This window comes from Magnetococcus sp. PR-3 (genome assembly GCF_036689865.1).
In the GTDB taxonomy this organism is placed as follows: Bacteria; Pseudomonadota; Magnetococcia; order Magnetococcales; family Magnetococcaceae; genus Magnetococcus.
Map to the genome: position 1 here is coordinate 115,344 of NZ_JBAHUQ010000011.1, position 46,187 is coordinate 161,530.

Annotated in this window: 32 protein-coding genes (1 of these 32 only partly in view); 12 read left to right on the forward strand and 20 right to left on the reverse strand. The window is 49.2% G+C overall.

The window, feature by feature from the left end; translation table 11 throughout:
- The 17 genes from V5T57_RS08135 to V5T57_RS08215 all read right to left on the reverse strand — a co-directional run.
- Positions 1 to 441 carry the 5' portion of a sigma-54-dependent transcriptional regulator gene (locus tag V5T57_RS08135; protein WP_332890693.1) on the reverse strand. Its footprint begins 1,056 nt before the window's first position, so 441 of the gene's 1,497 nt are visible here — the first part of the coding sequence; it begins with the start codon at positions 439 to 441; its stop codon lies beyond the left edge, outside the window.
- A gap of 213 nt (positions 442 to 654) precedes the next feature.
- Complete coding sequence (locus V5T57_RS08140; protein ID WP_332890694.1) at positions 655 to 3,384, reverse strand: response regulator; 2,730 nt, start codon at positions 3,382 to 3,384, stop codon at positions 655 to 657.
- Complete coding sequence (locus tag V5T57_RS08145) at positions 3,375 to 4,409, reverse strand: SpoIIE family protein phosphatase (protein ID WP_332890695.1); 1,035 nt, start codon at positions 4,407 to 4,409, stop codon at positions 3,375 to 3,377. Before V5T57_RS08145 ends, V5T57_RS08140 begins: the two co-directional genes overlap by 10 nt.
- Positions 4,410 to 4,445: 36 nt before the next feature.
- The gene (locus tag V5T57_RS08150) at positions 4,446 to 4,814 is read right to left on the reverse strand and encodes an STAS domain-containing protein (RefSeq protein WP_332890696.1); all 369 of its coding nucleotides are present in this window, start codon (positions 4,812 to 4,814) and stop codon (positions 4,446 to 4,448) included.
- Between the two features lie 15 nt (positions 4,815 to 4,829).
- The gene (locus tag V5T57_RS08155; RefSeq protein WP_332890697.1) at positions 4,830 to 6,071 is read right to left on the reverse strand and encodes a PAS domain S-box protein; all 1,242 of its coding nucleotides are present in this window, start codon (positions 6,069 to 6,071) and stop codon (positions 4,830 to 4,832) included.
- A 993-nt stretch (positions 6,072 to 7,064) separates the two neighbouring features.
- Positions 7,065 to 7,709, reverse strand: coding sequence for a response regulator (locus tag V5T57_RS08160; protein ID WP_332890698.1), 645 nt, complete (start codon positions 7,707 to 7,709; stop codon positions 7,065 to 7,067).
- A 1,253-nt stretch (positions 7,710 to 8,962) separates the two neighbouring features.
- Complete coding sequence (locus V5T57_RS08165; protein ID WP_332890699.1) at positions 8,963 to 9,835, reverse strand: DUF4437 domain-containing protein; 873 nt, start codon at positions 9,833 to 9,835, stop codon at positions 8,963 to 8,965.
- A 114-nt stretch (positions 9,836 to 9,949) separates the two neighbouring features.
- Positions 9,950 to 10,939, reverse strand: coding sequence for a zinc-dependent alcohol dehydrogenase family protein (locus V5T57_RS08170; RefSeq protein WP_332890700.1), 990 nt, complete (start codon positions 10,937 to 10,939; stop codon positions 9,950 to 9,952).
- A 1,410-nt stretch (positions 10,940 to 12,349) separates the two neighbouring features.
- A complete protein-coding gene (locus tag V5T57_RS08175) occupies positions 12,350 to 13,366 on the reverse strand; it encodes a glycosyltransferase family 2 protein (RefSeq protein ID WP_332890701.1) in 1,017 nt (338 codons plus the stop codon).
- A complete protein-coding gene (locus tag V5T57_RS08180) occupies positions 13,363 to 14,457 on the reverse strand; it encodes an NAD-dependent epimerase/dehydratase family protein (RefSeq protein WP_332890702.1) in 1,095 nt (364 codons plus the stop codon). Before V5T57_RS08180 ends, V5T57_RS08175 begins: the two co-directional genes overlap by 4 nt.
- Before the next feature lie 41 nt (positions 14,458 to 14,498).
- A complete protein-coding gene (locus V5T57_RS08185; protein ID WP_332890703.1) occupies positions 14,499 to 16,043 on the reverse strand; it encodes an FAD-dependent oxidoreductase in 1,545 nt (514 codons plus the stop codon).
- 11 nt (positions 16,044 to 16,054) lie between these two features.
- Positions 16,055 to 16,888, reverse strand: a complete 834-nt coding sequence (locus V5T57_RS08190; protein WP_332890704.1) for an NHL repeat-containing protein — start codon at positions 16,886 to 16,888, stop codon at positions 16,055 to 16,057.
- A complete protein-coding gene (locus V5T57_RS08195; protein ID WP_332890705.1) occupies positions 16,881 to 19,010 on the reverse strand; it encodes a sulfotransferase in 2,130 nt (709 codons plus the stop codon). Before V5T57_RS08195 ends, V5T57_RS08190 begins: the two co-directional genes overlap by 8 nt.
- On the reverse strand, positions 19,011 to 21,113 hold the full coding sequence (locus V5T57_RS08200; protein ID WP_332890706.1) for a glycosyltransferase: 2,103 nt from the start codon (positions 21,111 to 21,113) through the stop codon (positions 19,011 to 19,013).
- A gap of 10 nt (positions 21,114 to 21,123) precedes the next feature.
- Entirely contained in the window at positions 21,124 to 21,930 is an 807-nt protein-coding gene (locus tag V5T57_RS08205) for an ABC transporter permease (protein WP_332890707.1), read from the reverse strand.
- On the reverse strand, positions 21,902 to 22,687 hold the full coding sequence (locus V5T57_RS08210; protein WP_332890708.1) for an ABC transporter ATP-binding protein: 786 nt from the start codon (positions 22,685 to 22,687) through the stop codon (positions 21,902 to 21,904). The genes V5T57_RS08205 and V5T57_RS08210 overlap by 29 nt, the downstream gene beginning before the upstream one ends.
- Before the next feature lie 11 nt (positions 22,688 to 22,698).
- Entirely contained in the window at positions 22,699 to 23,667 is a 969-nt protein-coding gene (locus V5T57_RS08215; protein WP_332890709.1) for a glycosyltransferase family 2 protein, read from the reverse strand.
- A gap of 706 nt (positions 23,668 to 24,373) precedes the next feature.
- Between V5T57_RS08215 and V5T57_RS08220 the strand changes: the two genes are divergently transcribed.
- The 12 genes from V5T57_RS08220 to V5T57_RS08275 all read left to right on the forward strand — a co-directional run bounded on the left by V5T57_RS08220 (position 24,374) and on the right by V5T57_RS08275 (position 43,884).
- Positions 24,374 to 25,288 carry an autotransporter outer membrane beta-barrel domain-containing protein gene (locus V5T57_RS08220; RefSeq protein WP_332890710.1) on the forward strand — a complete coding sequence of 305 codons (915 nt, stop codon included), beginning with the start codon at positions 24,374 to 24,376 and terminating at the stop codon, positions 25,286 to 25,288.
- A gap of 104 nt (positions 25,289 to 25,392) precedes the next feature.
- Positions 25,393 to 26,262, forward strand: coding sequence for an alpha/beta hydrolase (locus V5T57_RS08225; protein WP_332890711.1), 870 nt, complete (start codon positions 25,393 to 25,395; stop codon positions 26,260 to 26,262).
- An 11-nt stretch (positions 26,263 to 26,273) separates the two neighbouring features.
- Positions 26,274 to 28,208, forward strand: a complete 1,935-nt coding sequence (locus V5T57_RS08230) for an O-antigen ligase family protein (protein WP_332890712.1) — start codon at positions 26,274 to 26,276, stop codon at positions 28,206 to 28,208.
- A 1,012-nt stretch (positions 28,209 to 29,220) separates the two neighbouring features.
- A complete protein-coding gene (locus V5T57_RS08235) occupies positions 29,221 to 31,974 on the forward strand; it encodes a PAS domain S-box protein (RefSeq protein WP_332890713.1) in 2,754 nt (917 codons plus the stop codon).
- A gap of 174 nt (positions 31,975 to 32,148) precedes the next feature.
- Entirely contained in the window at positions 32,149 to 33,234 is a 1,086-nt protein-coding gene (locus tag V5T57_RS08240) for an ABC transporter substrate-binding protein (protein WP_332890714.1), read from the forward strand.
- 7 nt (positions 33,235 to 33,241) lie between these two features.
- Entirely contained in the window at positions 33,242 to 35,212 is a 1,971-nt protein-coding gene (locus V5T57_RS08245; RefSeq protein ID WP_332890715.1) for an ATP-binding protein, read from the forward strand.
- Positions 35,209 to 37,902 (forward strand): PAS domain S-box protein, encoded by a 2,694-nt coding sequence (locus V5T57_RS08250; RefSeq protein WP_332890716.1) that lies wholly within the window; start codon positions 35,209 to 35,211, stop codon positions 37,900 to 37,902. The genes V5T57_RS08245 and V5T57_RS08250 overlap by 4 nt, the downstream gene beginning before the upstream one ends.
- Positions 37,903 to 37,932: 30 nt before the next feature.
- Positions 37,933 to 39,621, forward strand: a complete 1,689-nt coding sequence (locus V5T57_RS08255; protein WP_332890717.1) for a hemerythrin domain-containing protein — start codon at positions 37,933 to 37,935, stop codon at positions 39,619 to 39,621.
- Positions 39,618 to 40,997: an adenylate/guanylate cyclase domain-containing protein gene (locus V5T57_RS08260; RefSeq protein WP_332890718.1), complete on the forward strand. Its 1,380-nt coding sequence runs from the start codon at positions 39,618 to 39,620 to the stop codon at positions 40,995 to 40,997. The genes V5T57_RS08255 and V5T57_RS08260 overlap by 4 nt, the downstream gene beginning before the upstream one ends.
- A gap of 17 nt (positions 40,998 to 41,014) precedes the next feature.
- Entirely contained in the window at positions 41,015 to 41,911 is an 897-nt protein-coding gene (locus tag V5T57_RS08265; RefSeq protein WP_332890719.1) for a response regulator, read from the forward strand.
- Positions 41,912 to 41,970: 59 nt separating this feature from the next.
- On the forward strand, positions 41,971 to 43,230 hold the full coding sequence (locus tag V5T57_RS08270) for a heme NO-binding domain-containing protein (protein ID WP_332890720.1): 1,260 nt from the start codon (positions 41,971 to 41,973) through the stop codon (positions 43,228 to 43,230).
- A gap of 9 nt (positions 43,231 to 43,239) precedes the next feature.
- Entirely contained in the window at positions 43,240 to 43,884 is a 645-nt protein-coding gene (locus tag V5T57_RS08275; protein ID WP_332890721.1) for a hypothetical protein, read from the forward strand.
- 158 nt (positions 43,885 to 44,042) lie between these two features.
- On the opposite strand, the gene V5T57_RS08280 is transcribed toward V5T57_RS08275, so the two are convergent.
- The 3 genes from V5T57_RS08280 to V5T57_RS20900 form a co-directional block, all read right to left on the reverse strand.
- Positions 44,043 to 44,768 (reverse strand): PilZ domain-containing protein, encoded by a 726-nt coding sequence (locus V5T57_RS08280; RefSeq protein WP_332890722.1) that lies wholly within the window; start codon positions 44,766 to 44,768, stop codon positions 44,043 to 44,045.
- A gap of 588 nt (positions 44,769 to 45,356) precedes the next feature.
- Positions 45,357 to 45,710, reverse strand: coding sequence for an IS1 family transposase (locus V5T57_RS20895; protein ID WP_442918182.1), 354 nt, complete (start codon positions 45,708 to 45,710; stop codon positions 45,357 to 45,359).
- Positions 45,711 to 45,750: 40 nt separating this feature from the next.
- On the reverse strand, positions 45,751 to 45,969 hold the full coding sequence (locus V5T57_RS20900) for an IS1-like element transposase (RefSeq protein WP_442918183.1): 219 nt from the start codon (positions 45,967 to 45,969) through the stop codon (positions 45,751 to 45,753).
- Positions 45,970 to 46,187 lie beyond the last annotated feature (218 nt).

A 46,187-nucleotide genomic window follows, 5' to 3' on the forward strand; every position in this document is an offset into this window, starting at 1 on the left:
CTGGGCCTCTATGGTTTCGCGGATGCTGCTCTGTAGTGTGATATGGGTATGAATACGAGCCTGCACAATCGCCGGTGAAAAGGGCTTGGTAATATAGTCCACGGCCCCCAGTTCCAGCCCCCGGGCTTCATCTTCCTCTTCATCCATGGCGGTGACAAAAATAACGGGGATCCCTTGGGTTCGGGCATCGGCTTTAAGCTGTGCCAATACCTGAAAACCATCCATATTAGGCATTTGAATATCTAATAGGATCAGGTCGGGTTGGGGGTCGGAGATGGCACGGTCAATGGCTTGAACGCCCTTTAAGGCCACTTTTAATAGATAGCGCTCTTTGAGCATATCATTGAGCATATTGATATGCAGACGTTCATCATCAACGATAAGTATGCGGTGTTTTTTCTCGGCCATACCACGGTCCAGTTGAAAGAAAAGAATCAACACTTAAGATACCCCAACCCTTGGAAGATTCATATGGTTGGGTCGGTTGCTGTATCGATTAGGTGCCCGCTGCTCTAAGGGTTGCTAAGGGAAGAGGGTTGATTGCTATGCGCTTAGTCCCTGACACGAAGTGTGCTATGGGGGGCGGCATTTTCAAGAGAGGCTCTTTGCTCTTGCAGACAGAGTAGACGTTTTTGATAATGCATGCTTACGGGCTTATCCCTTGTTGGATTCAACGTCAGTCTGGGCTTTAAGTGCCGTTAGTTTCTCTAATGCAGTGTCAAACTCATAGTCGTTAATGGTTTCAGACAGTTCATGAATAGGGTTCTTTAACGGCCCGATACCATCCAAGTTAAGAATGGCTTCAATCACCTGCTGAGCCTCCATATCATCCTCTTCCAAATAGTTTTTGAGCTCTACTAATAAGGCGTTGAAGCGATGTTGATCAAAAAGAGAGGACGATTCACTCTGCTCGGTTTGTGCTTGGTTCTCCATGGCCAGCCACTGTTCAAGGCCATCTAACACTGGGGTCAGTTGTTGGGTGACCTCAGTCATATAATGTTCGACATCACGGGATGTTGCCGATGCCATGCAAGCGGCCTCCAAGGCTTCAGCCGCGCGTTGTACGCTTTGTGCGCCAATATTGCCAGCCACCCCTTTAAGGGTATGTGCCATGCGTACTGTAAGTTCCATATCATCCTTAGCAAGCGCCTGCCTGAAGTGCGCCATGAATTCCCCTTGCGAGGTGTGGAACTTCCCGAGCAAACGTTTGTATAGCTTGGCGTTGCCCTGAGTGGTTGCCAGACCGGTGGTAACATCAATACCTGGCAGTTCAGGGATGGTGATGCTCTGTTTTTTTTGTGATGTTTGAGGGGTAGGGGGGGCTGTTTGGGGTGGGTTGGCGGGTTTAATCCACTGGGCCATGGTGGTAAACATTTCACGCACATTAATCGGTTTGCCAATATGCCCATTCATACCTGCATTGGTGGCTTTTTCTAGATCACCAGACATCACATTGGCCGTCATGGCAATAACTGGTAGCTCACGCAAAGTAGGGCGTTTACGGATCTCCTGACAGGCGGTATAGCCGTCCATAATCGGCATTTGAATATCCATGAGCACACCATCAAAAATCTCACCAGAATCCAAAATGTCCAAAGCGATCTGCCCGTTATCAGCCACCTTTGTTGTTATCCCCCCATTGGCCAGTAGCTCCAGGGCAAGCTCTTGGTTAATTTCATTATCCTCAACTAATAGGATGGATGCTCCGCGTAAGCTTTTTGCCGCTTCGGTTTCTTCCGCCTGCCTAGAGGATCCTGTCTCAATTTGGGCAACACCATGCCCAAATACCTCCCCAAAGGCACCCAGTAGAGAAGAGGGAATAACGGGTTTTGATAAGATGGATTTAACCGCAACGCGATTCTCCAGAGTGGATGAAATGGCTTCCTCACGACCAAAAGCGGTCACCATAATAATGGCGGGGGGCGATTGAAGCGTGATCTGCTGGAGCGCTTGTATGCAGGCAACCCCATCCATCTCTGGCATTTGCCAATCCATCAATACGATGTCATAGGGGTGGTTGTCTTGATCTTTTTGGCTAATCTCTTCCAGGGCCGCGACCCCGCCATCCACACCCAAGACTTTCATATCAAAACTGGAGACCATGGCACATAGAATCTCCCTGGCGGTGGTATTATCATCCACCACCAGTACACGCTGACCAACCAGTGCCTCCTGCTTAACAACCATACGGGGTTTGGGGTTGGCTTGAAGACCCAGCTGGGCTGTAAATTGGAAGATGCTTCCAACGCCAGCTTCACTCTCAATCCAGATCTCCCCACCCATTAACTCCACCAGTTTTTTGGAGATGGTTAAGCCCAAACCTGTCCCCCCATATTTGCGTGAGGTTGAGGTGTCAGCTTGGCTAAAGGATTGAAAGAGTTTGGACTGTTGTTCCGGTGTCATGCCAATGCCGGTATCGCGTACGGCAAAGTGGATCAAAACCGAGTCTGCATCTTGTGCCTTAACCCGTGTGGAAAAAACAATCTCTCCGTGTTCTGTAAATTTAACCGCATTGTTGCCGAGATTGACGAGAATTTGCCCTAAACGTAGCGGGTCTCCCATCAGTGCCATGGGAAGCTCCAGGTCGGTATCAAAGAGAAGCTCAACCCCTTTTTCTTCTGCTTTTAAACCCACCAGGTTGGAGAGGTTCTCTAAAATATCTTCCAACCGAAAATCCACCACCTCCATATCCAGTTTGCCCGCCTCAATCTTTGAGAAGTCTAGGATATCATTGATAATCCCCAATAGTGATTCTGCAGAGCGATGAACTTTTTCAACGTAATTGCGTTGTTTAGGGTTTAAATCCGTTCTCAAAGCTAGGTTTGACATGCCAATAATGGCATTCATGGGGGTTCGGATTTCATGAGACATATTGGCTAAAAAATCAGATTTAGCCTGTGTCGCCCCTTCTGCCAACAGTTTGGAGGCCTTGAGTTCTTGGTTCATCTCCTCCATCTCTTGAAAGAGTTGAGCCCGCGATTTTTCAGCAAAGATGGCTTGCACGCGCTTTATGGTTTCGGTCTCGAGCGCTGGTACCTCTAGCCTGCAGCTGTATTGGTAATAATCTGTTGCGGCTTCTGTCCCATCCTTCTTCGATCTCATCACCCCAATGGTGGGGGGGCATGGTGGGGGTGTACTCGGTGTTGAGGGGTGAAACTGGATGATGAGTTGTACATGAGAGAAAGATTGCTGAAGGTAGGAGGTCACAACGACAGGCTGATCCAGCAGGGTGGATGCACAATCAAAAAGCCATGCGGAACGGGTGGTGGCATAGAGGGGGGGCATGATGATGTTCAGCGCTTTAATTAGCTTACGCCTGAACTCAATACAGCTGCGTTCCCTATCAAGGGTCAGTACTTGGAGATCATGGCGGTTTATAGACATTTGATCACCACACAGGATGCATCGTCCGTCATTTTGGCGGAGGCGTGCATCACCTTGTCCACGAGATGTTTGGCTTTAAGGGGCGAGCCTCGGACCAAAAACCGGCAGGGTGCGCTCTCTGAAACACCATCTGAGGCGAGCATGATAATATCACCAGAAGTGATGGCCGTAGATTGAGGGAGGATGTTGCGCATGCGCTCACCTAAAATGCCATCTCGCGAGACCCCCCGCCAATTGCGGAGACTAATGGTGCGGATATGAACATTACCGATCCCTGCAAAGGATAACCGACCACTGGCGCGATTGAGCAAGGCTAAACCTGCCGCAGCGCCGCGGGTACCTTTGGCCATGTCATGCAGCATGTGTAGTAGGGCATCAAGATCCTCAGAAGGTGCATTTTGCACCGCTTCACTGAGTTTTTTTGTTAAAGCATGTGCTTCTGCACCGTGGCCAGAAACATCTATAATACCAAACAGTAAACCAATATCTGTCGGACGAATGATCAAACTATCGCCACTCTGTTTTTCATGGGGGTGGGGGCGGTTTACGTGGGCATGCTCTATCTTTATAAACCGGCTGGTGTCGGTTGTTTGGGTATAGCCTGTCACACGTTTATGTTGTTCTGAAATACAGCCATCCAACCATTTTATGGAGGTTACAGTGGTGCCTTTACCAACCCCGGTTTCAATGTTCATGGAAGACATAATACGGCGTACAGCAGATAGGCCTAACCCCAAGGTTCCTGCTGTGCTGTAGCCTTCCTGTATGGCACTTTCAACATCATGTATGCCAGCCCCTTTATCCCGCGCAATCACCTGTATGGCATCATGTCCTGCATCATCAATTCGGTTGATGGAAATTCGACCACGTTGAGCAAACTTTAAAATATTGGTACCCAACTCAGAAACAACCGTAGAGATCAGTACCCGCTCTTCAACACCGATATCCTCCATAATGGGAAGAGATTGTGTGCGGGCAACTGCGGCATGCAGGCTGGCCATGCTATCGATGGTAAAGTTGGTCAATCGTGCCTCCGTTAACGGGCGTGTAACCCTCTCTACTTAGGCTTTTTGAAACTTCTGTAGGGCTTCATCCAATCCAAAGAAAAAATGAATACCTTCTGTATGGGCACCCGCTTCGACCAAATATAACACCACGCCGGCTGATAAGCTGACAATGGCGGGTTGGGCTTTAAGTAGATGCACCGTATCAAAAAAACGGCGCAGACGGTCAAACTCACTCAAGCTCATGACATCCACAGCAGAAAAATCCACCACAACCGCTTCAACTTTTTGATGGCGCATCTGTTCAAGGATATCGTGACACATGGCCTCAAAATGGTTGCTATCCAGATCGGCCTGCATGGTTACCACCAAAATATCTTGAACCTTGGTAACCGCTATCATGGCGTTATTTTGGCTGATGAACATGGTCAATAATCAGCGTTAAGCGTTGGGGGGGGAGGTTGGCCTTTTAGGGGTGTGCTCCCCACCAAGTATTTCACCAATCATGCCCAGTGCGGTTTCAAAGGCATCCCGCAAAGTGGCGGTGGTGCGGATCTCTTCCACATTAACCCCGAGCTCAACAATGGTGCGGGCAATGGCTGGAGAAAGCCCTGAGATGATGGCTTCACACCCCATTAAACGCGTGGCTTTGGTGATTTTGATTAACTGGTTGGCGACAGCCGTATCGACGGTGGCAACCCCGCTGATATCCAATACAAATACTTTGGCTCGGGTTTCAGAGATCATGGTTAGCGATTTATTCATGATCTCTGATGTTCGCATGGAGTCTAAAACCCCCACCAACGGCAACAGTAAAATACCATCCCAAATTGGGGTGACTGGTGTGGACATTTCTTGTACCGCTTTATCCAGTTCGTTGCGAACGCGCTCAGCCTCTTGTGCTTCTAAAATAGCCACTTCCAGGGCTTCACTCTGTTCCACACTTGCGGTGATATCATAGGCGAATTTGACGATTCTTATGGGTCTACCGTTGGGGTCAGAAATGGGGGAGTAGGTTGCTTCCAACCAAATGGATTCACCTGTTTTGGTAAACCGCTCAAAACGTCCTCGGTTAAATTGCCCTTTTCCTAATGCCTGCCAGAAGCTTTTATACTCTTCTGTTTCAGCATAGAGATCATCCACAAACATTCTATGGTGCTTACCCACGATCTCGCGGCTCTCATAACCCATGCTGTTAAGAAAAATATCGTTAGCCCGAATAATGGTGCCATCCAATTCAAATTCAATTACGGCCATGCACTGTTCAATGGCTTTGATCATGCCGGAATTGATGACATTTATGCGTTTTTGGCTGGTCACATCAATAGCCAGTTTAATCACTTTGTAGGCTTTGCCATCATCGCCAATAACAGGGTTGTAGGTCGCTTGCAACCAGACTTCACGCCCATCCTTGCCAAGCCGCATATACTCAGCAGAGGTGTACGCCCCATTTTTTAACCCTTCCCAAAACTGTTTGTATTCGGTTGAGGATGCAAAAGTAGGGTCCACAAACATTCGGTGATGCTTGCCACGGATCTCATCAAGGGTGTAGCCCATGCAATTTAAAAAATTATCATTGGCTGTCAGGATGTCACCCTCGACTGAAAACTCAATAATGGCACTGGAGTGATCAATGGCATTAACCAATGAAATGAGTTCGTTTTTATTGCCTGAATATTCCATTTTGAGCGACCCCAATATGTATATTTCTCAGGCTAGAAGCCCAAGAACTAAGTAACGTTACCAAGGTGAGATAGTACTGCCGGCTGGTCTATGCCAAGTCTGACGTATAGGCATGTCTGACCGACCGCAAATGTTGGCCCAATGTATCGTGTATTTTCCTGATCGACTGCGTTTGAGGGGGGAGATCATGCTCGGGTGTTGCACGCTATGCCAACATCCTATGCAGACTGCAGCCATCCTTTAAGCCTGTTTAGGCAGCGTAAGTATGCTGAAAAGGGTGGATGTAGGTTATACAAACCGCTATTTCAATGGTGTTTCATCGATGCCTATGGTTTGTGGGCTCCCTCTATTTTGGCTTTTATGCATGCCAAACTTTGTAAATTCAGCTTACTACATCCCAGGTTTAGGCAAAAGACGATTCTATTCCAGGTTTCTCCAAGTGAGTGAAGTGCATAAAGGGGTTCTGTTGTCTTGTTGTTGGGTTCTATAGAGGGAGAGGTGTTGAAGGTGATGGCTGTTTCTACGCAAGATCTTTTCAACATGCAGGCATCTCTGTGCAGTCTGCTGTTTGTATCGATTTAATGTTGATGCAGGTAAGTGTCTAAAGCTTAGGCCGTTATCCTGATGTGAGGTTAACGTGGGGGCCTTTTTTTGGGCTGATAGTAAGGGGTGTGCCAAGCGAAGGCGTTTTCCATATATGACCTGAGAATGGCACTTCGATTTAATGTTGATGCAGGTAAGTGTCTAAGGCTTAGGCCGTTATCCTGATGTAAGGTTAACGTGGGGGCCTTTTTTTGGGCTGATAGTAAGGGGTGTGCCAAGCGAAGGCGTTTTCCATATATGACCTGAGAATGGCACGTAAGGTGATATTAATGGTTGTGAATAGCAGCATGCCGACATTGAGCCCTAAGTTGATGGCTCTGCAAGCGAAGGGTGGGGGCGGTAGGTCAGACCTTTAAGGGGCGGTTGTCCGCTGTTGGTCGGTGCTCAGGTCTATACATTTACATCGTTACCAACCAAGCCGATGCTATAGGCATAGCTACATAGATCCATAGGGTTGCGGGCACCCACTTTGGATTTAATGTGAGAACGATGAATGTCTACCGTCTTAGAGCTAATTTTTAAGAGCTTAGCTACTTCCTTGCTGGTGTTGCCTTCAGCAATGAGTTGCAAAACCTGACGTTCTCTTAAAGAGAGCAGGCTACCACCCTCTTTAGATCCCCCCCCTGTTAACATGTTTCGAATATGAGCAGGTAGGGATTTGGAATAAAAAGTTTTCCCCGCCGCAATGGTCTCAATGGCATCTAACAGCGCGCGACGACCATCTTTTTTAAGGACAATGCCATTAAAACCCGTTGTGATGGATTCATTCAATAAAGGCCCAGAACTGTAGGCCGTTAATATTAATATCAGGGGTGGTGATTCAAGCTTTTTAATTTCAGTAATAACATCAGGGCCAGACATTTTTGGCATGGAGAGATCAAGAATGATCAAGTCTGGCTTAAGTTGTTGGGTTGAGCTTAAAGCCTGTATGCCATCCGCAACCTTGGCAATGACCTGGTAGGTACCACAACCATTCAGCAACAGTTCTACACCATCTCTGACGATTTCATGATCATCTGCAATGAGAACTTTCATTTCTATGTCGCCCTAACACATTTTTCTTGGTTGAACCGTTTTGCCAACATTATGATGAAAGAAATCGTGCAGATAATGCGTTTTTGTTCTAAGTAAAAAAGTAACCTATTGATAGGGCTTAATTCTGTTTCTTCAAGTATATATCCGCTTGTTCTATCCGTATTTTACCGTTTTCTGTAAGTTGAACTTTATGTTCATCTGGTCGTTGGCCGCTTTTTACGGCCTATAAAGTAATTCTTAAAGGAAATAGGGTGACAGTATCATGTGAGGGCAGGCTAATAAGGCAAAGGTCGTGGTGTGCAGTGAATAGTTTATATTTTGTAGATGGAAAAATGCGGTTTTGCATATAATTATTATCTTTTTTTAGTGTGTGCCGCATAGTCCTTATCTTTATAACCCTATGTATAGAGGTTTCATCTGGTATATGCAATAGGGGTATTTACCTAGGTAGATCTCTGCTGTTTGAGGTTAATGAATAACGCAGAAGGTTTTTACTTAATCCATTTGAATGTTGCAAAGAGATCACTTGCACATAAAGAAAGGGTTACAGATTGGCTTGCAGGCTGGTTCTTCTGGGAGGTTCTATGTGTCTGAGGATATCTGTATGAGGAAGGTGTGTGCTTGTAAGGTGTTGAATATCTAATGTTTGATGGTAATATGTATTTATGCTGCGCTTATGATCTTGCATGGCGTTGTTGTATCCATGGGGCATCATCACCGCTTCTCCCATGGTCCCTTTTCAGCCGTTACTTGTAGCGCTCTGTGGCCAAACAAGTGCTGCTGTCATGATGTTCAGCCCTCCGTAGTCAACAAAACTCTCTTTGTCTTGATGCTCAAACAGACAAGATATTAAGAGGTTCCCAAAGACCTTTTTCATGCGTCCCATGGCGGTATCTGCCAAGTTTCGCCGCCGATCATTACGCTTTTGCTTCCATGGATCAGGATCCTTGTTCCTAATCCGGCGCAAAGCTTGGCTCTGTAGAAAAATCGGTACCCCGCGGTTACCATACGGCTTGATCTTCGTCTTGTGTCGGGGCGGGATGGTTGACTTTGCACCTTGCTAGAGCGTTAAAAACACCGGTCCACAAGAGTATGGTTGTTCTAAGAGCTGTTCCAAACCCGATAGGAACACGTTGTTGCTCTTTATTAGACCACCCTTTACGCCCAGCCTATATGGTGGGCGTAAAGGGTGGCGACTTTAGATCAGGGATGATGCCTGCGGGTGATGGATACCAGAACACCCTAAAGGGTTGTTACCTTGCAGAGGTAATTCGGAACTGACCGTTTGTGCGAACATAAACAAGGCTCTCTTCTCCGTCATTAGAGGAAAGCTTATGCAGAGTCTCCCCTTTTGAGCTGAAATAACTACCTGGCTCCAACGTCGTAACATCAGCCTTACCCGGCAGTTGGTACTGTGGTTGTCCCTTGATAATGACAGCACGGAAAGTTGAACCTTGGCTGTGTATCTTTCCCTTGAACCCTGGAGGCAGTTTGATGAAGCTTCCATTCAATTGGTCGTCTTGGGGATTTCCCCAAAGAAAGGCAACCTTAGGGCCGTTGTCAGAGGCTGACATACCGGATTGATCAACCCAGTTAATGTTCGAGGCATCCAGCCAGACAATATTCGATGAGTCGATGTTGACCGGTCGTTCACCGCTATCAAATGCCTGCTTGGCAGGGTGGACCAGATAGGGGCCTTCCTCAATTTCGATGTACGCTACATTGGTACGACCTTTAGCTGCGGTAATGTGAGACTCCCCTTTGGGTTGTGTCCAAAAGGAGCCTTGGGGCATCCACATATCAGCGGCTTTGGGATCGTCGTTATGAATCAGGCCACTGATGACCACCCCACGATAGGAGACATTATGAATGTGAGAGGGTGAAGCAAAGCCATCCACAAACTTAACGAGAAATCCTGTTGGCACAGTACCCTTGCGGTCTCCCCAAAGTGTACCGGCCTGGGGGCTTTTGTCGCCACGTGCTGGGTTAAGCTGTTCCCAATCGACTTGGGATCTCAAGAGAAGGTTGGAATTTAACTCGGCAGCAAAACCCATGGCTGGGGTTTGTAAAAAGGTGAAAGAAGCTGTTAAGACACCTGCAAGCATTAAAGATTTAAGTGATTTCATGTTGTCCTCAACATTTCTGATATGGCGATGTCTGAGCCACGCCTACTGCGTGATCAACATGCAAGTAAGGGTGGTATGATTCGTTTGAATAGAGGTGTTAAAGGAGCTTTTGCCCTAGATCTCTATGACAACCTTACCGATGGCTTGTCCACTGGTCAGATGCTGGTATGCCTGCCCAACGTCGGTTAAGCCAAATGGCTTTTCATCAAGTAACGGTTTCAAGCCACCTACATCAACAATCTCAGCAAGCTTTGCCAAAATAGCACCGTGCTCCTGCCGTTTATGGTTGTGCAGCATGGGAATAAGCATGAAGACTACATGCAGTGACAACCCTTTGAAGTGAGCCGTGGATAGGTCCATCTCCACCATAGAAACCGTTGTAGCGACATGTCCATTCAATGCCGCCGCCTCAAAAGAGTTGGCCATGTTTTCTCCGCCAACAGAGTCGAAAACAACGTTGAAACCTGCGCCATCGGTATGTTTGGCTACATAGTCAGCAACCTGCTCAGTCTTGTAGTTAATGGCGGTTGCACCATATTTCTCTAGGGTTGCGGCCGCTTTTTCGTGAGAGATCGTGGCATAGACATCAGCGCCCAGATGCTTGGCCAGTTGCACGGCAACATGTCCCACACCGCCAACCCCACCGTGAACCAGAACCTTTTGACCCGTCTTTACATGTGCTCTCATCAAGCCTTCATAGGCAGTAATAGCCACCAGTGGTAATGCCGCTGCCTCACGCATAGAAAGGGTTTTCGGTTTGTGGGCAATCAGTCGAACGTCGACCAACATCTGTTCGGCGAGCGCCCCTTGTAGATCGGCAAGTCCACCAGCGCAACCATAGACCTCATCCCCCAGCGCAAAGCCCGTCACTCCCTCGCCTATCTCTTCAACGGTACCGGCAAAGTCCATACCGAGAACGGCGGGCAGTGCTGGGGTTATGGGGGCAAGATCTTTTCCCATTTGGCGGATCATGGTGTCGACTGTGTTAACACTGGTTGCGGCAACACGAACGATCACATGCCCTGCCTTTACGGAAGGGGTTGGTAATTCTGTGGATAGGAACTGGGCATCATCGCCATATTCGTTGAGGATTACCGCTTTCATCAGGCGTCTCCGTAAAGGTGTGGTTGGGTACCTCTAAAGATACATTGTTACTTATTCCAAGATAAATGCGATAATATGGAAATCAGTTTATTGTTTTTCCATATAATCAAGCTCAGACAATGGTCCATCTTGGTTGGAAAATGGGGTCGGCTGCGATTTCATGTTGTCCCGGCTTGTATCCTAATGTTGCCCAGCCCGGTGGATGAGCAACATTCTCTCAGAGACAAACCATAACGACCCGAACTTACGCCGTCAGAGTGTGGGATTTCGGATAGAGAAGCCAAAGGGCGGATTGCGCCTAGATTTCATTCGGAAGAATCCGAACCAAAGAACCATCCCAAAGATCATGATGAACACACCCGTAGGTGTTCCTATCATTCCAACACTGGCTTCGCTCGCAGTGTCCCATTCTCTCCCCAAGAGTAAGCGCTTAGAGAAGGGAAGTGACGGGCCTGTCATCCTGTGTAGATGATTTTTCGGCTGTTGGCGTCTATGTTTTTCCAGGGTGTTCCATGGAACTGGGGTGGGCACTCAGAATCCGCTTGTTGTCAGCCCGTTTTCTCGTCCTGGAATAGCGATCTACAATGGTGTTGTTGAGCAGAGCCCCATCGAACCCGCCTTTGCTCCGCTTCATCGGTGTATGGGATTGCTTTCGTACAAGGTTTATACTGGGGTGGCGGTCAAGTTATTCCCATAGAATGAGATCTATAAAGGGTTAGGTGAAGGTGCTGGTTGCAACAAAATGCAAGGTTTCCATCATGACCATATATCTATCTCTTAACGGCGCATGGGTAGGCTCTTTTAGGGTCTGGGTTTCCCGTGTATAGGGAAGAGATTCTATGCCAGCTCGTGACCAAGAGATCTACCTGATGGAGCGAGGTAACACGTTCAATAGCGCGACAGATGTTTACGCATCTATTCGATTGCTGTAAAGAGATCACTTGCACATAAAGCAAGGATTACAGATTGGCTTGCAGGGTGTTTTTTGGGGGTGGTTCTGCTTGGATGAACAGCTCTGTTTAAGAAGGATCGATAGGCATTAGATCATGCCAGTTCAATGGAAGTGTCTGTTTGCAGCACGCTTGTTTTGTTGCAGAGGCACATAGACTGTAGCTGCTTGCATCCATGCGGGGTGTTGTGGGGTTGTTTGTGCTTATCAATGGCTTGATGCTATGTCTGGGGATGGCTTCCCATCATCGTTTTAGAAAGATAAGAGTCGTGTGTGCTCGTTTAAGCCAGCCTGTTGGCTGCGTTGCCTAAGAGAGCCGTAAAGTCGGTATCTTTTTTGATCAGGTGGCTCATAGGCGCATGGGGTGGGCTAGTTAGGTTTGATCATCAAGGAGGGGGCAGATAATCCGTGCTACAGGTTGGGTTATCTGCCCATTCTGCCAAGGGTTTTATGTTGAGGTGTTAAGCTCTATCCGTTGGAAACAGCACAATCGCTCGCTTAAGCAAGGCGTGGGGTGACCAGGATAGGCGTCGTGCCATCTGCCAACTGCCCACCCGGCGTTGATGGCGGTTATGCCAGCGACGTGAGATGATCTGTGGTATGCCTTTTAAACCATGTTTAATCCCCTGTAAACGTGCTTGCTTTTGCTCTTTGGGGACATCACCAAACCATTGCACCCCATGCAGCATAAAGTGGGGGAGCAGGCTAATGAGCAGTAGCGGCCAGGGCATGTTCTTAAAGAGTGTCCATATAGTATTTCGGGTACCATGATAAATGGTAAATGCTGAGGTACGGCCAGAGATGGCGGAACCTGCATGGTAGGCAAAGGTAGTGCGTACCTGTAGGACGCTATGACCCATTAGGCGGATACGAAAGCCCAGATCCACATCTTCACAATAGCAGAAGTAGGATTCATCAAACCCGCCTAGGGTGAGAAAAAGCTCCCGGCGGTAGAGCGAGGCCGCAGCACAGCTGCAAAAGGTCTCGGCCACCAATGGTAGATGTTCCTGCTGTTCACGGGGTCTCTGGTGCCCCCCCCGCCAGGCAAATCCGACGATGGAATAGACATCACCCATACCATCCCAGAGTTGCTCGTTATCCATGGCAACCAGTGCCGAGCCTAACGCACCGGCGTTGGGGTGGGTGTGGGCAACCTTAAGCATCTCCTCCAACCAATTGGTGGGAAGTTTGGTGTCGGGGTTGATGGTTGCAATCCACGGTGCCTGAGTACGTTGGGCCGCAAGATTGTTGGCGCGGGCGAACCCCACGTTATCTTCCAAAGCAAGCAGCGAAAAACGTGCATCGTCTACAGGAACGTGTTGGGTTGAACCATCTTGCGAGGCGTTATCCACCACAATAACCTCAAACGGTATCCCTTTAAGCTGTTGCAGGCTTTGCAAGCAGTTGTCCAGATAGTGGCCACCATTGTAGTTGACTACGATCAGACAGCACTGGGGTGTCGTATGTGTGGTGTTCACACTGTTTCCTTAACCCCGTAGAGCGCATGGTAGTAGGCTACGGTCTCTCTAAGTGTTTCATCCAGGGGTGTTTTGGCTTTCCAGCCCAGTTTTTGCCAGACATTCTCCACATTGGGCATGCGCCGATCGCTATCTTCATAGCCTGGACCATAGAACTGACAGCTGGAGACCGTCTCAATGGGGTGGTCCAGATAGCTTTCATCACCACTGATCTCGGCATAGGCCTGTCGTATGGCATGCGCCAGTTGGGCCATGCTGACCTCAGTGTCACGGGATCCCAGATTAAAAATTTCCCCTTGGGCTTGCTGGGGACGATCCAGCATCGCCATCAGTGCATCAATGGCATCACCAATCCAGAGGATGGTGCGTTGGGCATGTCCACCATCCACAAGTTGTAAGGGTTTGCGGTCAAGCAGGGCCGTCACAAAACAAGCCAGAACTCGGGGTACCCCTTCACCATCACGTCCAGGAATAAAATCCATACGGGGACCAAAAAAGTTGAAAGGTCGGATCATGGTAAAGGGCAGGTTGGACTCAAAATGATGCGCCACAATATAGCGCTCCAAAAGCTGTTTGGCAGCTGCGTAGCTCCAACGTTGATTACAGACAGGTCCCAGCAGGAGAGGTGAGCTGTTCTCCTGCAGTTCATATAAATCTGGGGCAGGATAATCCCCAGGGGTGACATGACTGGCCAGGGTGCGCCCATAGACCTCGCTGGTGGAGAAGTGGCAGAGCCAGCGGCCCATGCGTGCACACATATCCACCACGGGAATCATATCGTTATAGTTGGAGCGAATGGTATTTAACGGCTGCCGGTTATATTGGGCAGGGTTACAAATGGCAGCCAATGAAAACACCATATCGCATGCTTCAATAGACTGCTCTAGAGCAACCAGAGATTGTGGTGTGGAGATATCCCGTTTTACAAAAGTAAATTTAGGATTATCCAGGTGTTTTTTGATTTTAGTGTCATCCAGATCCCACCCCTCCACAGTAAAACGGGGTTCCTGTAACAGACGGTCTAGAAGATGGCTGCCAATAAAACCGGCGCACCCAAGAATGAGTATTTTCTCCGGTAGTGGTGTATTCAATGGTCTGTTTCCTTGGCGGATGAAAAAAGGGGTGAAGACATTTAATGTTCCTGTTCTTTTATGTGATCTGCCAAGCGTAATGCAAGCGCCAAAAGATTAATCGTGACCATGGAAGCACCGCTGGTGGGTAGTACAGATCCACCGGCAATATATAGATTGTCACAACCAAACAGTTTGCAGTTAGGGTCGACCACACCATCGTGTGGTGATTGGCTCATACGGGTGGTCCCCATAAAATGGCTGGTGCGTAGATATTCGCTATGCCACGGTTCTGAAGGGGGGGGAAGGGTTGAAATGAGTTGCCCATACCCTTGATGTGCCAGTGCCTGAGCTAGTTTTTTCTGACCTTGGTGTAACGTCTCTCTTTCCAATGGACCAATCTGGAATTGCAATTTTGAACGGGGTCTACCCAGGGCATCTTTTTTCTCACTAAGTGTGACCCGGTTTTCCCGTTGTGGCGCTTGTTCCGCCCAGTTACGCAACTGATAGAAGTTGGGTAAAAAAGTGTTGCAGCTTTGCTTTAGGCTAACCTGTCGCGCTAGCCCCTTGAGCAGGTGGCTTTGCTGTCCGTGTTGAAAGTAGCGGGCGGCGATCTCTTTTAGTGCAGCCAGTTCAGGGCTCTGCTCGATCATCTGTAAAGGAGAGAACCAGGCCAGCCAGTTAAGCAAGGCCTGTTGTTTCTGTACCTTAGGGTGCAGTTGAAACCCCACAAAACGGTGGATGGTTTTACCCCGGCGTACAGAGACAATTGGCAGCATATGCATCAGCCAATTTCGGTAAGGGGGGGCTTCTAAAAAAAGCCCGGAGAGCTGATGAATATGGCCCATGAAATAGCGGCCAACATTGTCGTTGCCCAGTCCAGGAGAGAGCTGTAATAGCCGTGGATTTTCTAAACCTGCACAGAGGATATAGCGTTTGGCGCGTATCGCCAATGATCGATGGCTGTGGGTGCGTAAGGATGCCGTCTGAACGTGGGCACCATCGCCGTTATGTTCAAGCTTCATCACGGTCGCGTTGAGCAGCACGGTAACCGGGGAGGTTTCCTCTTTAAAGGCGTTGCGGTAGGCCCGGCCAAAGCGCAAAGGCTTATGCCGACGCTCAAACAGTTTAAGCTGGATGTCGGAGCTCATCAGAGGTTGATTTTGGTTGATGAACTGAACATCCTCCTTTTGCCAGCGGGGGACCTCAAAAGAGCCTTTAGGTAGCTGGCATAGCTGCGCAACAGCATCAAAATAGTGGCTTAAAGCGGTGTAGGCAATGGGCCATCCTGCATGGGCACCACTGGGATGAGGTTGAAAATCCCACGGGTCCATGGGTGAACAGTTGCCCCCCCAGCAGTTGGTGGATCCTCCAAAATAGCGCTGCATACTCTTTAACCCCAAATTATAGGGGCCGTCATAATCCACCTCTTTAAGAGCATCGCTCTGGTTTTGGAACGAGAGACCACCGCTCTCTACCAGACAGACACGGGTTCTGCCATGCAGAAACTGGCGGGCAATGGCCATGCCTGCCGCTCCGGCACCAATGATACAAAGATCTGTTTCCAGCGTATGGTTGTTTGGTAGGGTATGGGCATCAAGAAACATGGTGGTCTCACTTAGATCCAGGGCACGGTTTGTACCAGTAGGTGACCTTCTGATGTCGCATGAAGGTGAACAGGCAAGCCTGCCGGTAGATCTACTTTTTGCCATTGATCCAGTTGGTGGCGGTACAGCGTGCGGGAGGCTCCATCGACGACATAGAGGGCTTGATGGCTATAAGCGATTTGAAGGGGAGCCTCAATGATATCCGGTAGCTTTAGTGCATCAACACCTTGCTGCCAAAGAGGACCGTTAAAGCCCAACAGGTGACGTTGGGTTGGGTCCAGCACCCAGAGTGTTTGGTTAGGGTCCAAGGTTAAGCTGCTCGGTGCTTTTAGCGCTGTGGGTCCATGCTGTTTTAGTGTAGCGAGGATTCTCCCTTTATCCGACCAGACCCTTACACTTCCATCCCCCCGGTCACAGTGCGCCAGTTTATCACCATCGGTGACTAATGCCCCTACAGGTTGCCTTAAAGGGGGCGTGTCCAGCCATGGTTGGATGGGGTGGCCGGCTTGGTTCCAGGCCTGCAACCGTTGGTTGCCTGCATCCAAAACCACGGTATATCCGTTGGCTAAGCTGGCCACGCTACAGGGTCGGGTGAGTTGGCCGGGTCGTGTGCCAGCTTTGCCGACCTGCCAGCGTTTGTTCCCTTTGGTATCGTACCGGGTGAGGTGAGATTGGGCGATATCCAGGACCAAACTCTCCCCTTGCACGGTTGTATAGAGAAAAGCACCACACGGTACGGCGGGGTAGTTGGGGGGGGCGGAATGGGCAATGTCGGGGCCCATGAGCAGGGTTAGACTCCCCATTTGCAACAGCTGTCTGCGGCTTAAACCGGCTTGGCTAGGCATGGAATAGCTCCCGCCAGTCATCCCCTAAATGGGGCCAAACAGCGCGTATGCGTGCCCAATGTTGTTGAGCAAACTGTTCAAGATCTACGATTTCATGCGCCTTCAGTCGGTTTTTCCACAGAGCGTTGCGGTTATCTAAGTCTCTGGCCAACATATTAGGGGCTTGGGTGTCTCCCCCCACAAAGGTTACCAGCTTTTGCCATAGGGTGTCCGGGTCAGACAACATCTGCTCATGGCGGATAACACAGCGGCGATCCTCCGGTAAAGTGGCAAAAAAGCGATTGACAGCTTCGTTCGATTCCAACCAATACTCGGCCAAGTGTCGGGGGTTTCCCCCTGGAAAAATGCGGTCTGCTGGCATGTGTTGGGTGTTGTGACCACCAAACATGACCTCGTAGCAGCGGGGTTTGCCTGTTGAGGGGGCAGGGGGCCAAATATGGTGCATATCCTCCTTGGGATGGAGCTCTTCAAACAGGGCCACCAGGCTGGCGACAACTTGGGGTAGGGGGCGGGAAATCCAGATATAACGGGCATTGGGAAATAGGGCGTCTACCAATCCCAACTTGTTGCACAGGTGAGGGGATTTGTTCAGAAAAGTCAGGGGGCCTTCTGGCCGGATGTCTTCAGCATGCTGGGCCATACGTTGTGCAAAGGCTGCGTGCAGTGCCTCGGCTTGTCCTGGCCACTGGTCTTCAGCCTCCATGCATGGACAGGTTATATCCCGTGTGCGCTGGGAGCCCATGGGGACCTTGCCAACCGTCGACCAAATATCCTTCAATTCAAAGGGGACATGCACCAATGAATCCAGGGTATGTAACCGCTGTGCGGTGTAGGAGGTGCCAGATCGGGCACTACCCACCAAGAAGAGTGGGCGTTTGGCGGCTTCAATAAACCGGGGATCCAGGATCGCTTGGGTCTCGGCTACCTGTTGTTCCTCTTCATAGAACGGAAATTGAATGGGGCGTAGGCGTTTTTTGGCAACCGTGGCGGGTTCGATCAGTGTCTGGAGCATGATGCGGCTATTCTCCACCTGAGCATGATGATGTTCTTCCAGTCGTTTCCCTACCCACTTACGGTTCCAAATATCCATGCCGAGTAGGGGGGCCAGACCCTTAAAACGACGCCGCCCCTGGTTGAGGCCTTGTTGCAGTTTTTCCAACGTTTCCCGGTAGCGGGTATCGCAAGCATGGACCGTAGCGTGAAGCTGCTGTAGATCCAGCCGAGTTGGCTCCATAAACCGATGCAGCTCAGGCGGTATATTGCCCACATAGTTAGGATCATGCTTGGGCAGCTGATAGGGGGTCCCTCTGACCTGTTCATACTCCCGTTCAGCCCGTGCGGTTTTTTCGACAATCTCTGCCTCGGTGGCATTGTTGAAGACAGCCCCGTGGAGTTGATGAAAGGAGCCTTCCCCTAACAGGATAATGTGGGTGCTGTTGGGCAGTTCAATGGCCTCTTTGTAGAGATCCAGATTAAGCAGGCCGCCGCTAGGCATGGCAAAACCTGGGTTGGCTCCACCAAAAGCAAGAAAAGTGCTCCGATGCATGGTCATGATGGAGCTCTCAGCCAAAGGGCCCATCCAGCCATTTTCATTGGAACGGTCTAAGCTGGAGATATCAAATAGGCGGTAGCCATCCTGACGCCAGTCGATACGTGCCAGTAGTTCATCTTCCATTTTTTTGTTGTAGCCATAGGCCATGGAACGGAACTGAGTATCAGGGCCCAGGTGCCATGCCAGCGTGGCGACAACAGGCTGTGCATGACCTTGGCAGGCTTGCAGGCTTTTGTGCAGGAGCCCTGGAGAGAGCATGCGCGCGCCATCATAGCAGAGGGTGATGTATGGGCCCTGTGCCTGCTCAATAGCCCAGTTGATGGATTCGGCTGGGGAGGGTAAAGCATCCTCTATGTAGTGGTAGGAGAAGTTGGAACCAAATTGGGTGACTTCCGCTGGGTCCCGCCGTACAGGGGAGCCGTTATCAATGACCAGAACCTCATACTCTTCAGCCTGCATACCCTGCTGATACGCGGGTGTCAGGGTGTATAGGGTGCGGGGTAGCTCCCGTTCCATCTTATAGATGAGAACAATGACGGACAGCTTGGGAGAGGGGGCTTGAGAAGGCATTTAATGGCTCCGGGTAAAGATACGGCGCAGGAGGTCTATGACCTGACGTTGCTGTCGGACCAACCACATGACAGTTTGGCGGCGGCGTGAGCCCAAGGGGAGAATGCGGTTCAGGGTTGTGAGCACCTGATGGCCGATACGCACATTCTGAATGTTTGGGGTGTTGTAGTAGGCCGGTAACAACAGATTATTCATTAAGGGGCGCAGATAGTCGGGGCCATTTTGCGCAAAGGCTTGCACGATGCGTTGCTGGTTGCGGAACAGATCACTACGGGCTGAAAAGCTTTGATCGTGAACACGGTACCAGAACAAGGGTTGGGGCAGCACATCCACCGTATAACCGGCCATGTGTAGGCGCAACAGAATATCCAAATCCTCCCAGCCTGTACCGTGGAACTGAGGAAACCCCCCCACAGCCTGAAAAACAGCCCGTCGGCAGATAAAGTTGGTATCCCCAAAGCTGTTGCTAAACAGTGCGAGCTCAGGGGCCGCGCCCACCGGTATGCGCTGTTGTTGGCACGCTTCACTACCCTCAGGTGGCATGGCACCTTCAAAGCACCAGAGGTGGCAGGTAAGGAGATCCAAACCACTATGGCGTATGGCATCGACCATGGTGCGGGCCATATGGGGCATCGCAATATTATCGGCATCCATAAAGATTAAATAGGTGCCGGTCGCTAACTGTGCAGCATGGTTGCGGGTCTGTTCAGGTCCTCGGTGTGGGGCACGTATGAAGGTCCATGGATAGGTCTCCGCCATCTGTGTAAAAACAGCATCTGCACGTGGATCGTCACTGCCATCATCCACTACAATGACCTGAGGGTTCACACCTTCCAATTGATCGATGGAAGCCAGCAGTTGAGGCAGGTAATCGGGTTGGTTGTAGTGGGGCACACAAATAGAGAGCGTTTCGGGTTCCTCTACACAAACCGCAGATGAGATCTTAGGCTTTATTACCGGGTGATGATAGAGCCGCCAGCGCGCTTCTGCCTGTTGATGGTCGTGGGGGTGGTTGAGCTGTGCCCAGGGTAGTATGTGTAGCTGCAGAATTTTGGCCTTTAACCCTTCGACATGGGGTGGAAACAGCAGGCGAGAATCGGCCATTTCTTCAACGCCACCAACATGGCTGGCAATAAAAGGAATGCCCAAGGTCAGGCATTCCAGAACCGTATACGGGTAGTTATCCATCATGGATGGTATGACCACCACACCTCTATGGTGTTGTAACCACTGCAAGGCCGCTGCGCTATCCAAGTTCGTAACCATCTGCCAGCGTAGGGATGTCTGGGCAAGGGTCATGTTCAGATAGTCGCGGGCATCCAGTGTACCAACCCGTCCCAGTTTACCTAAAAAGGTGACTTTCTGTATGAGCTCCGGCTTCTCTTGATGTAAGGCCAGGAGTGCCTCACAGAACAGATCCAGCCCCTTACGGCTCTCCAGACGGCCAAAAAAGATAAGATGGTCGGTCTGGATCTGGGTCGGCATAGGGGTGAGGGTATTACGGTCCATCAGCAGTGGTAGAACCTGCTGGGGTTCAGCCAGTATCCAGTGCTGCTCTTGGGTCCAGCGGAACATATAAGCGCTGGGGCTGATCAGTGCATCGGCGTGCTGGCAGCAGTAACGTTCGATCCAGCATAACTGCGCGTGATGGTAGGGCGCATCGTGCCGCCATTGGCCGCCGCCTTGATGGATCCACTCCTGATTGGAGTGCATGGTGACCACAAGCTGAGTGGTTTCAAACAGGCCTTGGGTACGTCTGGCTTGAAGGGTGTGAAAGCCTGCCCCTCGAAACTCCTGAAAATGGATGAGATCAAAATGGTTTTGCTGCAAATAAGCCAGGGTTAAATAGCTCTGTTGCAGGTAGTCAGGCTGATCATCCAGGTGGCTTGGGGCAGGGGGAAGCAGGGCCAGGGTTACCCCAATGGCGTCATAAAGTGGTTTCCAAGCCGGTGGGTTTGTGCAGGGGCCTGTAAACAGCAGGGTGACATCGATCTCTGGCTGAAGGGCCAAAAAACGGGCCAAATAATAACAGTGGGTACCAATGCCACCGTTGGCAACTGGGCCAATGGTGTCTGGGGTGACGATGCATATCCGTTGCGTCATGGTGGCATGCCTATAAATGGTAAATGATGCGCTGTCGCAGTTGGGTGCGGGTGGCCAAATGCCAAGCCAACCAAACCGTTGCCGCGACGGTCCCAAAAGAGATTAGCATCATCTTGGTGGTGGGCCACTGACCACCGTGTAAAAGAATTTGAAAGGGGCTGATCACCAGTGTTAGCGGATTATATTTCACCAACCACTGATAAGGTGCCGAGAGGCTGCTCCAGTGATAGACAATGGGCATGAGCCAAAAGCCAAAGGTGAAAAAAAGCTGGAGAAGATGGTTGATATCCCGGTAGATCGGGGTCAAAAAAGCCACGATCAACCCGCACGCATAGGTAAAGAGAATAAGATTAAGTAAAAAAAGTGGAATACCTAACAGGTGCCAACCGACACTCCCCCCCATAATCACCATAAACAGGAGCAGTATGAGAAAGGCAGAAAAAAAATGGAGCAGCTCCGCCGTCAAGGTGCCGAACACATGTACCTCAAAGGAGATGGGGTTGGCATAAAAGATGGTGCGGTGCTGAATGAGTACTGTGGAGCTAACTGTTAGTCCTTGGCGGAAAAAAGTCCAAGGCAGTAACCCGGCTGCCAGATAGACAAAGTAGTTGTCAAAGTGGGGCATAAGATGGCTAAAGACTACCCACAGAATAAGCAGATAGACAACCGGGTGCATCCACGACCAGGCGGCCCCCAAAAAGGAGTGGCAGTAGCGACGGTGAAGATGCAGTCGGCCAATGACCCAGGCGTTGTGCACCATTTGCATCTTGCTGCCGGGGGCTTGTTCGTTATCTTCCGGCTTGGTTGCGCTGCACATACGCTTTGATCACCTCTTCACAGGGGCCGTCGGCAATAAGTCGTCCGTGATCCATCAGCAAAACCCGGTTACAGGTCTCACGAATACGATCCATCTGATGACTAACCAGGAACATTAAGGCACTGTCTTGTATGCGGTCATGCATGGCCGTTAAGCTTTTTTCTATATAGCGGGCATCACCGGTAGCGAACACCTCATCCAGTAACAGAATATCAGCCTCTCCGACCATGGATAGGGCAAAGGCAAGGCGTGTGCGCATGCCGGTAGAGAGTATCTTCAGGGGTTGATCCGCAAATTCAGTTAACTCAGCGTAGTGTAAAATCCAAGCTTCCTGTTGGGCGCTATGGTGGTGTAGACGGTTGGAGACCGCAAGCCCCAGTTCAATGTTCTGGCGCAGGTTGAGTTCCATATCTAAACCGCTACCTTTTTCCAAGTTAGCGCTTATGGTGCCATGACAGGTCAGAGTGCCACTGGTTAAGGGGTAAATACCAGCAATAGCCCGCAGCAGGGAAGATTTTCCACTACCATTATGGCCAATAATACCAATATGTTCTCCAGCCTGACACTGTAGGTTTACATCATCCAAAATCGTGAGGGTCTGCTGGGGGGCATTACGCTGCAACAGTGCCTGTTTTAACGTGGTCGCATTGGCTGCCGAGGGTATGGCGATTGAAGCATGTTCCAACCGGACTTCAACGGCGTGGTCAGAGGATGCTGGGGTAGAAAGGGGCTCTTTATGTCTACCTATCTTGCCCATGAACAGACCCATTAGGGTTGCCTGTCAGATGAAATAGGCATGGACTTCTCCGACAAAACCGCATTGCCGCGCCACCCATAACGCAGTTTCATATAGAGCGGTTTGGGTAGAAACAGCAAGCTATGCATGAGTAATAACCCCACAAGCATAAGACGCCAACCCCATTGAGAGGGGTGGGGGAAATGACGGTTAAAATAGCCGATACAGGAACGATAGGTATGGTAGGTGGTTAAAAAAGGCCGGGTACGGCGGCACACCCCCCGTACATGAACAACCTGCGCTGAAGGCTCAAAGAGGATGCTTATTCCTGCGTTCCCCAGACGTAAGCAGAGATCCAGATCTTCAAAATTAAAAAAGAACGCCTCATCAAAGCCATGAACGGCCTCAAAGGCAGAGCGGCGGATTAAAAAACAGGCGCCAGATAGCGCCTGAACCGGTTCAGCTTGCCCAGGTAGAGGGCGACCTGCATGGTTGTAATTACGCAGTTGAGGTCTGTTTGGGAAAAATCGTGCCAGCCCCAAGCCAAGGCTGAGAAACTGTAAAGGGGTGGGTAAATCCCGCCGTGCTCCAACCTGTTCTTGACCATTGGGGTGAACGATCAATGGGCCAACCACCCCAGCCTGTGAATGCTGACTAAGGGTGTGGTGTAGCGCAGTCAGTGCGCCAGGTTGCATGATACAATCTGGATTAAGAAAAAGAACGTATGGGCTGTTGGTCTTGGCGAAGCCTAAGTTACACCCTTGGCCAAACCCCAGGTTTTTTGTCTGGCGTAAAACCATCAGTGTAGAGGCTGTGACGGTCTGTTCCAGTTCAGACAAACTCTCATCTGTCGAATGGTTATCGACAACGATAACGGAGGCGACCTCTTCTACAACGCTCTGTACCGCCCGTGTCAGGTAGGACCCGCCATTGTGGTTGACAATGACCACGCTTATGGCCTGAGCGGCTGGGGTGTTGTCAGAGTCGGTGATCAAAGGCATGAAAACATCCTAAATCCAGCAATCCATAAAGTAGACAGCGCAGTAAATCTTATTCGAGTTTAGCAAGTATCGGTGAGTCTTTTAGTATGAATAAATAAGCCGCATAGTTTCTGAAAAAAAGAGATCTTGCGGATTATGGAAGCAGCATCTGCTAACAAAAAGTCTCTTTCTTAAACGGATGAGATACCTTACATAACAGGCGCTATGCTATGCGATCTTGAATGTCAGTGTGGCATAATATCGCTAAAATGATCTTCAAGCTAGCATGGCGAAAAGATCGGGTAAATGACCTATTTTTCAATCCTAAGTGATATTATTTGAGAGACTGGTGGTTCTGTGGGGTTCTGGTTGACTTTATGCCGGATTTAGTACATAAGTTACCAGTTCTCTAGGCATTACTTTACATTTCCATGTAAGGGTGTAATACGAAAAAACATGAAATGAATCAGGTGATTTTACCTGCTGGTGGTTTTTTTTAAAAAAAGCACTGGTAAAGTGAAAAAGTTGGTGTAAAAATTTCATGTTTTTATCATCCTATGCCGATGGGTGCATATAAGAGCTTTTACAAAGAACGCCGAATGAACAACTTTCAAGGTCTGTGATCATGCTAAATCTTAATTTCAAGTCTGTGTCGATCTCATCAGGACGACCGCATATCTTTTCTGCCATAACTTCTGCATTGATTATGTTACTCGCGGCACCTGCAATGGCACAGGATGTTGCAACAAATACTCAGGCAGCAATTACAACGGTCTCTAGCCCTGTAAGTGTGAGTGTCGCAACCAAGGCTATGAGCAGTGTACGAGGTCTGATTGGATCAGGGTTGAGCACCACCGCCGGTGCCAGTGGCGATCGCATGGCAGGTGTTGGTGTTTGGGCCAAAGTGGGTAACACCAATGTTGACTCAGACGTCTCAGGTATGGCCTACGATGGTAACACCGTGACAGGCCTGATTGGTGTGGATAAAAAGATGAATGCCAACCTTGTGATCGGTGCGGCATTGATGGGTGAAAATACCGATCTGGATACCACCTTTAATACGGGTACCTTTGAGGCTTCTGGTGTGAGCTTCATGCCTTACGTCCGTTACACCCTGCCTAATCGTGTAGATTTGGTGGGCTTGGCTGGTATCTCCCGATTGAGCAACGATACCAAGCGTGGGGCCGTTACTGGCAGTTATGATTCTACCCGCTTCATGATGCAAGCAGGCGGTAGCAAAAATTTTGTGGTTAAAAATGAAATTGTGGTACGGCCTTCATTGGGCATGACCTATGTGCACACCCGCAACGATGCCTTTACGGAAAGTGATGCCACCGCGGTTGCCAAAGATACTCAAACAGTATCCTGGGCAGATGTGGGTGTTCATGTTTCCCGCACCTACGGTAAACACACACCTTTCCTTAATCTGACCGGTAACTATTTTGTGAAAGCGCCCGAAAGTACGCTGTTGGCGAGTGGTCAGTACTACGCCAGTGACAAAGGAAGCTTGGGCTTAGGTCTGGGTAACAGTATTGCTGTGAATGATCACCTGAGTCTGAGCCTGGAGGCTAATGCTGCCAGCATCACCGACTCGGATGTCTCGATCTTTGATATCTCTGGTCAGCTGCGCTGGCAGTGGTAAGAGGTCTTTTTCGCAAGGTATAAATACTTGCGGAATAAGGAAGTACAAGGTGCAGATACCCATGGTATCTGCACCTTTTTTTATAGGGGGGGGCGTAAGCCGTTATGAGTCGACTTAAAGGGGTGATCGGGCTCTTGCTTTTGGGGGCGCTCTCAGGCTGTCAGGGGCTGGGTATGAACATGCGTCTGCAAGCAACGCAAGATCTGCTTACCTCATCTGGGTTTGTGGCAGAAACGATTAAAACAGATCCTTTTTTGATGCGTATTCATACGCCAGCCAGGGTGAAGCTGCATCCGGTTAAGGTGTTGACGCTCTATATTGAAGGGGATGGCTTTGTCAGCAGTGATGGCCGACATACCAGTATGGATCCTACCCCTAAAAATCCTGTGGCCTTGGCTTTGGCCACAGCACATCCAGCATCCTTGGGTTTGGCGGTTCATCTGGCCCGTCCATGTCACTATCTTCGGGTGGCCAACGGTCCCTTATGTCAGCCCAGGTTTTGGGATCGGGCGCGATATGCTGAAGAGATGGTGCAAGCTCTTAATCAGGTTGTGGATCAGCTGGTAGCACGTTATCAGCCAGAGCAGCTCTATTTGGTGGGGTTTTCTGGCGGAGGGGCTTTAGCCGCCCTTATCGCTACCCGGCGTGATGATCTATCAGGCTGGGTAACGGTGGCGGGTAATTTGGCCCATAACGTGTGGACCCAGCGCCAAGGACTTGCCCCCCTAAAGGGCTCTTTAGACCCCTTAGATGTTGCAGTGTCCTTGCGTACACAGCCGCAGGTTCACGTTGTAGGTGAAGAGGATAAGGTCATTACCCCCCACGTGGCACGTGCTTTTCTACATCAAGCTCAGTTGAAAGCGGATAGGCACCTTCATATTATTCCAGGGCAGGATCATGCCTGCTGTTGGATGAGTGTCTGGCCAGAGATGGCACAACATATTTGGCGTCAATGGCAGGGGAACCGACCATAAGGGAACGTAATATGTCTACTTGGGCTTTTTCTGCAACAAGGTCAGTGCCTTTCGTTCTATTGGTGATGCTGTTTTTGGCCCCTCTATGGGCGGTGCAAGATATCCCCTTTGGTTTGTGGCCCTCATCCGAACTGAGTCTATTTTGGCTTCATAGTGTATTGGTGTTGGCCGCTTTATGGCTGCTGCGCTATGAACGATCCAGGGTGATGCTCAACCCAGTGTCACTGGGCTTTGTTCTGCTTGGCCTAAGCGGGGTCGTGTCGATCCCTTGGGCCTCATTTCCGCTACTGGCCTGGGTGGGAACCGCTCAGAGTGGAGAGGGGCCCTTGTTCATGCTGGAAATGGCTGTGGTGGCTGGGCTGTTCTGGCTGCTCGCAGAACATGCCACCTGGTGGCGCCGTATGACCCTTGGGTTAACGGCGATTGGTGGGCTTTTGTTGGGCTTGATCGTCCTTAAAAAAACACTGGGTTGGTTTCCTCAGGGGTTGATGCAGACCCATGATCTCTATGCCTCTTTGGGGCTTTTTCTGCCTTTTTCCCTGTTGCGGCATCATGAAGGCTCTGCATACCAATATCGGCGTTGGTGGGTTTGGTTGGTGGCTGTGGCTGTATTGGCCATCAGTGATAACCGTTTGGCCCAGGTTGGCTGGTTCATGGGAATAACCCTGTTGTGGCTGGGAAATCGATCCCCCGCTATGGTCTTGAGGTTTTACCGCTTAGGGAACTGGCCACGTTGGTTCCTGTTGGCCGTTGCCGTGCTGTTCCCTGTCGCACTACTCACTCACTTAACCCCGGATACCGGGGTGGCCAGCTTGGATGGACGCATTGCCTTAGCACACATGGCACAACATGCCTTAGCTGATGTCTCTACCACACAGCTCTTATGGGGATCTGGGGCCGGACATGTTCAGGAGCTGCTCTATGCACATCTTTTAGATGCGCAACGCTCTTTGCTTGATCCTCAGTGGGATTTTTTGTGGAGAGACATGTTTCATACCCATAACCTGGTTTTAGAGCAACTGCTTACGGTCGGTGGTTTTGGTCTGCTGACCATGCTGGCTGTGCAAGGTTATTGGTTGGCTAAGTTACCACAACAGAGGGTATGGGTGGGGGGGCTGCTCATACTTGGCACGGTGTGCTATTTAGGGTTTTGGTGGCAGCTACCAATCTTTCACCCTTTGTGGGTGATGGCACTGGTGGCTGTGGTGTACCCGGATAAGCTGGGGGGTAAAACGCTGCCTATGCTAAAGCCTTTTATGGTTGGTATGGCTGGGGTGGTTCTGGTTGGTGCTCTGTTAACAGTGGTAACACTGATTCCCTTTGGTCTTAAGGTCGGTAAACAGTTACCAGGTCAAACCGGTATGCTGGATCTTACCCAGTTACCGTCAGATCCCCGAGGCCACAATAAGGTGCGTAATATGGTGATGCAGGGTTGGCTGTTGCATCTTCAGCAGGGAGAGCCGCGGACGCGGGTGTGGTGTACCCAGTTAGCCACACGTATTCTAGAGGGTGTGCAGTCACAGGCCCATGTGGTCGCATCGGACTATCATGTGGGGTTAAGCTTCTATAATCAATTGACCAACCAAGGGTTAACCGCTTGCAGTCAAGGGCTGGATATTCAGGTTAATGCGCAACAGTGGCATCGCTGGGCTGTGGATTATCATACCTTGGCACCGGGCCGAACAGATTTGCTGGCCCCCTATTTAGCTTGGCGGCTGGAACAAGGTTCGTTGCCACAGGCGGAAGTGCTGATCCATAAAATTCTTGAAGAGAATGGGCATGAACCCGTGGGGCTGTTTTACCGTGGTATGGTGAGACTCACCCAAGCTCAGGGTGAAGAGGCACGCCATCAAGCCATAGCAGACCTGCATTTGTCACTGGACCATGGCCTAGGGCGTATCCTTCCTCAGATGGATGAACTGAGAAAAATGCTGGGGCCTCGATAAAAAAGCTGCTTGATGTGTGTAGGGGGTCTTAGGAATACAAAAAGGTACAGGGGTTTGCGCTGTGTGTGGTCGGCAAGGGGTTGTCCCTCTGACGTGATCACCTGATCAGAGCCGGTTGATACAGTGAAGGTCGGCTGGGATTTGGTCTGAAAATCCATCACACACCTGTGCCAATGTGATCTGTGATAGCCCTGAGCAATATGCAGGAAGTGATTGGGGATAACGGGGTGGGATCAGGTGCTGAAAAGAAGAAACTATCTTTCGTTGATCGTTCCCTGGGTGGTAACGGCATAGCCGTAGTGGTGATGGGGGTGAAAAAAAGACGAGCAGTTCCTCATGCAGGACTGTCAGCAGCCCATGCTTGACCCCTTTAGGCCGGGGCAACCGCTACAACATTGGTTGAAGCTGCGGCCAAGTGTAGGGTTGGGGTTACACCTCGGCCAGCTCTTCAAGCATGGCCGGAAAGCCTTATTTCCCAAAGAGCTTTCTTGCTCTTTTTTGATTCATGACTCAGCCATGCCTCGCTGGTTGTAGAACTTCATAAGACATTGTTGGGTGACCACATGTGGGTTCGTGACAGATAAACGCACAGGAAAAAACCTTTTACCCCGATGCATCATGGCAACAACCCCTCTTTGTGTCCTGAACAAGGTTGATCTACCACAGCGTCCAGTTGGACTTTTGCGCCTTTAAGCGTGTTGTTGTCTCTCTGTTTAGATCTGGTTTTGGCCCGTCACCATGCGGATATACGGGGGTGTCCGATGCTGTTGCAGTAGGAACGGAAGTGATTACATGTGGAAAACTTGATTAAGGTCAATCGGTTGCCGCTGTGATTTAATCTGACTTATGCATGGTTTGAAGGGGGTTTTTTACTCAGTTTTTTAGACTATGTGTTAGTATAAAGAAGCATTGTGCAGCAGAAAGATAATGATCAACTCCATTATTTGCTTGTTCAAGTATGCATATTTTTCGCCTTTTTTCATCCAGGTATGATTAAGGAAAGGCGTTCCTTATGGCTGATAGAGCACGTAGGTTCTCTTGGTTTTTTCTGCCACCATGGCCATGGATTATCATCCTTGGTGTCACCCTTGTTTTGCCCCTCTACCTACTTTTTTTTCTCATTCCACAGCAACATCATCTACACATAAAAGGTGTTGAAAAACAGGCGATTGTTCTGGCTGATCCGCTGTTGTCTTGGTTGGCAAAAAAACAGCTGACGATGGGCCGTGATGAACAGTTGAATGCTGTGGTTTTTCCATATCTTATTAATTATATGGAAAAAAGTGGGCTACGTGGTCTCCATCTGTATGACCGCCAAGGTCGCTTGCGCTACAGCAGCCACTCAGAAGGCGGTGTTCTGCGGAACATGCCTGTAACGGTTAAAGTTGGTCAGCCGGTGACCCTGCTTGTTCTTAACAATGAGCGTATTGGGCAAAGCGCAGCACCAGGGTATGTTGAAAGCTACCTGCCTTACCTGAGTAAAGGTGAGCTTGTTGGGACGCTTCAATTGGACCAAGCGGTTAACCAGAGCTTTTGGCACACTCAACACTTATTGGGTGATCTAGAGTCTATGAGCATCGGTTTATCTGTGCTCATTCTCCTCATTTTCATGGGCGTTGTTCTAAAAGGTGAAAATTCACCGTTCAGCAGTAAGAAAACAGCTTTTCGACAAGCTCGGGGCTTAGCGATCGAAGAGAAAATCCTACAGTTGCCTGAAGTGATGGTTGTGGTGTTGGATGCGCAAGGTTGCATTGAGCACATCAACCCAAAAGGGTGTGCCCTTATAGGGAGTAGCTTGGGTGCACTCATCGGTAAACCGTGGTTTGGTCAGTTCGCTACACCTGTTGCCAGCACAGATACATCCCCAGCTCAAGCATCGGTCATTATTCACAACGGGGCTCAAACGATTGAGGTTACCCCTGTAAAAGGTCCTATACAACATAAGGTTTGGCAAGGGAGCAAGCTGGATGCAGATGTTGGGGGAGGTGGGGTTTATACCTGTGTGGATGTCACCGAGCAAGTGCAGTTTAACCAACAATTAAGTGAGAGTGAAGCGCGCTTTCGTGGGGTGGCTGACGCCGCGATGGATGCCATGATATTAATGGATCATCATGGGGCTGTCCTGTTTTGGAACCAAGCAGCAGAACGTATATTTGGTTATAAGGCAGAAGAGGTTTTAGGCCAAAACCTGCATCAAGCATTAGCTCCAGAGCGCTATCGTCAGCAGTTTGAAAAGGTATTCCCCCACTTTTGTCGTACGGGCCAAGGTGGGGCTGTGGGAAAAACTCTGGAGCTTCCTGCACGGCATAAAGAGGGGCATGAATTCCCCATTGAGCTCTCCCTAAGTGCGGTTCCCCACAACAATCAGTGGCACGGGGTTGGGGTGGTTCGGGATATTACCCAACGTAAACAATTAGAGGCCGAACTTCTTCACGATAAGGACATACAAGCAACTTTACATGGGGTGATTTCCCGTGGGGTTGAACGGATCAGTTTGGATGATTATTTAGAAGAGGTGTTGGATATTTTACTGGATCTTTCCTGGTTAGCTCTGGAGAAAAAAGGGTGCATTTTTTTGGTCAAAGAGGGGGAGTCTCACTTAACCATGGTGGTGCAGCAAAACCTTTCAGAGCATCTTCTAACCGCATGCAAACATGTACAAATGGGACAGTGTCTATGTGGTAAAGCAGCACAAAACCGTGCCTTATTGTGCCGCAGCCATTTGGACCATGATCATACCATTAGCTATGAAGGTATTGAAGAGCATGGTCATGTCTGTATTCCTATTCTGCACCAATCTCAGCTGTTGGGTTTGATTAATCTATATACCCAGCCAGGATTGATCCAAGAGACTAAGGTACTCGATTTTCTGACCTCAGTGGCCAATTTGGTGGGGAATATGATTGTACGTACCCGTAACAGCGAACGAGAGCGCTATGCCCATTTTAAGGCGGGTATTGCAGATATGAATGTCTCTATGTTGCACAATGTGGGCAATGCCATCATGGCTATTTTGGAGCAAAGTGAACAGATGCAGGCCCATTGTCACAGATTGGGTAAACAGGCCAAGCAGTTTGCTCAGCTTGGGCAAGTCAGTACTAAAAAACGTGCACAAGGCATGCAGGATTCAGAAATTCTACACGCTTTAATACCGGTTATTGAGGAGATGGGGCAGTTTGTTGATGAGATGGCCAATCAACAGATGAAAGCCGATAGTGCGTTGATCATTCAAGGGGGGCAACGTATTGCAGAGTTGATTAAAAAACAACAGTCTGCCAGCACAATGACCCTGGTCAGCCGGTTTAACTTGGAATCTCTGCTTAGGGATGCTTACCTGGAACGGGCAGAAGGGTTGAAAAAACAGGCTATTGAAGTGACATTTGACATCACGCCAACTCTCACCGAAGTACAGATGCCGCGTAATCAGTTAATGCAGACAGTCTTACATCTGTTGGATAACGCCCAAGAGGCCATTTTAAACCTTAAGACACCCCATGCTGGTTCCATTGTCTTGCAGGCCCAACCTGTGTCAGAGAGCTTTTTTACCCTGACCATCATTGATAATGGCTGTGGTATTACGGAGGAAGATCGAGACAAGATTTTCCGCTTTGGCTCAACCAGCAAAGTGGAAGGTGTGGGGATGGGGCTTCATGTCGCCGCCAACTTTGTGCAATCAATAGGGGGCTCCATTCAAGTTGAAAGCCCCGGTTTAGAGCTGGGTAGCCGATTTACCCTACGCATGCCTTTGCAGCTGCCCCTGGGTTAACCCATCCTGAGTGGTTGGTTGCTGTGAATATCCCCTATTCGCAAGATGGATGTGCTAAAATGACATAATCAAACAAAAAAAGTCTTGTTCTCACGAAGGCATTTCTCTACCTCTGTTCAACCCATTGAGGGGGGCATGATGGGGATTGCAGGCCAGAGAGGATGGATATCTGTTGTGGCTGTGCTACTGCTGTTGGGTAGTGCTGGTGTGTATGCCCTGCGTGTTGGTGTGAAACCGGTGGTGCCCGTTCATATGGCAGCCATTCTCTCCCTGAGTGGTTCGGGCAAACTAACGGGGGAGGATGTCTTAAGTGGTTTACAGCTTGCTGTTACCCAGTTAAACCGGAAAGGGGGTATACAGGGGCGTCCCGTTACATTGCATATCAAAGATAGCGCCACAGATACCGAGCAGGCCAAGCAAGCCTTGGTTGAGCTTGAGCAGAAGATATCCCCACTGATCTATTTCACCAACTTTAGCCGAATTTCATTGGCTTTGGCCCCCTTGGCAGGAGACTACCAAGTTCCCCTGATGGGGTTGGTCACTTCAGCACCCTCGCTTTCTCAGCAAAATCGCTGGAGCTTTCGTTTTTTTACAGATGCCCAGGAGGAGTGCCGGGTAGCACGTCTGTCGATGCATATGGAGCATCAACACCGTTTTTCTATCCTCTACCTGGATGATCCTTATGGCCGATCTGTGGTGGAGGCTTGCCAAGCTCAGCAAAGCAAAAGTTTGGTGATGGATAAAGCCTATCCATTTCCCCCTAAGACCAAGAATTTTGGCCCCTACTTGGATGTTTTAGACCCCCATGAACCCCTGTATGTGCTGGGGTTTATCTCCTATGTAAAGATCATTCTCCAACAACTTAAAAAGAGGGGGCATCAGGGGGCAATTTATACAGGGGCAGGTTCTGTTTTAGCGATACAAGCAGGGATTGGAGGTTTTAATGAGGTACGGCTTAGCCTGCCCGCTATGTATAACCCCCAGTTTTCGTATGCAAAGCCCGTTAGGTTAGCGTATCAAAAAGCGTATCAACGTCCCATGAGCCACTATGCCGCAAACGGTCATGAGGCTGTGCGCTTGGTGTCGGGCCTTTTAAAACATACCACCATCTCACGTGGGCACTTAAGAGCTCGTCTGAATGAAGGATTTATCTTCCCCAGTTTATTTGGTTCATTGCATGCCATTGCGGGTAGTCGGGATATCAACATTCCCCTCTTACCTGCTCGCCACAAGGAAGGTTCCATACTGTTTTTACAATAGGTGAGCCATGGTTCAAATACGCAGCATAGGTTTGCAGATTTCCCTAGGGTTTGCCCTGGTTTTGGGCATGCTGCTTATCTATGCGCTTTTTGGGCTGGAGGCTTTTGAGGGTAAAATCACCCAAATTATGGGAATGCATGGCTCTGAGATTGCGGTTGAACAGTTGAACCATGTGGAGCGGCGCATCTTTAATTTGAGTGATGAGTTGATCCGATATGGTCAACAACCCCATGTACAGCAGGCGTTAATACAGGCCAATGTTTTTCCTGAGGATGAGGTCCAAGAGCAGGGGAGAGCACGTTGTACAAGCATGAGCCAACCCTGTTGGCAGCAGATGGCGTTGGCGCCTTTATCTCTCTCTCTAAGTCGTTTTTTTATCCCGGTTTATCACCATTTTCGGGCAGAGCCTGTTTTTATAAGTGTCATGCTTATGGATCGTCAAGGCTACCCCATCGCATGGGCTGGTGATCCCATTGATCGATCGTTGCCCCATTTGCAGTGCCATACACAGCTTGCAGAGAATAGAGTGTTTGTCTCTGAACCCTTTTTAGATCAAAAAACAGGGCATTATCTCATCCGGCTAACGGCAGCGTTGTTAGACCCACAAGGCCATACTGTTGGTAGCTTATGTAGTCTCATACCGGCCCTGCATATTTTGCGACATGCTGTCAGCAAACTTTCGGTATCAAACCGGGGTGACTTCTATCTTTTTGATCAATCAGGTCGTCTGCTTTATGCCGATCATCCTTTCCGGTTATTGGAATCCTTTGCACATGCGCAGCAATTTAAGCTGGCATCCCAAGAGCAGGGTTTTTTTTGGTACCAGGAGCATCATAAACGTACGCTCTATTCCTATGCTCGCCGTGTAAAGCTTAATGATGGGGGCAATAAATATCGTTTTAAAGGGGGAGGATGGGTTCTCATTATTGGTTGGCCAGATGATTTTATCTCTTCCCCCATATGGGCATTTAAGCAGCAGCAGTTGTGGTCATTGATGTTAGCTGCTTTGGTGGCCATAGCCATTGCTCTGGTTATTACCTTTATGGTTACGAAGCGCTTAGCCCAAGTACGCCGTGCAACCCACCAGTTGGCTTTGGGAGACTACAGTCAGCGTATTCCTCAGATGTACCGAGATGAAGTGGGGCAGTTGGCTGCGGATTTCAACCATATGGCTACAGAATTGGAACAAGCTCACCAGGTTCTAAAGCTGGAGGTTCGCCAACGCCGTAAAACCCAGGAAGACCTACAAGCACAGACCCAGGCTCTTTTGCGTTCCAATAGCTATTTAGAACGGTTTGCTTACAGCGCCTCTCATGATTTGCAAGAACCTTTGCGTTCCGTCTCCAACTACCTTCGGATTATCCAGCGCCGTTATGGGGAACGGCTGGATGCGGAAGGGGAATCCTTTGTCCAACACACGTTAAATGCCTCCAAACGCATGCAACGTATGATTGAAGGCTTGTTGCTGCTCTCTCGTGTGAACACACAGGGCCGTGATTTTAAAAAACTAAATACTGAACGTCTTATGCAGGAGGTGATGGATAACCTGACGGTCGCCATTCAAGAAGCTGGAGCGACCATCACCTTTGATGATCTTCCTGAGATAGAAGGGGATGAAACTCAGCTTGCGGATCTTTTTCAAAATCTATTAAACAATGCCATGCGTTATCAGCATGCGCAGCGTGCGCCCATAATCCAGGTTCATGGAGAGGTGGATGAACAGGGGATACAGCTAGTATTTAAAGATAATGGTATGGGTATTGAATCTCAGTATTGGGAAGATATTTTTACCATATTTAAAAGACTTAACCCCTTGGGTCAGGTGCAGGGGTCGGGTATTGGGCTGGCTTTGTGTAGGCAAATTATGGCCCACCATAACGGCACCATTACCGTGCATAGTCAGCCCGAACAGGGTAGTACCTTTACGCTGCATTTTCCACCTCCTGGCTGTTTAGCGGATAGAGGGGGGGAAGTATGATTAATCGCCTTTATCATGTATTGGTTGTTGAGGATAGTCCTGATGACTTCAGGGTGTTAATGGCTGAACTGGCTGATGCCCGATACTCCCCCTTCAAGCTCCACCAGGAGCAGGAGCTGACAAGTGCGATCGAGCGTGTAAAACAGCGAGATTGGGACCTTGTATTGTTGGATGTCAACTTGCTGGACAGCACCGGTGAACAGACCATTACCCAGTTCTTAGATGTGGCTCAATACTGTGCTGTTATTGTTATGACAGGCTCTGCAGATCATGCGTTGGCAGAGTTGGCCTTGGCGGAAGGGGCGCAGGACTTTCTCATAAAAGGTCAAATCTTTGGGGACAATTTGGTCCGGGCCATGTTGTTTGCCATTAAACGTCAGGTCGACCAGCAAGAGATACGGCAACTGAAGCAGGAGTTAGAGCGACGCGTAGAGTCCCGAACCAAGGATTTAACCCATACCATTCATCAATTACAGGCGGAGGTTCTTGGTAGAGAAAGGGCTGAAGCTTCACTTAGAGAGAGTGAGGAGCGCCACCGTCTCTATCTGCAAAATGCGGCAGATCCTATTGTTATTATGGATTATGACGGTATCGTCCGTTGGTCTAATCATCAGGCTCATTATGTTCTCGGTTATAAATGGGATGAGTTGTCGGGGATGTTTTACGAACATTTTTGTACACCCAAAGGGTTGAACCGGGCGCGGGTCTATTTTCAAGAGCTTTTGCAAAAGGGTGATCTGAGTATTCCTGAGCTTTGGATCAAACGGGGCCAGGGGGATGCTATTCCCATGGATATTACCGCCAAGGTAATTGAAGTTCAGGGCGAACCACGGATTCAAGCCATTCTTAGAGATGTATCCAGCCGTTATGAGGCACAGCAAGCCATTGGGCATAGACTCAAGCTTGAGCAGTTGGTGGCTTCTCTCTCATCCCGTTTTGTGCAGTGCTCTTTGGATGAGATGGATCAAGTCATCGTTTCAGCCTTACAGTCACTTGCTGAGTTTAGCGATGCTGAACGGGGCTGCCTGTTTTTGTTCTCCAAAGATTTAACAAGCTACAGTAATACCCATGAATGGTGTCTACCTGGCGTGGCTTCTCTACAAGAAAAAAGGCAGGGGCTTTCTATCAAAGAGGTCGGCTTGCCTGTTGAAGCTCTAACTCAAGGAAAAATCGTTCAAATACCTCGTGTCTTAGAGCCTGGTTTACCCTATGAACGTCTCAAAAAACATCTCCAGCAGGCGGACCTGTTCTCTGTGATCTATGTACCCATGCGTTGGCGGGAGCGCATCTTGGGTTTTTTAAGTTTTGCCACCTGTGCGCGGGAAAAACAGTGGTCGGAAGAAGACCTCGTCATGTTACGCCTAGCCGGAGAGATTTTTGCCGGGGCACTGTTGCAACAAGAGATGGAGCAGCGCCTGCGTAATGACCTTTACGGAGCACAGCTTTTTGGACAGCAGGTAGATGCCCAGCGGCAGGAGCTACAAACTGTGCTGGATGGTTTGCCCTTTCCAACCTACCTGGTTGAGATGCCACGCAAGACCATACGTCTGGCCAACCATAAGGCCCAACAATTGGGCATTATGCCCGATCAGACCTGTTATAGGGTGTTGTGGAACCAAGAACAGGCGTGCTGTGATCAAGATCATCCCTGTGCTTTGGCGCGTGTCTTAGAGCGGGGAACAACAGCCCGTGTGGAACGTAGCTGGCGTTTTGCGGACCAACCCAAACGAACACTGGCCTTTCATGCTGCGCCTATTGAGGATGCCAACCACAATATCCCCTGGATTGTAGAGACCATCATCGACATAACCGAAATGAAACGGCTGGAAAAACAGGAGCAGTTCCACGCCTTTCAGTCTGGGGTTGCTGAAATGGCGGTGACACTTCTGCACAATATTGGTAATGCCATTATGAGCATCATGAACCGTGCAGAGAATATTGAACAGCAGAGCATCGCCCTACAAAAGCAGGCGGCCATGCTTCAACGGGTAGGTGGTGTGGCCAATCGAAAGATGGCCAAAGGGGAAGATCCTGTAAAGCTTATGTGTAGCTTGGGTGAGGCTCTTACCGATATTGGTGATGAGATTGTAAGTTTGGCTGAGAATGAGCTGAAGAAAAATGCCACGCAGATTCACCTGGGTGTGCGGCATATTTCAGAGATTATTCAGATCCACCAAAACGCCTCTAAATATGTGATGTACTCCCAGTTTGACCTATCGGAGTTGATAGAGGATGCACTGATTATTCAAGCCGATATCTTGGAAAAATATAAAATTGAGGTGACCGTTAACATCTCGCCTTTACTACGGCAAGTTAATCTACCACGAAGCCAATTTTTACAGATGATGATTAATCTGATTAAAAATGCCCGAGAAGCCATTGCCGACCGAACGGCACCCAACGATGAGCCCAATCAGATCGGTATTTCTGTCATGCCCAAAGGGGTCGTGCGTATGTTGATCCATGTGGTGGACAATGGATGTGGTATCGCCGAGGAGGATTTAACCCGGATCTTCCATTTTGGTGTTACCATGAAAAAGCAGGGATCTGGCCTAGGGTTGCACTCCATCGCTAACTTTGTACAAGGGTTGGAAGGTACCATCGAGGCCATCAGCGCAGGTAAAGATAAAGGTGCTCTTTTTAACATTGAACTGCCGGTGGATTGTCAGGCGCAGGAGAATCAAGAGTAACGTTTAGCTTAGGCCGGGAGGAGGTTTGTGATGTTATGGAATAAGGCTTTTCAAATTGGTAATGCCATGGTGGATGAAGAGCATCGCATCCTGCTTTCTAAAGCTGCGGAACTGCTGGATCATGATCAAGTTGATAATGAATCCTTTCAACAGTTAATTAAATATTTAAACCGTTATGTTGGTGAGCATTTTGACCATGAAGAGGCTCTTATGCAGAAGGTTGCATACCCGCTGTATGAAGAGCACAAACGTATTCATGATAATTTTAAAAAGCGTTTAAACCGACAGTTGCTCGCTTTTGCGGATGAACAGCTGCATCCACAGCACAAACAGGAGCTTCTTCGGTCGTTGGCGCTGTGGGTTTTGCAACACATTATGGAAAATGATCAGAAAATTGGAGATTTTTTACGTCAGCAGGGCTATGAAGACGAGGCCGATGAGAGTTGGGCTGATACCCCGCAAGACCTAGACCTGACCTCCTTTTTTCTCGGTGAAATTCAGGTGGAACAGGCACGCATGCGTGCCGTGGTTGATGCACTACCCTATGCCCTGTATTCGGTGGATTCTACCAGCGGGCAAATCATTCAGGTCAATACACGGGCTCAGCAGTTAGGTTTGAGTGTTGGGGAGGTGCTGGAGTGGTCCACGCCAGCACCACAAGGGCGGCGCTTAAGCTTGATGGAGAGTTTTGCCAGTGCCATTCCTGCGGCACTACAGACAGGTAAACCGGTACGTCAGGAGTGTTTGGTTACCCATCAATCTCAGCCATTTTGTTATGTCTATCATGCTGTTCCGGTCAAGGGCGCTGGGGGTGATATTATATTGATCGTCGTGACCATGGTGGATTATACAGCGGTTAAACGGGATCAGGAGCAGCTTCACTACGCCTCTTTCCAGTCTGGTGTGGCTGAAATGAGTATCTCTATTTTGCACAATATTGGTAATGCCATTATGAGCATCCTCAACAGGGCTGAGACGCTACAGTTAAAAAGTGAGGAGCTTAAGCAGACGGCACAGATGTTGGAAAAAGTAGGACCTGCCTCGCGCAAGCGTTTAGCCAGTGGCCAATCGGCTGAGCAGGTTTTGGATACCTTGCTAGAGGTTATGGCTGACCTGGGTGAGCAGTTGTCAGAGACGGCTCAAAGTGCCTTTGAACAACCCTCCGAGCAGATTAGAACCAGTGTTGAGCATATTTCGGATATTATAAAAATTCATCGTGACTCATCCCAATATGTTTTGATCTCAGAATTTTACCTTAAAGAGTTGATTGAGGACGCCACCCTAATTCAATCGGACCTGTTGGAAAAATATGGGGTGGATATGGTGGTGCAGGTCTCGGAGCAACTGCCACAACTTAAACTTCCTCGTAGTCAGATGCTGCAGATGATGATTAATCTGATCAAAAATGGGTTGGAAGCCATTGCGGCCCAACCAGAAGTTGATCCGGGGCGTATTCAAATTACAGCTGAGCCAATTGAGGACGACCGCTTTGAAATAAGGGTTGTGGATAACGGTTGCGGTATTGAAGCTGAACGGCTGCAGGACATTTTTCGCTTTGGCGTCACCAGTAAAGCGTCAGGATCTGGCTTTGGTCTCCATACCGTGGGTAATTTTGTGCAGTCGTTAAATGGGTCTATTGTGGCTAAGAGTGCGGGTAAAGGGCAGGGGGCCAGCTTTGTGATCCAGCTACCTTTATGGGCTGAGAAGGGCCAATCATGAGCAATAATCGTGTGTTAGTCGTAGATGATGATCAGCAGTTGCTGGATGCTTATGTCAATATTCTCGGGCCACAAAAAACGTCTTCGGTTGCTTCAGACAAACTCAGTGCCTTTTTGGATGAGGCCGAGGAGGAAGTGGATACACCTGAGGAAGAGCCTTATCAAAGCTTTGATGTGGTGGCGGCCAACCAGGGAGAAGAGGGGGTTGCCCAGGTCCAGGATGCATTGGATCAAAACTGCCCTTTTGCGGTGGCTTTTATTGATATTCGTATGCCTCCGGGGATTGATGGTCTACAGACTGCCAAACAGATACGGGCACTGGATGAAGCGATCTATATCATTATTGTCACCGCCTACAGTGACCGTTCGGTTGAGGAGATTCAGCGTAACCTGCGTCACGATGTGGTCTTGGCCCGTAAGCCTATGACGCGGGAGGAGATTTTTCAACAGGCGCGCAATGCTTGCATCAGCTGGTGTAAAGATCGTGAACTGGAAGATAAGAACCGTCAACTCGAAGAGCAAATTGAAATCTTTAACAAGTTTGTGCCCAAGAATTTTATCCATGTGTTAGATGACCAGGAGCAACAGGGGCATATTGCACTTGGGGCCTGTAAAGAGCGGGCGATGACGGTGATGTTTTCTGATATTCGATCTTTTACGGCTTTTTCCGAGTCGATTTCCCCCTCGGAGAGTTTTCGCTTTATTAACAGCTATCTTGGCCATATGGGGCCGATCATTCGGGAGCATGATGGTTTTATCGATAAATATATGGGTGATGGCATCATGGCCTTGTTTGAAGATCCCACCAATGCGGTGGCCACTGCGGTAGAAATGAGTCAGCGGTTGTATGGTTATAATGAGGGGCGTCAACGGGCCGGGTATATTCCCATAGCCATTGGGGTTGGGATTAATGTTGGGCCGGTGATGATGGGGACCATAGGTGAAAGTGACCGCATGGATACCACGGTTATTGGAGATACCGTTAATCTGGCAGCTCGTACCGAAGCCCTAACCAAGCAGTATGGCGCGCCTGTTCTGTTGTCTGAGATGGCGGTTCAAGCCCTAAAGGATGATTTTCCGTATCGCTTACGGTTGGTCGATTATATCCAAGTACGGGGCAAAAGCGCCCCTATGGCCTTTCATGAAATTTTGGATGCCCACCCAGAACAATTACGGCAGAAGAAATTATCTATACTGCCCGAGTATGTGAAGGGGGTACAATATTATCATGCCCGTGAAATGGATAAGGCAACCCAGTGTTTTCAAGCCTGTTTGGCGGGCTGCCCGGAAGATGTGCCAACCCGGATTTTTTTACAACGGTGTTGGGGAATGGCAGGGGACTATGCCTCCTCCATTGTCCCCTCTTCGGATGCGTAGTATTTGGGAGTTGATCCATGTCTAATACCCGGATTCTAGCTGTTGATGACGATGAGCAACTGCTACAGGTCTATCGTGATATTTTGCTGCCCAAAGAACAGCAGCGTTCCAAACTGGATCTGTTTATGGATGAGGAGGCGGTAACGCCGGTTGAAGCCCAAGAGCAGGGGTATGAAGTTGTGACCGCTTCTCAAGGGGTGGATGCTGTTGCACTGATACGGCAGTCATTAAGCGAAAACCGTCCATTTGCGGCTGCTTTTGTCGATATACGCATGCCCCCTGGGATTGATGGTCTGGAGACAGCAAAACAGATTCGTGATCTGGATGATCGTGTCTATATCATCTTTGTCACAGCTTACAGTGACCGAAGTGTTGATGAAATTCAGGAGACGGTAAAACATGATGTGCTGTTAACCCGTAAACCGCTGACCCGGGATGAGGTTTTGCAACTGGCTCGTAATGCTTGCAACAGTTGGGCGCAGGACCAAAACTTGGAACAGATGCAACAGAGCCTGGAGCGTAAGGTAGAAGAGCATGCTATGGCACGCTGGGCCATGGAAAACCTCGTCTCTTCGGCCTCTGTAGGTTTGGTGGTCTGTACAGAAAAAGGCATGGTGACCTCGATCAACCCCGCAGCGGCAGCCATGGCGGCCATGGAAGAAGAGGATCTGTTGGGGGAGCCTTTGGGAGCGTTGTTTGCAGAAGGTGAGATCGAGGGGATCATTACCAAAGCGGCCTATCAAGGTCCGCAACGCAATATGCCCATAACCTTAAAAAAAGCCGATGGTGGGGTAAGCCAACTGTTGGTGTCGGCCTCCAGCATGCAGGATGCGCCGGGTTTGGAGGAGGTGCAGCAAGGGGGGGGTGGGCACTCGATTGTTTTGGTGTGGAATGAGCAAAGCTCCCCTGCCTAATTCAGCGAGCCCCATTAATCATGGTTGTCGCACCCATATAGACTTAAGGAAACCAGCTTATGCATGGTTTTATGTTCGTCAAATGGCGCAGTTTTGTGGCATCGCTTGATCCACCTGTGTCGTGGAGTACGATTATTGATGAAGCTGAATTGGTGGATGAACCTTTTCATCCCAGCTTGGCCTATCCTGACCTGCTGTTTTCAACCTTAATCCGCACCACAGCTCGGCAGGCTGGTTTGGAGCCGCAGCAATTGCTGGAAGATTTTGGTCGATCTTTGGCCATTGATCTCATCCATATCGCAGGTCTGTTGGGGTTAATCCAGACCGAATGGCGTACGTTGGATGTGGTTGAAAATGTAAAAAATATCATTCATGCGGGGATCCACTCCTATAATCCCCAGGTCTCCCCACCGGAGATTCGCACCATCCGCACCAAAAATAATGAAGTCGCGTTGGGGTATCAATCTTCACGCCGTCTCTTGCCCATGCTCAAGGGTATTGTTCACGGAATAGCCGACTACTATGACGAAGAGGTTGTCTTAACCGAGACCCACCCCCTGGAAAAAGAGCGGGAGCTTAGTCGCATCAATGTGGTTCTGGTCGGTGCAGAGCAAGAGATGTTGGTGAGCTGTGGTCGGGAGATTAAAGAGATCCTAAAACGTGGTGGGGATATTAAGCTTTATAACATCTATAAGGGGGTGCCCATCTCCTACCCCGGTTATTTGCAAAAGGTGCATGACAATGCTGTCATGGTCAAAGCTTCTAAAACTCAGCTTATTGCTATGCAGGCTGAGGGTATGGCTTTTTTCTCAAGCCCCCATGTGGATATGGGCCTGCAGGGGCGCGTAAGCCGTATTGATTGGAATGCTCAGACCGCTATTTTAGACCATATTCAATATGCTGAGGGTGCGGTGGGGTTGCGTCTGTCCATTCGGGTTGAACCCTCAGAGGAGATCCCCGTTAAATTGCGCTTGGGGGATCGGGTTATACCAGGGGTCATGATGGATCTCTCTATGGGGGGGTGTAATTTACTGACTGAGAAGGTGGATGAGGTTGGTGTGGATGATATGTGCGAGCTGTTAGAGCTGCACTTTGAGTTGAATGTTAAAAACTGGGACCCCTTTTTGGGGGAGATGGAGAGCCGCAAGGTCTCCATGAAACCGGGTGGTGAATTGTTGGGGGTTTATGAGCTATCACGGGGCTCTAATGTTCGGGTTTCGTTCACGGAGGTCTCCAACCGCGATATGGTGACTTTAGAGCAGTATATTATGCAAATTCAGCTGGATGTCTTACGGGAGTTGCGGGATCGTATCCAATAGGAGGATGTGATGAAACGGGCCAAGGGAAAGGTTGAAACAGATATTTTATTGATTGATATTGTTGGCTTTTCCTTGTTGAGTGACGATGAGCAATTTCTCACGGTTAACCTGTTGAATGATGGAATTGATGAATCGTTGCACTTTATTGGTATTCCTGATGTCTTGGATGATGCCATGGAGGTTGTACGGGGTATGGTCCCGACGGGGGATGGTTGTTATGTCATCTTGAACCCTAAACTGTCGGGCTATGCGCCTATTTTAGCTTTGGGTCTGCGTAACATTCTGCTTTATAAAAGCCGACAAGCCGGTGGGCTGTTTTCTGGCGTTCGGGTCTCCGCCCATACAGGTGTGGTCATACCTTTTAAGGATGCAACGGGTAAGGAGAACTTTATTGGCAGTGGTATGAACAATTGTGCGCGGATTCAGAGTATTCCTGATTTTTTAAAGTCTGAAGCCGCCAGTTTTGCTGGAGATGAAAACTGGGTAAATGTCTCAACAGCTTGCTGGACACGATTTAATCAGAAATTTGATCATAGCCAGTTAAATAATAATGGCTTTCGTTTTTCAGAACAGTTTCAGTTTAAGGATAAGCACGGGATCTCTCATGCTTGTCTTTTTATCGATCTATCAAGGGTGTGGGTATCTGGCCTGTAAAGCTGTACGCACATGGGGGGGGAGATCTTGCGTAACGTTGACGGATCTTTAATAGCTAAATGGGACCACACCGGTCACCGCAACCCTTCTTCCGTCAGTCGATCCTTTATTACACTTAACTCAAAAATAAATAGAGAATACGTATCCTATGTTGCTCTCTAGTCATCAAATAGATCGCGTCGCTGCTCAATATGTTTACGTTGTAGAAGAGCCACAAGATTTTCAATTTGCACCGCTGTTTTTTGGGATTCCGGTAAAAAACGTGCCCGCAAAAAACGCTCACCACCTTTTTCCAGGTCTTTAAGCATCACGCTGTTGGTGCGCAGGTCTATGGCCTCATCCTTCCACAGTAGGACCAAGCGGACACGGGCTTTTTCTGAGATGTAGGGAATGGATCCTACGCTTTGAAATGAGAGCCCACCAGCACTGATATCCTTAACCGTCGCAAGGAAAGAGAGCCCAGAAGGGCGGATAACTTTAAGTTTAATCCGCCATTTTTCATCAACCTCAACCCGTACATCCGAACGTTTTTGGTCGGTAAGGGTCAGTTGTGTGGGTACGTCCAACAATAACGTCTTATCTTTGCCGATAGACTGAAATTGGGTTGTGGCCTCGGCACAGAAATCCGAGGTAAAAAACTGAATAAAAATGGTCTCTGCTTGGCGAATCTTCGCATTACCCATGGCGGGGTCCAGGGGGGCAATCCCCATATAGTCACCAGCCTGCAGAGCCTCCAGAGAATTTGCATTGACGCGCAAAAGGGAGTAGTAGTCAGTTTTTTGTTTATCTAATTGAATTTTCAAGGATGAATCAGCAAGCACCGCTGATGTGATCAGCTTAACGATCTCTCTTCTGGCATCGGTGATAAGAGGCTTATCTGTCATTGGGTATGACCTATAAACGTGCTTGGTTAATGAGCGTATGAGTGCGGTATAACTGTGAGAATTTGTTCCATTTTACAATAGAAATGACTTTAGCAGGGAAAAAATCAGCGCTCTGTCGTTATGTTGCTCAAACCGTATCGGAAGGTATGCAGCGGGACCATGATCTGTTTGGGAGCACCACGCATGATCAAAAGGGGTATGAAACGGAGCAGGGCCTGTGCTGAGGTTGAGCAAAGGCCAGATCATCATACCCTTTCAGAAAGTTGCCTCTTCTAGGTGGTTTGAGTGATGAGTCTCGCTGAAGTTTCAGCTAAAGCTGCATGGCATAAAGGCGGGCATTCAGCTCTATGTGAATGGTTGCATGGATTAAACATGTTCACTTGGATCATATCCTAGAACCTCGATCTGAACCTTACCATCAGGCGTGCCTTACCCGAGGAGTACGTGCATAGGTCTGGGCTGCGATGGAGCTTAACCTCATGCCAACGTTTAGATCTGGACCTTACCATCAGGCGTACCTTGCTAGGCGGGCGCGATCCTTTTAGGTCGTGTCGCCAAGAGGTTGATTGATGCAAACCTCATCCAAATTCATGGATGTGATGCATAGGCCAAGAAAGGTATCGTGCATCGCTTGGAGAAACCGATCGTTTTTCGGGCCAACCGTTTGATCCTTGTACGCCAAGTTAGGTGTTTGTGCGCTATACAGTGGGTATTGTGCTTTCCGGCATGATGTTCTGTCGCCATAGGGACACGGTGATAGGCAGCCCAATCATCGGTAAACAACGCAACGATCCAGAATGGCTCCAAAAGTTTGCGCCGTTCTTTTAGCACCGCATCTGTTCGTGAGCCAAAAATATAGGCCAGAACGTACCCCGAGTGGCGCTCAACGGTATGCCATATCCATTGGGGGGCACTACCCTGTAGGACCTTTGTCTGCTTCAGCTTTGTCTATACGAACCACTGAGAGGGCTGTGATCACCACCTATGACATAAGAATTTCTTGGGCATTCATTTGAGCCAAGAGAGATTTTTTTGATGTCCTGGTGACATTGTTACAGCCAACTCTAAGGACTCTTGCAGTATGGCGTGTACCAAATGCATTCATCGCTCTATCAGTGGTTTGTCTTTTGGTTCTAGGTTTACATGTGTGGGAAGTATCGTCGAGCTCTAAGTATTTTCTCTTGAACCCGTCTTGTCGCAGTGGAAACGGGGTGAGCCGTTCTTATGCTTGCCATTTTTTTACGACACATTTGCTGCCACAGAGCAGGCTATAAACTGGAACTAAAACCAGGATATCCTCTACATACACGTGGTTTCAAATAGCCCCAATCGAACGACGAAAACGCGTGCTTGATTTCAGTGATGCAGGAGGTCGCAAGACAGATGCGGCAGTTCTGTTTCAAGTAAGTCGAGCGACGA

Excerpts from the sequence above, each read along its gene's own strand:
- V5T57_RS08255 (WP_332890717.1), top strand. The coding sequence starts at position 37,933 with ATGTTATGGAATAAGGCTTTTCAAATTGGTAATGCCATGGTGGATGAA.
- V5T57_RS08210 (WP_332890708.1), bottom strand. The coding sequence starts at position 22,687 with ATGGGCAAGATAGGTAGACATAAAGAGCCCCTTTCTACCCCAGCATCC.
- V5T57_RS08270 (WP_332890720.1), top strand. The coding sequence starts at position 41,971 with ATGCATGGTTTTATGTTCGTCAAATGGCGCAGTTTTGTGGCATCGCTT.
- V5T57_RS08155 (WP_332890697.1), bottom strand. The coding sequence starts at position 6,071 with ATGGAATATTCAGGCAATAAAAACGAACTCATTTCATTGGTTAATGCC.
- V5T57_RS08205 (WP_332890707.1), bottom strand. The coding sequence starts at position 21,930 with ATGTGCAGCGCAACCAAGCCGGAAGATAACGAACAAGCCCCCGGCAGC.
- V5T57_RS08265 (WP_332890719.1), top strand. The coding sequence starts at position 41,015 with ATGTCTAATACCCGGATTCTAGCTGTTGATGACGATGAGCAACTGCTA.
- V5T57_RS08215 (WP_332890709.1), bottom strand. The coding sequence starts at position 23,667 with ATGCCTTTGATCACCGACTCTGACAACACCCCAGCCGCTCAGGCCATA.
- V5T57_RS08225 (WP_332890711.1), top strand. The coding sequence starts at position 25,393 with ATGAGTCGACTTAAAGGGGTGATCGGGCTCTTGCTTTTGGGGGCGCTC.
- V5T57_RS08140 (WP_332890694.1), bottom strand. The coding sequence starts at position 3,384 with ATGTCTATAAACCGCCATGATCTCCAAGTACTGACCCTTGATAGGGAA.
- V5T57_RS08170 (WP_332890700.1), bottom strand. The coding sequence starts at position 10,939 with ATGAAAGCGGTAATCCTCAACGAATATGGCGATGATGCCCAGTTCCTA.
- V5T57_RS08195 (WP_332890705.1), bottom strand. The coding sequence starts at position 19,010 with ATGCCTTCTCAAGCCCCCTCTCCCAAGCTGTCCGTCATTGTTCTCATC.
- V5T57_RS08245 (WP_332890715.1), top strand. The coding sequence starts at position 33,242 with ATGGTTCAAATACGCAGCATAGGTTTGCAGATTTCCCTAGGGTTTGCC.
- V5T57_RS08190 (WP_332890704.1), bottom strand. The coding sequence starts at position 16,888 with ATGCCTAGCCAAGCCGGTTTAAGCCGCAGACAGCTGTTGCAAATGGGG.
- V5T57_RS08185 (WP_332890703.1), bottom strand. The coding sequence starts at position 16,043 with ATGTTTCTTGATGCCCATACCCTACCAAACAACCATACGCTGGAAACA.
- V5T57_RS08260 (WP_332890718.1), top strand. The coding sequence starts at position 39,618 with ATGAGCAATAATCGTGTGTTAGTCGTAGATGATGATCAGCAGTTGCTG.
- V5T57_RS08275 (WP_332890721.1), top strand. The coding sequence starts at position 43,240 with ATGAAACGGGCCAAGGGAAAGGTTGAAACAGATATTTTATTGATTGAT.
- V5T57_RS08165 (WP_332890699.1), bottom strand. The coding sequence starts at position 9,835 with ATGAAATCACTTAAATCTTTAATGCTTGCAGGTGTCTTAACAGCTTCT.
- V5T57_RS08200 (WP_332890706.1), bottom strand. The coding sequence starts at position 21,113 with ATGACGCAACGGATATGCATCGTCACCCCAGACACCATTGGCCCAGTT.
- V5T57_RS08160 (WP_332890698.1), bottom strand. The coding sequence starts at position 7,709 with ATGAAAGTTCTCATTGCAGATGATCATGAAATCGTCAGAGATGGTGTA.
- V5T57_RS08280 (WP_332890722.1), bottom strand. The coding sequence starts at position 44,768 with ATGACAGATAAGCCTCTTATCACCGATGCCAGAAGAGAGATCGTTAAG.
- V5T57_RS08235 (WP_332890713.1), top strand. The coding sequence starts at position 29,221 with ATGGCTGATAGAGCACGTAGGTTCTCTTGGTTTTTTCTGCCACCATGG.
- V5T57_RS08230 (WP_332890712.1), top strand. The coding sequence starts at position 26,274 with ATGTCTACTTGGGCTTTTTCTGCAACAAGGTCAGTGCCTTTCGTTCTA.
- V5T57_RS08220 (WP_332890710.1), top strand. The coding sequence starts at position 24,374 with ATGGCACAGGATGTTGCAACAAATACTCAGGCAGCAATTACAACGGTC.
- V5T57_RS08150 (WP_332890696.1), bottom strand. The coding sequence starts at position 4,814 with ATGTTCATCAGCCAAAATAACGCCATGATAGCGGTTACCAAGGTTCAA.
- V5T57_RS08250 (WP_332890716.1), top strand. The coding sequence starts at position 35,209 with ATGATTAATCGCCTTTATCATGTATTGGTTGTTGAGGATAGTCCTGAT.